The following is a 57671-nucleotide window of genomic DNA, read 5'->3' on the forward strand; positions in this document are numbered from 1 at the left end:
CTTGAGTTGCATTATGCTTCCTGGGCGCTTTCTGACCAGAAAACGCCAAGAGCATTTGTTCATGACACCACGTACCCAAGGCCTCGTCTTCGCGCTGATGGCGGTTTCGATCTTCGCCGTTCAGGACGGAATCTCGAAACATCTCGGACAGGCCTATCCGCCGGTTTTCGTCGCGATGATCCGCTACTGGTTCTTCGCCGCATTCGTGCTGGCGCTGGCCACCCGAAATCCGGGCGGTATCAAGCAGACGGCAAAGAGCAACAGACTGGTGCTGCAGATCATCCGAGGCACGCTGCTCGTCTTCCAGATTGTCGTATCGATCTATTCCTTCGCCAATGTGGGCCTTGCCCAGACACACACGATTTTCGCCGCCGCACCGCTGGTGGTGGCGTGCCTGTCCGTACCGCTGCTCGGCGAAACTGTCGGCTGGCGCCGCTGGGCGGCCATTGGCGTCGGCTTCCTCGGCATTCTGCTGATCATCGATCCGACGCATGCGACCTTTAACAGCAACATTCTCGTGCCGGTCGCCTGCACCCTGATGTTCGCGCTCTATTCGGTGCTGACGCGGATGGTGAGCCGAACCGACACGTCGCATACAAGCTTCTTTTATACCGGCATCGCTGGAGCCGTGGCGATCACGCTGATCGGCCCGTTCTACTGGACGTCGATCACGCCCGATTACTGGTTCTGGATGCTCGCGCTCTGCGTCACCGGCATGAGCGGCCACTATCTTCTCATCCGCGCCTTTGACGTGCTCGACGCGGTCGTCGTGCAGCCGATCTTCTATCTGCAGACGGTGCTGGTCTGCATTATCGGGACGTTCATCTTCGGCGAGGTGATGAGCTGGAACATGATCGGCGGCTGTGTCATCGTCATCGGCGCCGGACTGTTCACCATCCTGCGCGAAGCACAGCTCGGCAAACGCCGTCCACCGGTGCAGCCACCGGGCTCGCTGTAAGCAAATTCTATTTAGTTAACTGCGGCTTCAGTTGAACAGGCTGAGGATGTTCTGCGGCTGGGAATTGGCGATCTGCAGGCTTTGCAGCGCAAGCTGTTTCTGCGTCTGAAATGCCTGCAGGCGAGTCGACGCTTCCTCCATGTCGGCATCGACAAGACGGCTCACACCACTTTCGACCTCGTCCATCATCCTGTGCGAAAAATCAGTCTGCAGCTCGATGCGCTGCTGGACCGCTCCCAGCATAGCGCCGCTATCGATCGACTGCTGCAGCATGAATTCCACGCCCTCGATGTAATCGTCGATGGTGAACTCGTCGCTGGTTACGTCGATCTCGGACAAGTCGAAACGCAGCGTGAAGGGCGGATCGGGGCGGAACTGGCTGATGTAGAAGGGAACGGCGTAAGTGCCATAACCGGGAAACATGTCCTGCTCGGCCTTGAAAGTGATCATGTTGCCTTGTGTCCTTACATCAAGGCCCTCGCCGACTGTCACGACGTAATCGACAACCGCCTTGAAATCTGCGGCGCTGTTGATCCTCCCGTCGGTGGTTCCGAGCGCCGCATCGACGGAAGAGCGATCGATAACAAAGGTTTCAAGATCGCTGTTGTCGATACTGAGGTCGAAGGAGATCGTCGCATCCACCATCACCTTGAACGGCGCGACGAAAGCCATCTGTCCATAGGGGACCAAGTTGTCGTGGTTCAGCAGCGAGGAGCTGGTAAGACCGAGCTTATAGTTGTTGTAGTTAATCTCGTCCTCATCATCGAGGTCCGGATCGAAGGTGGTGACGACATTGCCAACGGAAATGCTGGAGGCCAGGTTGCCGGAGGTCTCCAGCGTGCGGATCTCATAACGGTAGCGGTCGTTGGCGCCGATCGCCTGGGTGCCGTAGACATCGGCATAAGGACTGGCTCCGGCATTGTCGAAAGCTTTCTGCACCACTTTGCGAAGCTGAGCGACGTTTTCGATCCTGCCGTCGGTCGTGCCCAGCGCATCGTCAACGACGGACTTGTCGATCGTCAGGTTGAAGGACAGGCCGACTGCGTCTTCGCTGTTGTCGATAAGAATATTGGTTCGCACCGAATCCGTGTCGCTGAAGGTGATCGGACCGGAGAAATAATGATCCTCGTGACCCTCATGATAGAAATTGCTCGAGTACATACCGCCCATCGGCATATAGTAGTCGAGATCGTCTTTCTGCAGTATCCCGCCCCCCTGAACGTTCAACATGCTGGTATTGCGCATGTCGATCTTCGTCGTGTTGACGCTCGTCATCCCATTGCTGTTGCGGGTGAAGGAGTCGACCACAAGATCGTCGAAGGCATCGACATTGTTGATGTGATCGCCACCGTCCGTCTGCAAATAGTTGACACCGCTGAAGCTGGAGGATCCGACGATGCTCTCGGCCTGTTTGCTGAGCTGCGAGATGTGATTCTGGATTTGGGCCTTGTCGACGCTGTCCTCCTTTGCGGTCACGAGCGTCGTCTTGACCTCGGTCAATATATCGATGATCGCGCGGGTGCCCGCATAGGCCGTATCCACCTTCGCAGCACCGACGCCGAGGGCATCGCTTGCCGCGGAAATCGCCTTGTTGTCGGATCGCATGGTGGTGGAAATAGACCAGTAGGCGACATTGTCGGATGCGGTTTTCACTCGAAGACCGGAGGAGACCTGATCCTGCGTAACATTCAACCCGGAAGAGACTGAACGCAGCGTCTGAAGCGCCGACATGGCGGAAATATTAGCTAGAATACTGGTCATGAAATGCCATCAAAATCGATTAAGAAATGCTTCGTCATGAGCCGAATCGCGCAAACCGCGTGGTTTTAATTTTGTCACTTATGGCTAACAAACTCTTACCAAATGGCAAGAACCGGGCTTACGTACGAAATCGTACGAGACGGATCCAAGCGCGCGCGACCAAGCTCATCATCAACGGGGATGATGGGTAACGTTAGCAAAAGTCGTTTCACCGGAGGCTTCGAAAGCGATATGGATTTTTCTCCAATTTGAAGAGGACACCCATGTCTCAAGCTGCGCCTTCTTCCGCCCGAGCGACGATGCCCTGGCTGATCATTTCCGCCGGCGCACTGGTTGCGCTTCTGACATTCGGGCCGCGCTCGGCGATGGGGTTCTTCCAGCTGCCGATGCTCGCTGATACCGGCTGGGATCGCTCGACCTTCGGGCTTGCAATGGCGATCCAGAACCTTGCCTGGGGGCTTGGCCAGCCGATCTTCGGCGCGATCGCAGACAAATGGGGCACCGGACGGGTACTGACCTTCTCAGGTCTGCTTTACGCCGCCGGTCTGGCGCTGATGTCGACGGCGCATTCGGAGAGCATTCTGTATCTCTCCGGCGGCGTGATGGTGGGACTGGCCGTCGGCGCTGGGTCCTTCGGCACGATCCTTTCGGCTTTCGCGCGTAACGTGACGCCGGAACAGCGCTCGTTTGCCTTCGGTATCGGCACGGCGGCTGGCTCTGCCGGCATGTTCCTGTTTGCGCCGCTCAGCCAGGCCCTGATCAGCAATTACGGCTGGTCGGACAGTCTCGTCGTCATGGCGGTGATGATGCTGGCCATTCCGGTTCTCGCCATCCCCCTGCGCGGCAATTCGAGCTCGGGAACGCAGGCTCAGGCCACGTTCAAGCAGACCGCCGGTGAAGCGCTGCGGGAAGCTTTTGCGCATAAGGGGTATCTGCTCTTGACCAGCGGGTTCTTTGTCTGCGGCTTTCAGGTCGCTTTCATCACCGCGCATTTCCCGGCCTATCTGCGCGACATCGGCATCGACGCACGTTACGCTGTCATCGCCATGGCGCTGATCGGCTTCTTCAACGTCATCGGCTCGCTGTCGGCCGGCGTGATCGGTCAACGTTACTCAAAGCCCTATTTCCTCGCCTATATCTATATCGGCCGCTCGATCGCGGTGACGGCCTTCCTGCTCCTGCCGCAGACGCCGCTTTCCGTCATCATCTTCGCCATCGTCATGGGGCTTTTGTGGCTTTCCACCGTGCCGCCGACGAACGGGCTGGTGGCGATCATGTTCGGGACACGGCATCTCGGCCTGCTGGGCGGCATCGTGTTTCTGTCGCACCAGGTGGGCTCGTTCCTCGGCGTGTGGATGGGCGGTTATCTTTACGACCAGCTCGGGTCCTACAACGCGGTCTGGTGGTTCGGCGTGGCGCTCGGCATCTTTGCCGCGATCGTTCACTGGCCGATACAGGAAAAGCCGGTCGACCGATCGCTGGTGACGCAGCCTGCGGAATAAGTGGTCAACTGGCTTGGCGGTCCACGGGAGGCGCAGACAGCGCCTTCAAGGCGGCCTGGACAAAGCCTTCGCGGGCATCGTTGGCTGTAATGCCCCGCGGTTCATAAACATGCCGATGCAGGAAGAACTGGGTAAGCCGGAAGGCGGCCAGCATACTGTCACGGTCGGCTGCGGGCTTCGGCCCCTCGCCGAGAAACGGCGGCAGCGCCAGCATACGGTCGGCATAAGGCGCGCCGGCCTCGCCGCAGACGGCACGGCCGCTTTTCGGCGAGACATAGAGCAGGTTCTGCCGCACGCCGGTTGCGGCGCATTCGGTAAGGTCGAGGCCGTAACCGAGGTCGTTCAGCACGGCGAGTTCGAAACGGACAAAGAGCTCGCCTGCGTCGGCGGGATCATCCATCGTGTCGAGAATGATATCAAGCGCATCGAACAGATGCGGATGCGGGTCGCGTTCCGGCAGAAGGCGTAAGAGAGCGCCCATGGCCTGTACGCCGTAGACCGCAGTGGCCGTCTCCATTAGCTTCGCGGCCCTCAGCCGCACCGGCTCGAGCTTCAGTTCGCCCAGATGTTCGTCGAGCCTGGCGCGCCAGACGGCTTCCACGCGGTTTCCCGGCTGCAGTACAGGCTGCATGGAGCGCGAGCGGCCGGAACGGACAAGGCCCAGATGGCGACCGCGCTCACGTGTCATCAACTCGGCAATGACGCTGGTTTCGCCATGCCGCTTGACGCCGATGATGATCGCTTCGTCCTGCCACTGCATCGATGCTTGAAGACCTTTTCGAACCGATTCAGTTCTACCTCATAAGTGGTTCAAATTGAATCGGTTTCACCATTTTGCAACAGCGCGCCTGAAACTGCGATCAGCTGTCAGCTCCCTGGAACAAATTGCCCTGTCACGGAATTCTCCCGCCAACAGATAACACAGTCAGGGAGTTCCCATGAGACACGTCGTTTTCGCGGTTGTCGCGGCATCTGCCGCTTTTGTCGGGTTTATTCAGGCGCCGCCAGCGGCAGCGCAGTCACCGCAGCTTGAGCAGGCCTGTGTCGCCGTGGCAAAAAGTTTTCTGCTGGTGCCCGCGATCAAGACCGGCATCGTGCAGTCCTTCCCCGAGCTCGACCCGCCCGGTGCTCGGCTGACCTATTCCACCCGCGACGATGCCAAGCCGACCGACTACAACAACGAGATCGACTGCGAATTCGACAAGGCGGCGCCACCCTTCGGTCTCGTGCGTTTCTGCATCTCCAAGACCTGCTACGGTCCGGGCGAGCAGGAGCCGGAAAACCGCCGCCGCTTCCAGGAAGTGAAGGCATTGATGGACCGGCAGAAATAACGACCGAAGGCCGGCGGGATAGCAATGCCTTCCCGCCGGATTCTATTGTCAGAGGATCAATTGTCGGCCCGGCGGCCAAGCGCTCCCAATGCTGATGTCAGATACCGTTCGGCCAAGGCATGTCTGCGGCGCTTGGCAAGCTTCAGCGCCTCCATGCAGTGGGAAGCCAACGGATCCGCTTCCGATGGCTTGACACCCTTCTCCTCGGCGGTAACCAGACCTGTATAGATTGACGGCATGCCATCACCGTTGCGCAGGCAACGGCCCTGGCCGGTCACAACGATGCTGCGCCCGCTCGGATGCGTTATCTGGTACGTTTGATAACACGGTTTGCCGGAGACGATCGTTTCGTGCAAAGACTTGGCCACCCGGGGCATGTCGTCCTCCGCGACATGCTTGATGACTTGTTCGATCGGAGCCCCGATCTCTAGCTCATGCGGCGGGATACCATAGATGTAAGCAAAAACGCTGTCTGCGAAGACCTTGTTTTCATTGAGATCCCAGCTGAAGAACCCGACGGCGTCCTTCAGATCTACGCCCTTCTCTCGTCCCATATATTTGCTGGTGGCCATGCGGCTTGCAATCCTTGTGGCGCTTTTTTTCATCCCTATCGCCAACAGCATGAATCAGCTTATCGGCAGATCAGATCAAAGTTCCACAGTTGCGTCGTGTCAAGTTCACTGCGCCTGGTTGTACATATTAATACAACATATCGCGTTCTACTGCGGACTATTTCCATGCAGATTGGGCGCCGGCTACGGAATTCAAGGGCAAAACGACGGGTGTACGCAAGCATACACCCGGATAACAATCAGCCTCTGGGAAATTCCAGACCCATTTCGCGGAAGCGTTCCGGGTCGTCACCCCAGTTCTCGCGAACCTTGACGAACAGGAAAAGATGCACAGGCTGCTCGAGGATTTCCGACAATTCCTTGCGGGATGCGGTCGAGATCGCCTTGATCGCATCGCCACCCTTGCCGAGTGCGATCTTCTTCTGGCTTTCGCGTTCGACATAGATGACCTGTTCGATCCGAACCGATCCGTCCTTGCGTTCTTCCCACTTCTCCGTCTCGACGTGGCTGGCGTAGGGAAGTTCCTGATGCAGGCGCAGGAAAAGCTTTTCGCGGGTGATCTCGGCGGCGAGCTGGCGCATCGGCAGGTCGGAAATCTGGTCCTCCGGATAATACCAGGGGCCTTCCGGCAGCGTCGTTGCGAAATAGTCCATCAGGTCGTCGCAACCGGAGCCCGTTGTCGCGGAGATCATGAAGGTGCGTTCGAAGGCGATCTTTTCGTTAGCGGCGGCCGCCAGCGCCAGAAGATCCTCGCGCTTGACCTGGTCAATCTTGTTCAACAGCAGAAGCTTCGGCTGATGGACATCCTTGAGACCTTCGAGGATCGCCTCAGCGTCGCCACGAATCCCGCGCTCGCTGTCGATCAGGAGCGCGATCATGTCCGCATCCTTGGCGCCGCCCCAGGCGGAAGTGACCATGGCGCGGTCGAGCCTGCGGCGCGGCTTGAAGATCCCGGGCGTATCCATGAAGACGATCTGGGCATTGTTGTGGATGGCGATGCCGCGCACGATGGCGCGCGTCGTCTGCACCTTGTGGCTGACGATCGAGACCTTGGCACCGACAAGCCGGTTGACTAGCGTCGACTTGCCGGCATTGGTGGCACCGATCAGGGCCACGAAGCCGGAATGGGTCGGGCCGGGATGCGCGGTGTCTGCACCGGTGTCATTTGCTTCGTCGGCGATATTGTCGTCTTCGATCATAATGGTCCAATCAATCCTGGCTCTTCGGCCAGATGCCCTCGCGTTCGAGGAGCTTCGTTGCAGCAACCTGTTCGGCTGCCCGTTTTGACCGGTCCGTACCGGTTTCGGGCGCGACGCCCGGAATTTCGACCGTTACCGTAAAACGCGGATCATGATCCGGTCCGGAGCGATCGTCCACCCTGTAGGACGGGGTGGTGCCGAATTTCGCATGTGCCCATTCCTGCAGCTCGGTCTTTGCATCACGCCGCGCTGCATCGGGCTTCTCCGCCCGGCCCTGCCAGTAGCGCAGGATGAAGGCGCGGGCAACTTCAAGCCCTCCATCGAGATATAGCGCAGCGATCAGGCTTTCCACCACGTCGGCGCGAACATTGAGCATGCGCTTGCCGGTGAGCTTCTTGACGTCGGCGCCGGTGCGGATGAAACGGTGCAGTTCCAGCTCGTCAGCAACGATGGCGCAACTTTCGGCGCTGACCAGCTGGTTGAGGCGCACCGAAAGCTCCCCCTCTTCCGCCGCGCGAAAGGTGGTGAACAGAAGTTCGGCGACGCACAGGCCGAGCACGCGGTCGCCGAGAAACTCCAGGCGTTCGTAATTGGCATTCTTGGCAGTGCCGGTGCTGGCATGGGTCAGCGCCCGGTCAAGCCATTGCTTGTCGGCGAAGACATGACCGATCGCCGTTTCCAGCTGGCCGCGCTCTTCCGCCGACAAAGGTTTCATCTTCATCAGTTGACGCCCTTGAACAGACGATCCCAGCGCATGTTGGACGGCCACTTCCAGATTTCGCGGAACGAGGTGTCATTGCCGAGCGAGAAGAAGATGACGCTGGCGCGACCGACGAGGTTTTCAGCCGGTACGAAACCAACGTCGAAACGGCTGTCGAGCGAGTTGTCGCGGTTATCGCCCATGAAGAAATAATGGCCTTCCGGCACATTGAATTCAGGCGTGTTGTCGCCGCGCGAATTCGGGATCTGGTCGAGCGTGTCGAAGGTCTTGCCGTTGTCGAGGGTTTCGCGGAAGACGGGAACATTGGAGCCAGGGTCAAGACGGTAGTCCGAGGTAAAGCTGCCATCGGCCTGTTTCGGAACGGCCTGGCCGTTGACATAGAGAATGCCTTCGCGAACCTGGACCTTGTCGCCCGGCAGGCCGATCAGACGCTTGATGTAGTCGATATCCGGCTGCTGCGGCAGGCGGAAGACGATCACGTCGCCACGCTTCGGCTCGCTAAATTGCAGAACGCGGCCATCGAACAGGTCCGGCGAGAAGGGCAGCGAATATTTCGAATAACCGTAAGCGAACTTGTTGACGAAGATATAGTCGCCGACGAGCAAGGTCGGCATCATCGAGCCGGACGGGATGGTGAAGGGCTGGAACAGAACCGTACGGATGACCATGGCAAGCAGCAGGGCCTGGATAATGACCTTGATGTTCTCCCAAAGGGCATTCGGCTGCTTCGTCTCGGCTTTATCGGACACGTCAAAAATCTTTCTATCTTCGGGCGAGTGGCTGAACTGTCTAAACGCTTAGCCAAGCCGCGGCAATGGTGGTGAGATTACGAATCCTTCATGGATCGCCGGAAGCGTCCTTTTCGGCATGGCCATCAGCCGGATACCGGCCTCGCCTCAATGATCACGAAGGCCTGGGCGTAAGGGTATTCGTCGGTGATGGTGATGTGGATGACGGGTTCGTGGCCGAACGGGATCAGTTCCGCCAGCCGTTCGCCAGCGCCGCCGGTCAGAACCATGGTCGGTTTGCCGCCCGGCAAATTGACGACACCCATATCCTTCCAGAACACGCCGTTGGCGAGACCCGTGCCAAGCGCCTTGGAACAGGCTTCCTTGGCAGCGAACCGCTTTGCATAGGATTCAGCCCGGTTCTTGCGGCGCTCGGACTTGGCGCGTTCGATTTCGGTGAAACAGCGGTGGGTAAAGCGGTCGCCGAAACGTTCGATGGACTTTTCCACGCGCCTTATGTCGATGAGGTCGCTGCCCATGCCGATAATCATCAAGCCAATCCTATGCCTAAATTGCCGATCCAATTTCGGCTGACTTGAGGTGTCTTGCCCTCTCCGTCAAGCGGCTGATGCGACGATTGCGGAAACCGCGCACGGCAAGATATGTCAACGCGTAGAAGAAAAGCGCGCAGAGAAGGCCGAGCGGCAGCGAGCCGATCAGCATCGGCTCAAGCACCGGGCGCCAGAGCTGCGAGACATCCAGATGGGCGAACAAGGCCGCGAGATCGATGTGGCGCGAGGTCGGCTCGCCGCCGAGCATGAACTGCCCCAACTCCCAGGTGAGTGGCCAGATGATCGGACAGGTCAGGGGATTGGCGAATGTGGTGCCGATGGCGGCCGCGATCATGCTGCCGCCCAAAAGCCAGGCGATCGGGATGGCGAAAAGGACGTGCAGACCGAGAAACGGAGTCCAGGCGCTCAGCACACCAACGGCAACACCGGCTGCAACCGCATGGGGCGAACCGCCGATACGCATGATCTTGAAACGATGATAACCGAGCGCGCGGCGAAAACCCCTTTTCGGAACGAACATCCCGAAAAGCCTCTGACGCAATGAAAGAGGAGTACGACGGCGAAACGGCATCTGGTTAACCTGTCCAATCGATCCGGACAGGGCCGGCCGCTTTGGCTACATTATCAAACGATGCGATAGCGGAAGCTGGAAATCGTGGCGAATTTGCGGATGCCCGTCCGAGCCGGCTGCTGCCGAGGCAAAATCAAATGCCCCATCCGCTGGCGATGAGGAATGCCTCCCCGCCCATCCCGAGTGCCATTGGCCGATCGCCCATGGCACTTCGACATTCAAGACCTAGAACTGCGACTTGCGGAACAGACCGCGATCGACCTGGCGCATACGGTATTCGAGGTCGATACGGTCGCGGGATTCGTTGAGATATGCCATCTCACGATCCTGGGCCGAGGGAACGCGCAGAGCGCGTGCAAACTTGCGTACAGTGTCAAACATGATCTTATCTTTCGTTCTATTGCTCTGTTATTGCTAAAATACTATTTCCCGGCCGCTTTTACCAACGCCAGCGTAGCGATGCTGGCTTGCTCCCAATGCATGGCAACCACATTGATTGCCGTCAAATTGGCCAAATAGCGGGTAGAAACGTCCGCAACGCCACGATGATGCTCAAAAAACAACCGCGAAAGCCGGCAAGCTCACGCGGTTGGACATATCGTCGCAGATGAAGGGCGATTGCCCCTCACCTCATGTCAAGCCGGGCGTTCAGAACTCTTCCCAGCTGTCGCTCTTCAGCGCCGCATTGCCAGAAAAGGCACCGGCCAGCTTTCGGCCCAGAGCGCGTGCCGGCGAAACGGCAGGCGCTTCGTCTGCCTGTACTGGGCGCACGTGTTTCAACGGCTGGCTTGCTGAACGCCCTTTAGGCGAGCCGGCAAGCCTGAACTGAGCGAGCAGTGCGTTGAGCGATGCGACGTCGCGGGCAAGGCCATGGCTTGCGGCCGTCTGTTCCTCGACCATGGCCGCATTCTTCTGCGTGTCCTGATCCATCGTGTTGACCGCGGTGTTGATCTGCTGCAATCCCGAAGACTGTTCCTGTGCGCTCTCGACGATCGCGGTGACATGCCGGTTGATCTCCTGCACTTCGCTGACGATCATTTCCAGCGCCTTGCCGGTTTCGCCCACGAGATGCACGCCGTTCTGGACCTGATGGTTGGAGGCGGTGATCAGCGTCTTGATCTCCTTGGCGGCATTGGCCGAACGCTGCGCCAGTTCGCGGACTTCCTGGGCGACGACAGCAAACCCCTTGCCGGCATCACCTGCGCGGGCTGCTTCGACACCGGCATTCAGCGCCAGAAGATTGGTCTGGAAAGCGATGTCGTCGATGACGCCGATGATGTTGCCGATCTCGCCTGATGATTTTTCGATCTCTTCCATCGCCTTGACGGCGTTCTGGACGACATGGCCCGATCTTTCCGCGCCCTGCCGGGTACGGCCGACAAGTTCACCGGCTTCCTGGGCACGCCTTGCAGCATCCTTCACGGTGGTGGTGATTTCCTCGAGAGCGGCTGCCGTTTCCTCGACGGCAGCGGCCTGCTGTTCGGTGCGCTTGGCGAGATCGTCGGCCGCAGACTTGATCTCCGCCGAGCCTGCCTCGATGCTGCGGGCATCTCCGGCAACCTGCTCGAGAGCCCCTTGAAGTTTCGAAGCAGACGCGTTGAAGTCGTTTCGGACGCCGTCGAGTGCTGCTGTAAAACGCTGTTCGATGCGGTAGGAGACGTTACCCTCAGACAACTGGCTCAGCGCCTGCGCCAGATTTTCTACGGCAAACTTGACGTCGGCGGCTTCGCGGGCCTTGACGGCCTCGCGCTCGATACGCTCGTTCTCCGACAGACTGCGGTTATCGTCGGCTTCCTGTTCGAGACGCTGACGTTCCAGAGCATTGTCGCGGAAGACGGCGACGGCTTCCGCCATCTGGCCGATCTCATCCTTGCGATCAAGACCAACGATTTCCGACTGCGTCTCGCCCGAAGCCAACGAGGCCATGCGTTCGCGAAGCTGGGCCATTAGTACCGTGACGCCCTTCTGGGCGATGATCATGGCGACCGCCATGGCCAAGGCGATTCCGGCGATCATGCCGCAAATCGCATAAAGGATCGTGGCCGAGACGGAGGCCGACATCTCGGTCGCGCCATTGTTGAGAATTTCCGTCATGGCGACGTTGTTGGCGGCGAATTTCAGCGGTAATGCAACGATTACAGCATCAAGCTTGGCGGAGAAATCGTGCACTCCCGGTTCATCGCCCGCTGCATGCGCCTTCAGTAGGCCATCACCAACCGCTCTCAGATTATCGACGCCGACCAGCAATTCATCGATTGCCTCCTTGCGGCTTGGTACGATCGCAGGGATCTTGGTGAGACGATCGCGAGCTGCAGCGAATTCCTGACCGAAGCGCTCGGACAGTTCCTTGAACTTGGCGGAATTCGGATCCTGCACGAGTGCGCGGCTCAGCCAGGTCGTCGATGTCCACATGCCGGCAGCGGCGCGCGGGCTCAGAGTGGCGGCATTGCTTTCGTTTTGCAGGAAGCTGGCATAAGCGCCGTTGGCAGTGCTGAATTTGCTAGTGACGTGCAAAAGACCGGTGAGTGAAATGATCCCAAGAATGGCGATAGCCATTAGAAACTTGGTCTTGATCCTTAGATTTTTGAGCATCGGGAAACCTCGGTACATGCTGGGAGGGTCCATACGGGATGGACGGACGAACGCAGGAACCGGCGGACGACGACGGCGCGCATCATACGCGTAAAGAGCGGGGCATTCTCAAGTTTCCCAGAACAATCACTAGAGTTTCTAGATATAACAAACCGTTACGGTTCGCTGATAAGAATTATGTTCTGATAAATTGCCGCACGATGCGTTTATCGTGAGGCTGACTTCAACCAAGGGATGAGTCAATCAGACTGTGAGGACGTGTTAGCCGATCAAACAAAAACGGCCGAGGACACCATGTCCCCGGCCGCCATAATCGTGTTCTGTCGGCGGAGGTTCGTGCGAACCATTACCGATCAGATATTCAGAACTCTTCCCAGCTGTCGTTCTTCAGCGCCGCATTGCCGGAGAAGGCACCTGCCAGCTTTCGGCCGAGGGCGCGTGCCGGCGAAGCACCAGGCGCTTCGTCTGCCTGCACTGAGCGTGTGGGCCTCTGCGGCTGGCTTGCCGAACGTTCCGCCGAAGGGGTCGCAAGCTTGAACTGGCTGAGCAGCGCGTTGAGCGATGCGACATCGCGGGCAAGACCATGGCTTGCAGCCGTCTGCTCCTCGACCATGGCCGCATTCTTCTGCGTGTCCTGGTCCATCGTGTTGACCGCGGTGTTGATCTGCTGCAGGCCGGAAGACTGTTCCTGGGCGCTCTCGACGATGGCGGTGACGTGCCGGTTGATCTCCTGCACTTCCGCGACGATCATTTCCAATGCCTTGCCGGTCTCGCCGACCAGATGCACGCCGTTCTGGACCTGATGGTTGGAGGCGGTGATCAGCGTCTTGATCTCCTTGGCGGCATTGGCCGAACGCTGCGCCAGTTCGCGGACTTCCTGGGCGACGACGGCAAACCCCTTGCCGGCATCACCGGCACGAGCGGCCTCCACACCGGCGTTGAGCGCCAGAAGGTTGGTCTGGAAGGCGATGTCGTCGATCACACCGATGATGTTGCCGATCTCGCCGGAAGACTTTTCGATCGCTTCCATGGCCTTGACGGCATTGTGGACGACCTCGCCGGACTTTTCGGCTCCCTGACGGGTGCGAGTCACCAGCGTGCCAGCTTCGGTGGCACGGCGGGCGGCGTCCTTTACCGTGGTGGTGATCTCTTCGAGTGCTGCGGCAGTTTCTTCGACAGAAGCTGCCTGCTGTTCGGTGCGCTTGGCGAGATCGTCGGCGGCCGAGCGGATTTCTGCCGAGCCGGCCTCAATGCTGCGTGCGTCTCCGGCAACCTGTTCGAGAGCTTGCTGGAGCTTGGAGGCCGATGCGTTGAAGTCATTGCGAACGCCGTCGAGTGTTGCGGTGAAGGGCTGCTCGATGCGGTAGGAGACATCGCCGTCGGAGAGCTGGCTCAGTGCCTGAGCGAGATTATCGACCGCATATTTGACGTCGGCCGCCTCGCGCGCCCGGGCGGCCTCGCGCTCTACGCGCTCCTTCTCCGACAGACTGCGATTATCGTCGGCTTCCTGTTCGAGGCGCTGACGCTCCAGAGCGTTGTCGCGGAAGACCGCGACGGCCTCGGCCATCTGGCCGATTTCGTCCTTGCGGTCGAGACCGTCGATTTCCGACTGCGTCTCGCCAGCTGCCAGCGATGCCATGCGTTCGCGGAGGCGTGCCATCGGTGTCGTGATGCCCTTCTGGGCAATCACCATCGCTATGATGATCGCGACGACATTGCCAACCAGCATCGTGGCGATTGCCCAGAGGATATTCGAGGCGACCTGATTGGACAGCCTGTCGGCGCCATTCTTGATAATGTCGGCCATCGCGGCGTTGTTGGCACCGGTCTTCGCCGAAAACTGGATCGTGATCTCTTCAAGCCGGTTGGACATGCTGTCGAACAACTGCTTGTCGTCCGTTGCATGCGCCTTGATAAGTTCTCCGCCGACAGTCTTCAACGCATCGACATCTGCCAGCAGTTCGGTGATGGCAGCGGTCCGCTCGGGAACGATGGCCGGTATTTGAGCCAGACGTGCCCGTGCCCCGGTTATTTCGTTGCTGAAACGGGCTGCGAACTCCGTGAACTTATCCGACTGCGGATCCTGGCTGACGGTTCTGTTCAGCCAATTAACGGCCGTCCACATGCCCGCCGCACCGCGTGGACCGAATGTCGCGGCATTGCTCTCGTTCTGGAGGAAGTTGAAATAGGTGTTGTTGGCGACGTTGAAACGTTCGACGACGAAGGCCAGCCCCGCCAGCGAAATAAGACTGAGGACAGCAATCGCCATCAGGAACTTGGTCTTGATCTTTAAATTCTTGAGCACCGGATACCTCCACAACGCGATGAACCCAGCACATCGAGCCGAAGGCCGGTTCGGCTTTCGGACGCAGGATGTGCAAGTCTATTTGCTGCGGCGCCAATAGCCACGGAATCGGATGCTGGCGCAGCAGTGCAGGCTCTCGACGAAGAGCCGACCAAACAGGATCCGTCCAACCACTGACCTGGGGAGGCGGTGCACATCATGCGCGCTTGAGAGCAAGGGGGTATCTCGAATGTCCCGGCTCCGATTGTAGACCGCTGCTTTATAATAAAATCTTACGTTGTATCGCCATTCGCAAACTTCACGACAATATGTCGCATTCTCCATTCAAATGGTGGTCACACTGCCGATGGGGAGACGCGACCGGAGTTTTATCGCATGAAGGGCGAGCGCAAAAGAAAAGGCCGCAGACTTGATGCCTGCGGCCTTTTTTCATTGTGCAAATGGATACTTATCAGAAGGAGCGAGGCTTAAAACTCTTCCCAGCTGTCGTTCTTGACAGCTGCGTTGCCGGAGAAGGCACCGGCCAGTTTGCGGCCAAGAGCGCGCGCCGGCGATGCGGCAGGCTTTTCGTTCGCCTGAACCGCGCGGGCCGTCGACCGGTAGGTCTGAACCGACAGCTTGAACTGGGCGAGAAGTGCGTTCAGCGATGCGGCGTCGCGGGCAAGACCGTGGCTTGCAGCTGTCTGTTCTTCGACCATGGCCGCATTCTTCTGCGTGTCCTGATCCATCGTGTTGACCGCGGTGTTGATCTGCTGCAGGCCGGAAGACTGTTCCTGGGCGCTCTCGACGATCGCATTGACGTTGCGGTTGATCTCCTGGACTTCGCCGACGATCGTCTGCAGCGCCTTGCCGGTTTCGCCAACGAGATGCACGCCGTTCTGGACCTGCTCGTTCGACGCGTTGATCAGCGTCTTGATCTCCTTGGCAGCGTTTGCAGAACGCTGGGCAAGCTCACGAACTTCCTGGGCGACAACTGCAAAGCCCTTGCCGGCTTCACCAGCGCGCGCGGCTTCGACACCGGCGTTGAGTGCCAGAAGGTTGGTCTGGAAGGCGATGTCATCGATGACACCGATGATGTTGCCGATCTCGCCGGACGACTTTTCGATGGCTTCCATCGCCTGGACGGCCTTCTGCACGACTTCGCCGGATTTTTCGGCGCCCTGACGGGTGCGGGCAACCAGATTGCCGGCTTCGGTGGCGCGGCGGGCAGCGTCCTTGACCGTGGTGGTGATCTCTTCCAGAGCAGCGGCCGTTTCTTCGACGGAAGCAGCCTGCTGTTCGGTGCGCTTGGCAAGGTCGTCGGCAGCCGACTTGATCTCGGCCGAACCGGCTTCGATGCTGCGGGCGTTTTCGGCGACCTGTTCAAGAGCGGCCTGAAGTTTTGAGGCCGAGGCGTTGAAGTCGTTGCGGACGCCATCGAGCGCTACCGTGAACGGCTGTTCGATGCGGTACGAGACGTTGCCATCGGACAGCTGGCTCAGAGCCTGGGCGATATGATCGACGGCAAACTTGACGTCGCCGGCTTCGCGGGCCTTGGTGGCCTCGCGTTCGATATGCTCTTTTTCCGACAGGCTGCGGTTGGCGTCGGCTTCCTGCTCAAGGCGGGTGCGCTCGAGAGCGTTATGGCGGAAGACTTCGACGGCTTCGGCCATCTGGCCAATTTCGTCCTTGCGATCGAGGCCGTCGATTTCGGCGCGGGTTTCGCCCGAGGCAAGCGAGGCCATGCGTTCACGCAGGCGGGCCATCGGGGCGGTGATGCCCTTCTGAGCAATCGTCAATGCCAGCACGATGGCAACGGCAATTCCAATGAGCATGCCGATGATGGCAAACTTGATGGTCGAGGAGACTTCGGCCGACAGGCGATCGGCACCGTTCTTGATCAGTTCAGCCATGGCACCGTTGTTAGCGCCGAATTTCGGCGACAGTTCAACAATCGCCTTGTCGAGATCGGACGACAGCGTGCTTACCTTGGCTGCATCACCGGCGATATGAGCCTTGAGCAGATCGTCGCCGATCGCCTTCAGCTTGTCGGCACCGACAACCAGCTCGTCGATCGCGGCCTTGCGGCTCGGGACGATACCCGGGATCTGGGTCAGACGATCACGTGCACCGGTGATCTCCTTGGAGAAGCGGCCGGAGAGATCCTTGAAGGTCTCGGACTGCGGATCCTGCGCCATTGCGCGGCTCAGCCAGGTCGTTGCCGTCCACATGCCGGCAGCACCGCGAGGGCCGAAGGTCGCTGCATTGCTCTCGTTCTGCAAGAAATTCGAGTAGGACTCGTTGGCGGCGCTGAAGCGCTGGGTCACGAACAACAGGCCAGCGAGTGAAATAACGCCAAGGATGGCGATCGCCATCAGAAACTTGGTCTTGATCTTTAAATTCTTGAGCATGGGGGGACCTTCTCAGAAAAACTGAAAGCAATGCGATTTGCGGGAGGAGATACAGGAACCGTCCTTGACGGTGCACATCATGCGCGCGGGAAGATCGGCCGAGCGATCACGTTGTCCTGTGAAAACATTAAAGCGGGTTTCATAAAAAAATTCTTACATTTGCTGCAGCGCATTAAAGTTTTTAGCAAATGTGAGGAACGTCCAGAGATTCCGACCTTTGGGCCTTTAATCCCTCCTTAATCATGGGGTTAGAACGTCTGAATTTTATGTTGCAGCGCACAACATGACGACGCTAACAGGGCGCACAGGCCATGATTGCCGCCTCCCGCAGACCGGGCAGATTGATATGAAATCAACGACTATTATCGAAGGAATTTTCCAGTGGATCTTAGCCGCCGCAACCTCATGACATTCGGTGCCGTCGCAGCAGCAACTGCCGTCACCACCAAGATCGCCTCCGCGCAGGCAATCGGCTTCACCCCCTCCCCGATCTATCCCGATCCGGCTATCCAGGTTCTCGACCCGAGCTTCGCGAAATACCGCGTTGCCAGCGCCTCGCTGGAACAGGTCGCAACCGGCGCACGCTGGCTGGAAGGCCCGGTCTATTTCGGCGACGGAAAATATCTGCTGGTCAGCGATATCCCGAACAACCGGGTGATGAAGTTCGACGAGACAAACGAGACCTGGAGCGTGTTCGATGCCAATTCGAACTACGCCAACGGTCATGCACGCGATCTGCAGGGTCGCCTGCTCGCCTGCGAACACCTGACCCGCCGCGTCACCCGTACCGAGCATGACGGCTCGACCACGGTTCTGGCCGACAATTACAAGGGCAAGAAGCTCAACTCGCCGAACGACATCGTCTGCAAGTCGGACGGCTCGATCTGGTTCACCGACCCGCCATTCGGCATTGCCGGCGAATGGGAAGGCGAAAAGGCCGAGGCCGAGCTGCCGCATTCCGTCTACCGCATCTCGCCGGAAGGCGCGCTGGAACTCGTTACCGACGAATTGAAGGGACCGAACGGTCTTGCTTTCTCGGAAGACGAGAAGAAGCTCTATGTCGTCGAAGGCCGTGCAGCGCCTTATCGCATCGTCTGGTCCTATGATGTGGCCAAGGACGGCAAGACGCTGTCCAACAAAAAAGCGCTGATCACCGCCGACGACAATGGCGGTCTCGACGGGTTCAAGGTCGATGTCGATGGAAACCTGTGGTGCGGCTGGGGTTCTTCTGGTGCGGCCGGCGCCAAGCCTGAAGAGCTGAACGGAGTGAAAATCTTCAACAAGGACGGCAAGGCGATCGGCTTCATCAAGCTGCCGGAGCGTTGCCCGAACCTCGTTTTCGGCGGCAAGAAGAAGAACCGCCTCTACATGGCATCCAGTCACTCGGTCTACGCGCTTTATGTCGAGACCCGCGGCGCCGTCTGATAGCGTCCTACTTTACTGCAAAAACCAAACGGGCCGGAGAAATCCGGCCCGTTTGCATTCCGTCTGAACGCAAACGGCGTGGGGCGATCAGCGCATTCATGAGCCGGTTATATTCAGGCAGGAGAAAGGTTACCGTAGAATTGTCACATTGAGCGGTTCCAAGCTTTGCAGCTTGACGATCGCAAGCTGCCGGACCTATGCAAACATGATTTCCAGCCTGCCCCGGAAATCTCGTCTCAATCCTTGAAGCCTATCCCCAATCTTCGGAGCTGCCATGAGCGTGAGTTGGACTGATGCCGCCATCCTTGGACTTGTCCAGGGACTGACCGAATTCCTGCCGGTTTCCTCCAGCGCGCATTTGCGCGTTCTTGGCGAGTTCCTGCCGTCGGGTACCGACCCCGGCGCGGCATTCACGGCCATCACTCAGCTCGGCACCGAGACTGCCGTACTCGTCTACTTCTGGAAGGACATCATCAACATCGCCACCGCCTGGCTGCGTCAGGTGTTCAGGCTCGGCGCTTACGACAAGGATGCGGCCCGCATGGGCTGGCTGATCATCATCGGCTCGTTGCCGATCATCATCCTTGGGCTTGGCTTCAAGGATCAGATCGAACACGGCCTGCGCAACATGTATATCACCGCCGTGATGCTGATCGTCTTCGGCCTGATCCTCGGCTGGGCCGACCGGATCGGCAAGAAGAAATATGCGTTGAAGCAGTTGATCTGGCGCGACGGCATCATCTTCGGTTTCGCGCAAGCGATGGCGCTGATCCCCGGCGTCTCGCGGTCTGGCGGCACGATCACCGCCGGATTGCTGATGGGCTACACGCGTGAAGCAGCCGCCCGCTATTCCTTCCTGCTCGCCGTGCCGGCTGTGTTCGGCTCCGGGTTCTATCAGCTCATCAAGACGATGGGCGAAGATACGGCGGTCGCTGCCGGCCCGACCGCACTTGCAACGCTGATCGCCTTCGTCGTCGGTTACGCTGTCATCGTCTGGTTCCTGAAACTGGTCTCGACCAGAAGCTACATGCCATTTGTCTGGTACCGCGTCGTTATCGGCGTGGTGCTGCTTGGACTGCTCGGGTTCGGATATGTCAACCCGATCTAGAAGGATACCCGCATTGTGAGAGGGGGCCCACATCAATGCCCCGGCTCATTCGCCTTCGGTCGTCACCGGCGGCGAATAGTCTGATGAGAGCTCGTTCCGACAAAGCTGTTGTCTTTTTTGCTTATGCTGAAAGACGCGCCTCCAGAACCATGTTGAACGGGCCTGTGATCGTCCTCCTGACATGAGTGAAGCCACCCGAATGGATGACTTCCGCGAGTTTCGCCTCGCCCGCCTGCGCACCCAGGCCTTCGCCGACTTCCTGATCGAGCGAGGTCGGGACACAGATCATCGTCGACGCATTGTAATAGAGGCGACCGACGGGGTTCATGTTGTTTTCGGGGAGATCGCCTGCGACAGGCTCCACGATCATCCATGTCCCGTCTTTCTTGAGGATTAGGCGCATATGGTCGGCGCAGCCCCGCGGATCGCCCATGTCATGCAGACAGTCAAAACTGGTCACTAGGTCATAGCCGGTTTCCTCGATATCCTTGGCTGCTGCCGCGACAAACTTGACCCGATCATCCACTCCGTGGGACTGCGCATGGCTATTGGCCTCCACGATCGACGGCTCGTGGAAGTCATAACCGACGAAGCTTGAATTCGGGTATGCCTTGGCCATCAAGATTGTCGAGAAGCCGACACCGCATCCAACATCAGCCACCCTTGCGCCTACCCTGAGCTTGTCCTCGACGCCCCTTAGAGCAGGCAGCCACGTCTGAACGATATTGTTGACGTAGCCCGGGCGGAAAAACGCTCCAGTTGCGCAGAACAGGCATCCCGCAGAATCTCCCCACCGGACGCCGGCACCGGTCCGGAATGATCGTTCAACCTTTCGTTCTCCTTCGATCATCGCAGCCACGAGATCAAAGGCTCCTTCGAGGTATACGGGGCTATCCTGGTTGACGAACACCATCGCCTGCTCGGGCGAAAGACTGAACATGCGGGTGCCACTGTCATAGTCTATATATCCATTGGCAGCCTGTGCGAGTGCCCACTCTCTGACGTATCGCTCGGACAGTCCACCTGCCTCGGTCGCCAGATCCGCGGCGGTCGCAGGGCCAGCGCGATACAATGCCGTGAACAGACCTAGTCGCAGGCCAATCCTGACGGTCGGGACGCTGAACGCTCCGCCGAGGTCGCCGAGCATTTTGCCGACGAAAGAATTAAGTTTGTTTTCATCAAGCTGTACCATGGCATTACCTCCCAAAAACCCATCATCCGAAAGGCAAGAAACTGGGGGAGCGCAAATGGCGCTCCAACGAACGCTCGTACAGTGTAAAATATAGCTTAAAAGCCATATTTTGTCACGTCAGGGACGATTTATGCCATTTTTCTGCAGGGGAATGAGCGCGTGGCGCGTGAGTTCGCGAAATACAACGGTGGGAGGGCATGCCAAAGATGAGAGACGTCAACTCAATCATGACCGCACAAAGGCCCTGCCTCAATCGTAAATCCGCTTAAGGTTCGCAACGCAGTCTAGTTCCTTCAGTTGCGAAAGAAGCTGATTGAGCTGACGCAAGTCCCAAACCTCGATTTCCATGGCGATCTCGGAAAAATCGTCGGCGCGATTGCTGCCCATGGCAAGGGTGCGGATGTTGATGTCGAGAGCGCCGATCGTCTTGGCGACGGTTGCCAGCGTGCCCGGTTCGTTAATCGTGTTGACTGCAAGCTTTGCCGGGAAGCGCGACTTGTTGGCTTCGTCGAGATCCCAGCGGACATCGATCCAGCGTTCCGGTTCGTCATCGAATTTCTGCAGCGCCGACGCCTGGATCGGGTAGATGGTGATACCCTTGCTCTTGCCCTCGTCCATGATGCCGACGATGCGGTCGCCGGGGACAGCGCCGCTCGGGGCGAAACGCACCTGGGTGTTGCTCGACAGGCCGCGGATCGGCAGAAGCGTCGAGACGAGCCCGGCAGCCTGGGCATTTTCCAGATCCGTCTGCGATCTCGCCGGCAGCTTGAACATCATGCCGGAGCCGCTCGGGACGTTGAACCAGCCCTCGTCTGTGGACGGCTTCACGGTGACGCGTTCGTCCTTGTAGTCCGGGAAGACGGCACGCAGCACGTCGAGCGAAGACAGTTCGCCGCGGCCGACGGAGGCGATCGTATCCTCGACATCCTTTTGCGCCAGCCGGTGCAAAGCGGGCTTCAGCGCCTCGCGCGAAAAGGTCTTGCCGGCGCGCTCGAACGTGCGCTCGAGAATACGGTGGCCGAGGCCGGCATATTGCTTGCGGATCGCCATGCGGGTGGCGCGGCGGATGGCGGAGCGGGCCTTGCCGGTAACGACGATCTCTTCCCAGGCGGCAGGCGGCACCTGCACGCCGGAACGGATGATCTCCACTTCGTCGCCATTGTTCAAACGGGTGACAAGCGGCATGATACGGCCGTTGATCTTGGCACCGACGGTGGTGTCGCCGATATTGGTGTGGACCGCGTAGGCGAAATCGATCGGGGTTGCGCCGCGCGGCAGCGCGATCAGCTTGCCCTTCGGGGTAAAGCAGAAGACCTGATCCTGAAAAAGTTCGAGCTTGGTGTGTTCGAGGAACTCTTCCGGGTTGTCGCCTTCGGCAAGCGATTCGATCGTGTGGCGCAGCCAGGAATAGGCATTCGATTCCTTCGGCAGCAGCTCGTCGCTCTTGGCCGGTCCCCTGCCCGCGACGGACTGGCCGTCCTTGTAGAGCGTATGCGCGGCAATGCCGTATTCGGCGATTTCCTGCATCAGCTGGGTGCGGATCTGCAGCTCGATACGCTGGCGCGACGGGCCGACGATCGTGGTGTGGATCGAGCGGTAGTCGTTCTGCTTCGGGTTGGAGATATAATCCTTGAACCGGCCGGGAACGACGCGCCAGCGGGTGTGGACGATACCGAGCGCCTTGTAGCAGCAAGCAATGTCGTCGACGATGATGCGGAAGCCGTAGACATCCGACAGCTGCTCGAAAGAGAGCGACTTCGACTGCATCTTGCGGAAGACCGAATAGGGCTTCTTCTGCCGTCCCTTGACGAAGGTGCCGTTCAGGCCGTTGGCGACCAGCAGTTCGCGCAGCTCGTCCTCGATCTTCTTGATCAGGCCTTCGTTGCGGGCAGACAGATCCGCCAGGCGCTGCGTGACGGTCTCATAGGCTTCCGGGTTGATATACTGGAAGGACAGATCCTCCAGCTCATCGCGCATGTCCTGCATACCCATGCGGCCGGCAAGCGGCGCATAGATTTCCATCGTCTCTTCGGAAATGCGTGCCTTCTGTTCGGCCTTCATATGATCGAGCGTACGCATGTTGTGCAGGCGATCGGCGAGCTTGACGAGTAGAACGCGGACGTCGTCGGAAATGGCGAGCAGCAGCTTGCGCAGGTTTTCGGCCTGCTTGGCCTTTTTCGACACGAGGTCGAGACGCTTCAGCTTGGTCAGGCCTTCGACGAGGCGGCCGATATCCTCGCCGAACAGTTCGTCGATCTCGGCGCGGGTGGCCGTCGTATCCTCGATCGTATCGTGGAGGAGAGCGACCGCGATGGTCGACTCGTCGAGATGCATGTCGGTGAGGATGGCCGCCACTTCGAGCGGATGGGAGATGTAGGGATCGCCGGAAGCACGTTTCTGCTGGCCATGCTTCTGCATGGCGTAAACGTAGGCTTTGTTGAGAAGAGCTTCATTGGCGTCGGGCTTGTATTTCTGCACCCGCTCAACGAGCTCGTACTGCCTCATCATCCCTGGATATGCCTTTCCACCCTCGTGCGCGACAAAAGAAAATGGCGCGCCAACCGTGGGTTAGCGCAGCCATCATAATTGAGACAACCAGATTAGGGCGATAGGATGAACGATACCTTGCCGCAGCGCACTATCATTCCGATCGGAGCAATTATTCCGGCCGGTTCATCCGGGCTCAGGCGAATATCGGTTGAAACTCGCCTGACCACCTATGCCAATCAGTAATCGTCGCTCTTTTCCGGCGGAACCAGGCCTTCGATACCGGCCAGCAGTTCTTCTTCCGACATCTGGTCGAAATTGACGGTTTCCGAAGCATCTTCGTCGTCGGCATCGGATGCGACCGATACGCCGCCAGCGGCGATGAGAGCTGCCGGATCGGGCTCGGGCTCGTCGATTTCAACATGCTTCTGCAGCGAATGGATCAGGTCTTCCTTCAGGTCGTCGGGAGACAGGGTCTCGTCGGCGATCTCGCGAAGGGCGACAACCGGGTTCTTGTCATTGTCGCGGTCGATGGTGATCGAGGCGCCCTGAGAAATCTGGCGAGCGCGGTGGCTTGCAAGCAGAACCAGTTCGAAACGGTTGTCGACTTTGTCAATGCAATCTTCTACTGTGACGCGGGCCATTGCCTGTCCTTTGCGGTCCTGGATTTCCGGAATTGATACGCCCGATACAGCTATCGGACGGGAAATTCAAGTTTTTCCTAACCCAGGACCATCTAAGTCGTGAGTTACGGGGCGTTTACTGAGGAGAAAACGCTTCATTCGAAGGCGCAAACCGGTGATGGGATGATCTCTATCAAGGCTTGCAGGCGAAGAAACGGGTGAGGTTCACCTGTTTATCCGGATATTATTCCGGCCAGTGCCGCGCCCGAGAACTCACAGTTGAATGGTCCGCGCTTTGGACATGCGACTAAAGTGCCTGGGCAGGAGGACTATATTCAATCAGTAGGTGCTTGGAATATTGCTAATCGTACCATAAATGACAGATATATGAATAGTTCGTAATGTAAGAGAATTATTCCAATATCGTCGGTGCAACTTTTCGTTTTGCCGATACTCCCGCAAAGCGGGTATAAAAAAGGGATGGAGACATATGTTTGACCCGAGAGAGAAAATTGCTCTCTTCATCGATGGCGCAAATTTGTACGCCGCATCGAAAAGCCTCGGCTTCGATATAGATTATCGAAAACTTCTGAAGGCTTTCCAGAAACGCGGCTATCTGCTTCGCGCCTATTATTACACGGCGCTCATCGAGGATCAGGAATACTCCTCCATCCGCCCGCTGATCGACTGGCTGGACTATAACGGCTACAAGGTCGTGACAAAGCCGGCCAAGGAATTCACCGATTCACTCGGCCGCCGCAAGATCAAAGGCAATATGGACATAGAGCTTGCGATCGACGCGATGGAGCAATCGGAAACCGTCGACCATTTGGTAATCTTCTCAGGCGACGGCGACTTTACCACTCTGGTGGAGGCGCTGCAGCGTCGCGGCCGCAAGGTGTCCGTCGTCTCGACGATGCAAAGCCAGCCGCCGATGATCGCTGACGACCTGCGCCGCCAGGCCGATCACTTTATCGACCTGATGACGCTAAAGGCGGAAGTCGGTCGTGATCCAAGCGAAAGAGCCGTGCGCCCGATCGAGCCCACAGAGACGACGGACGCCTAATTTCCGAATCCGGCTCATATCTTGAGAGGCGCCGAAAACGGCGCCTCTTTTTTTGTGGGCCTACGAGTGCCCGCTTACGCGGGCTCAGCTGCAACGCGAGCGTTGCGGCCCGTCCCGGCACCTCCGCGCGCCTTGTTTGCCCTGAACACCGCCTCGACGATGAGCGACAACGGCAGGCCGATGAAAAGCGGGATGAAGAAATAGATTACCCGGAAGGCGACCAGCGAGCCGATCGTGGCCTGATCGCCCATGACGTGACGGACCGTCGCTTCCAGAACTCCGAGCCCACCAGGCGCATGGGTGATGAGGATCGCGACATTGGCGAGCACGAAGGCCGTTGCGGCCTTGAGGTAACTGACGTCGCCGCCCACGGCCATCACCTCCCGAAGGCAGGCTGACACGAAAGCGAAATTGATCGTGCCGATGACAATCTGCGCAAGCGCAATCTTCCATGTCGGCATCTGAAAGGTCCAGCTGCGGATCTTGAGCGGCGCACGCAGGAAGGCGGCCAGCGCCACATATAGGACAGTGGCTGCGAGACAGCCTGCGCCAATGGCGATGACCACCTCCTCCTTCAACCGCAGCACGGCGGCGGCATCCTTCGGATTGATCACCATGACGATGCCGGCGAGCACCGCCATGCCGAGACCGACCGTGACACCCGAGAGCAGGACTATCTTCGCCACATCCTCGGTCGTCATGCCCCAATGGGCGTAATAGCGATACCGCAGCGCGCCGCTGCTCAAGCCGGACATGCCGACGCTCTGGCCGATAGACAGGGCAATGAAAGAGGCGAGCCCGATTTTTGGATAGGGAAGATCGTTCTTGACGTAACGCACACCGCACCAGTCGAAGCCGGTGAGGCAAAGGTAGGATGCAAAAGCGAAGAGGAGCGCCAGGGCGAGATTGCCAGCGGGAATGTCACGGACCGACTGGATGATCTCGGAGAAGGAATGCTCCCGAAACACCTGATAGAGAAGCCAGGCGGCAAGGCCGAAACCCACGACCAGCATGAGGTAGGTGAAAATCTGCTTCTTCGTCATTATCCGCCGCCCATGTGAAGGTGCGGATCAACGACGGGCGACAGGTTTTGGTTCCGGGGCGAGTGGCGGCTGTTGCTTTCCCATTACCCCTCATCCGCCCGAGGGCACACTCTCCCTGCAAACGGCGAGAAGAACAGAAGCCTAGGCTTTGCATCCCGCCAATGCCGAGCGGAGAGAGTATTGGGGTGAAAGGCAGCGAAATGCTCAGCCGCTCTTCAGCAGCCGCGACTTCTGGCGGTTCCAGTCGCGTTCCTTCTCGGTCTCGCGCTTGTCGTGCAGCTTCTTGCCCTTGGCGAGTGCCAGTTCGAGCTTCGCCCTGCCCTTTTCGTTGAAATAGATCTTCAGCGGCACGAGCGTCATGCCTTCGCGGTTGATGCCGGTGCGCAGGCGATTGATCTCGCGTTTCGACAGCAGCAGCTTGCGGCGGCGGCGCGGCTCGTGGTTGAAGCGGTTCGCCTGCAGATATTCCGGAAGGTGGCTGTTGATCAGCCAGATCTCGTTGCCCTCGTCCGATGCATAGGATTCGGCGATATTGGCCTTGCCTTCGCGCAGAGACTTGACCTCGGTGCCGGTCAGCATGATGCCGGCCTCGTAGGTATCAAGGATTTCATAGTTGAAGCGGGCCTTGCGGTTTTCCGCAACGACCTTGTTCACCACGCGCTGGCTGCCTTTGGGTGCCATCAGACGAATTCCATTCCGCTTAGAGTATTTCCGCCGTTATTCGAAACGCGAAAACGCCCTACATCTCTATTCTGTTTCAACGCAATTGCGAACGCAAAACCGGTTCCCGCTTTTGCTGGAATTGCTCTGGCAAAAGAAGACCCCGCCCATAAGCGATGAGCGGGGTTCCGACATTCATATAGTGCGACTGTTGCCGAATGTGAAGCTCATGCGTCACGAGGCCGAGGAACCGGATAAAACCTCAGTTCAACAGGCCCGCATGGCGCAGTGCCGCATCGATCGCAGCTTCGGTCGAGGGCTCGAGTTCGGAGACAAGCGGCGAGCGCACCTTGCGATTGATGCCGCGCAGCTTGTTCAGCCCGTATTTGGCGCCACAGAGGCCTGGCTCCAGGAAGATCGCCTTGTGCAGCGGCATCAGCCGATCCTGATATTCCAGAGCCTTCTTGTAGTCGCCTGCGAGCGTTGCCGACTGGAATTCGGCACAGAGGCGTGGCGCGACATTGGCGGTGACGGAAATGCAGCCGACGCCGCCATGGGCGTTGAAACCGAGAGCGGTCGCATCCTCGCCGGACAGTTGGATGAAATCCGGGCCGCAGGTGATACGCTGTTCGGAGACACGTTCGATCTTGCCGGTGGCATCTTTCACGCCGGCGATGTTCTTATGTGCCTTGGCGAGCTTGCCCATCGTTTCCGGCGTCATGTCGATGACCGAACGGCCGGGGATGTTGTAGATAATGATCGGCAGGGAAACCGCTTCGGCAATGGCGGAAAAATGCGCGTAAAGGCCCTTCTGGGTCGGCTTGTTATAATAGGGCGTGACGACCAGGATGGCATCTGCGCCGGCCTGTTCGGCATGCTGTGCAAGCTCGATCGCCTCGGTCGTGTTGTTGGAGCCTGCGCCTGCAATGACGGGTACGCGCTTGGCTGCCACCTCGACACAGAGTTCGACCACACGCTTGTGTTCGTCATGCGAGAGTGTCGGCGATTCGCCTGTCGTGCCGACGGGAACGAGACCGGAGCTTCCCTCTTCGATTACCCATTCGACATGGGCGGCAAACGCTTTTTCATCGACATCCCCGCCAGTGGTGAACGGCGTTACGAGCGCGGGGATCGATCCCTTGAACATGCAAAAACTCCCATGGCCGCAGTCCACGCTTCGGCCGTAATCAATGACTAAGGTGGCGCACCATAAAGCGGAGGCAGATCGCCGACAAGCGCAAAGCTCACGGGATTCTGATCACAGGTCAACGTTCCGGGATGCGCATTTTAGGGATCATGGTAAGGTTTCGTTAATGCCGCCGGAGCCTAATGGGAGAGCCCGATAGGTGTATATGTCTTTTTCGCGAGATGCCGGATGAAGAAGCCCGCTCTGATCCTCTCCTTGGGATTGGGTGCAGCCAGTATTACGAGCCTTGCACTCGCGCAGAGTGGCGGCATAGTGCCGCTGCCTTTCGCACGTCCGGACGCACCGGTGAGCGTGCCGATACCCACCCGACCGGGAGCGCAGGCGCCCGGGCAGGCATTGCCCACGGCCATGCCCGTTCCCGAATTTACCGGCTCCATTCCGAGGCTTGACCGGCCGCTCGCATCCTCAGCCCTCAAGACGGGGCTTGATGCGCTTTCCGATAACGACACGGCACAGGCGCTTGCGGCCCGCGACAGCCTGCCGGCGGGCTCGCTCGACCGACGGATATTGACCTGGGCGATTGCCAGTTCCGGACTGAAGGACGTGCCCTATCGCGACATCGCCGCCGCTTCGCGCGAGCTGACCGGCTGGCCGGGGCTCGGCGGCTTACGGGAAAGAGAAGAACGGGCGCTTTACCGCGAAAACCCGCCGGCTGCTGCCGTGCTTTCCGCCATGGGCAATGCGCGGCCGCAGACGCCAGAGGGCGCGATGATCCTTGCGCGTGCGCAATTGGCAACCGGGCGAAGCGCCGAGGCTGCCCGCACCCTGCGCGCTCTCTGGGCTTCCGAGACGCTCGACACGGCGACCGAAGACAAGATCCTCAGTGAGTTCGGCGGGCTGATTACTGCTGCCGATCACAAGACGCGCATGGATTTTCTCATGTATCGCGGTCGCACGGCACAGGCGAAGCGGTTTTCCGGCCTCGGCAATGCCCAGCCCCTCTACAATGCATGGGCCGCTGTTGCGAACAATGCCAAGAATGCCGGCGCATTGATCAATGCGGCTGGCGGCTCGTGGGGCAGCGATCCCGCCTATCTTTTCGCAAAGATCGAATACGCAAGGCGACAGAACGATTATGCCGAAGCGGCCAAGCTGCTTGAACGCGTGCCGCGCGATCCCGCCAGGCTTGTCTACCCGAGCGAGTGGTGGAATGAGCAGCGGATCGTGTCACGCGGGCTTGCCGATCAGGGGCAGTTCAGCGCGGCTTACCGGCTAGTTTCCAACCATGTGGCGCAGTCACCGGTCGATCGGGCCGATGCGGAATTCCATGCGGGCTGGTATGCGCTGAGGGCGCTTCAGGATGCGAGTGCGGCGGAGACGCATTTCCGCAAGATCCTCGACGCTTCGAACCGGCCGCTTTCCGCCTCCCGTGCACTTTACTGGCTCGGCCGATCGGCGGAGGCCGGCGGACCGGGACAGAGCCGCTCCTTCTACGAACAGGCGGCCCGTTATTCCGGCACGTTCTACGGCCAGCTGGCCGCCGCAAAGCTCGGCAAGTCGGCGCTGGATGTCAGCTACCCCTCGCCCACTGCACAGGACCGCGAGCGATTCGCCTCCCGCGAAGTGGTTCGCGCCATTGCCCGGCTCGATGCCGTTGGTCATGACCGGCGGTCGGCCGCTCTTTATGCGGCACTCGGCGAGCAGATCGACAGCCCCGGCGAACTTTCGCTGCTGACGGCACGTGCAGAGGCGCAGGGCGACCATGCGCTGTCGCTTCGGATCGGCAAGTCGGCGTTTTCGCGCGGCGTCGATGTGGCGGCACTTGCCTACCCGATCGGCGTCATTCCGGCCGGTGCCAATATCGCCGGCTCCGGCAAGGCACTTGCCTATTCGATCGCACGGCAGGAAAGCGCATTCAATCCAGCGGCCGTTTCCGCGGCCAATGCCCGTGGTCTGCTGCAGCTTCTGCCGGGAACCGCGCAAGGCGTCGCCAAGCGGCACGGCATGAGTTTCAAGGCGGAGCGACTGACGAGCGACGCCGGCTACAACGCGACGCTTGGCGCACATTATCTCGGCGAGCAGATCGATGCCTTCGGCGGCTCCTATGTGCTGACTTTCATTGCCTACAATGCCGGGCCGAAGCGGGTGCCTGAATGGATCGCACGCTATGGCGATCCGCGCGGCAAGTCGCTCGACGAGGTGATCGACTGGGTCGAGCGCATCCCCTTCCCCGAAACGCGCAATTATGTACAGCGCGTGCTGGAGAATTATCAGGTCTACAAGACCCGGCTGGGGCAGAAGGCAGATATCGTCGCCGATTTGAGATACGGACGACAGTAAGGCCATTTGGCGGACTGCCGAAGATGGGAATCGGGGATACGTTCGCCGATCGACAGTCGCTTCGCGTACAGCCATCCTGCAAACATTATTTAGCGAAAGTAGCGGGCCTTGAGGCTCGTCGCTTGTTATAGCCCATTTACCGGCATTATCGGACCAGACGTAAGCGGGCATTGCCAGCATAAGCAAGCGATACATTGGCTGCAGAGAGCCATCAGCGGCAACGATAGCGCCGCTCGATTTCAAACCACCGAATATCGAAACAATCCGGCCAGATCGGAAGCTGTCACAACCTGAATGGCCGCCATAACGAACGGCAAAAACAAGAGCTGCTTAAACGAGAAAAGCCCGGCGCGAGGCCGGGCTTTTCAATGAGTTATCCGAGGATCGGATTAGAACGAACGCTGCAGACGCAGGAAGCCGTCCCAACGATCGGCAGAGTCTGTGCCGGTGTCAACGTCGGTGTAGTTGACAGTTGCCTTGGCGGACAGGCCGGTGGTGATCTTGTAGTCGGCCGTTACGCCAACGCGCCATGCATCGCCATCATCAAAGTCGCCATCAACGAGCGTGATGTTATCCCAGTACTGAACACCGGGAGCGATGGTGAACTTGTCGGAAACAGCGATCGCGTATTCAGCACCGATGGTCCATTCGGAAGCATCGAAGTAACGGTTTTCACCGAAGGAATAAGCTGCGAAGACGCCGAGCGAGCCCGGACCGATTGCAGCCGTCAGCGTGGAAGCGAGAGCAGCATTTTCGCGGTCGAAGTCGTAACCGGCGAAGAAGTCGAGGGTGACGCCACCGAACTTGCCGGTGATGACGCCGTTGATGCCGATTTCATCCTGGCCACGACCGGTACCCGGAACGTCGTCCTTCCAGCCATCCTGCGAGTCGAAGGCATCAACCTGACCGTAGACGGAGAAAGCGCCGGCGTCGTAGGTGTAACGAATGCCGTTGTTCAGGGTGTCGCCACCGAAGCCACCGTTACCGAATGGTGCAGCGTCCGAAAGGACGGTTTCGCCCGGAAGTCCGGTATCGAAGTAGTTGTAGAAGTAACCGACGCGGAGGCCGCCAAGTTCGATGAAGGTTTCATCGAGGAAGAAGTCGTTATTGGCGACCGAATTGCTGTCGAAAGTACCATCCGGAGTGGTGATCGAATAGCTATTCGAAGAATTCGTGTTGGCTTCGAGCGTAATTGTAGCAGCCAGGGTACCGTATTCGGTATCCGACTTGGCGTCGAGAGTGATGTGACCACGGGTGTTGGTACGGTAACCAGCATCACCACCGAAATCGTCGTCGCTACGAGCGTCAACCTGGACGCGGACGTAACCGCCGATCTTAAGGCAAGTTTCAGTACCCGGAATGTAAAAATAGCCAGTTCCGAACGCGTCGCAAACGCGAACATATTCCAAAGGCTCAGGTTCGGCAGCGACGATCGCGTCAGCAGCCTGTGCAACGGTCACGCTAGCAAGCGCGGCGGTCGATGCGATGAGAAGGCTCGTGATTTTCATTGTGGGGTTCCCCGGTCAACTCTAGGCTTTACAACCATCAAGCTACATGCGCGCGGCGGGTGCTTACAAGCATTTCTGCATCTGTGAACGGCAAACATCAGGCAGTTGCGACGTGGTCGTTACTTATTTGTCACAAATTTGACGGGTATCCCAGACTTAAAGCCGCCTGTCCGTGCATGTGCATCGACTAATTCTTGCGAGAATTCCGCGCCCACACCCGAATCGACAGAAACAAAAAGCCCGGCGCGAGGCCGGGCTTTCCGTTCATATCTGAAAAATCAGATTAGAAAGAACGCTGCAGACGGAGGAAACCGTCCCAACGGTCGTCAGAAGCTACGCCGTTGTCAACGTCGGTGTAGTTGATGGTTGCCTTGGCAGCGAGGTTCGTGGTGATCTTGTAATCAGCCGTTACACCAACGCGCCATGCATCACCACCATCGAGATCGTTGCCGTCAAATGCGACGTTATCCCAGTACTGAGCGCCAGGAGCGATCGAGAACTTGTCGTTGAGCTTGATGGCGTATTCAGCGCCGATCGTCCACTCAGCTGCGTCAAAGTAACGGTTTGCACCGGTTGCGTAGGCAGCGAAGACGCCGAGCGAACCCGGGCCGATTGCAGCCGTCAGCGTGGAAGCGAATGCAGCTTCTTCAGAGTCGAAGTCGTAACCAGCGAAGAAGTCGAGGGTTACGCCGCCGAACTTGCCGGTGACAACGCCGTTGACGCCGATCTGATCGTCAGTGCCTGCATCGTCGGTCTTGAAGCCGGCCTGCGAGTTGAATGCGTCAACCTGACCGTAGAGCGAGAACGAACCTGCATCGTAGGTGTAACGAACAGAGTTGTTCAGCGTGTCGCCGCCGAGGCCACCGTTAGACCAAGGACCACCGTCGGAGAGAACGGTTTCGCCCGGAAGGCCGTTATCGAAGTAGTTGTAGAAGTAACCAACGCGGAGACCGCCGAGCTGCAGGTAGGTTTCTTCCAGATAGAAGTCGTTGTTAGCCTGCGAACCGCTGTACGTGCCTGCACCCGGGGTGCCAGCAGGAATAGTGATCGAATAGCCATTCGACGTATTGGTGTTAGCGCGGAGCGTGATCTTGGAAGCGAGCGTGCCGTATTCCGTGTCCGACTTAGCTTCAACAGCGATCTGGCCGCGGGTGTTGGTGCGGTAACCGCCGCTCTGACCATTCAGATCAAAGTCCGAACGGCCGTCAACCTGAACGCGGACGTAACCACCGATCTTGAGGCAGGTTTCGGTGCCCGGGATGTAGAAGTAGCCGGTGCCGAAAGCGTCGCAAACGCGAACGTATTCCAGCGGCTCGGGCTCAGCAGCCACGATCGCGTCGGCAGCCTGTGCGCCAGAAACTGCTGCGAGGGCAGCAGCGGAGCCGAGAAGAAGGCTCTTGATGTTCATTTTTGACCTCCAGTCAAAGTTACGTATGGGTCTAGGTCTTGATTTACCGAAGGACAAAAATTCCTTGGGCCCATCCCCGTGTTTGAAAGCTGACGAACCACCGCCGCGCTTCGAAGTTGAAAATACAAATCGCCGTGATGTGCGCAATGGCGAACTGGGGATGAGCGAGACTTTCAAGGCAGCTTCATAAAACCATGTTGCTGAAAGGACACAAAACCGCAGTTAGGGATCGTTAAAAATTTAGTTTTCGTTAAGAAAACAGTTTCATGACAGCAACTTAGGGATCGGTCACATAAGAACATATCGCGCTGCGGGAACGTTGCCGATGGGCAACACGCATAAGCAGCAGGCACTTCGTGCGTGCAAGCGAATGATACAATGATTTCATGAAGGATAATGGCGGAGAGGATGGGATTCGAACCCACGATACGCTTTTGACGTATACTCCCTTAGCAGGGGAGCGCCTTCGACCACTCGGCCACCTCTCCGGTGCGGCCTGATTATTGCGGATAAATCCCGAATGCAAGGTCTTTTAGCAAAAAGAGGCGTCGCAGGCTGGGGATGAACCCCAGCCGCAGCATTATTCCGGCTGATCGCGGGAGAATCAGACGCTCGCGCCCATCAATAACCTGAGCCTGCAGCACCGCCGCCCGGTCCACGGCCATAACGGCTGGCAAGGTTCTTCAACGTTGCGGCAAGTTCCGTCACGTCGGCACCGACGGCGACAAAGCTCGCACCGAGATCGAGATAACGGCGATTGAGGGTTTCGCTGAAGGTCAGGATGCCCGCCGGTTTGCCGGCGGCGATGATTCGGCCGATCGCCGATTCGATCACCTGCTGTACTTCGGGCGCCTCGATTCGGCCGATATATCCCAGATCAGCAGAGAGATCGGCCGGGCCGATAAAGACGCCATCGACACCATCCACCGCTGCGATTGCCTCGATATTGTCGATCGCCACTCTGGTTTCGGCCTGAACCAGTAGGCAGATTTCGCCGTCAGCCGTCTGGGCGTAGTCGGAAATGGCATTGAAGCCCGAGGCGCGCGCGACGGCGGCACCCAGCCCACGCGTGCCGCGTGGAGGATAACGCACCGCCTGAACCAGCGCTTTCGCCTGCTCGGGCGAATCGACCATGGGAATGAGAAGCGTCCGTGCGCCGGCATCAAGCAATTGCTTGATGAACCAGGTCTCGCTTGAGGGAGGGCGCACGACGGGTTCGACGGCAAAGGGTGCAAGCGCCCGCAACTGGGCGATGATGCTGCGCAGATCGTTCGGCCCATGCTCCGAATCGATGACGAGCCAGTCGAAGCCGGCGCTCGCCGCGATCTCGGCCGGAAGCGCCTCGCCGGTATTCAGCCAGAGGCCGATCTGCTGGCGGCCTGCGCTGATTGCAGCCTTGAAGTCATTCTTCGGTACCGGCATGTCTCCTCCTATGCCTTTTAATGTGAATATTGGCCCAACCTTCGGGGACCTTATAGAATCAGGACAGCAACAGCTTCAGATCGGTGGACGGATCGGCGAGCAGCGCCTTGTCGGGATTGATGCCGGTCTCCAGCATCTTCTTGCCCGTCACATAGGCCTTGGCGTCATTGACCGCATCGACGGCAATCAGCCTTCCCCCACGAAAATACCAGACGGATACCGCGCCTTCGCGGGCGCCGGGGCGCACCAGCGTTTCATCGTAACCGAGATTAAAGCCGGCGATCTGCAGCTTCACATCATACTGGTCGGACCAGAACCAGGGTTTCGGCACATAAGGTTCGCTGCCGCCGGCAAGTGTTGCGGCAACCGATTCGGCCTGGTCGACGGCGTTCTGTACCGATTCGAGACGAATGCGCCCCTCTTCCCACGGCAGTAGCGCGCAATCGCCCATGGCGAAGATCGATGGGTCTGAGGTGCGGGCGAACCTGTCGACGACGATGCCATTGCCGACATCGAGGCCGCAATCCTGCGCCAGCCGGTCGTTCGGGGTAACGCCGATGCCGACGATGACGAAATCCACATCGATGACCGAACCATCAGAGAGTTCCGCGGCGCGCAGCTTGTCGTCCTCGCCGATCAGGCGGGTGAGGCCCGTCTTTTCGCGAATCGCGACGCCGCGCTCGCTGTGGATGGCGCGCATGATGTCAGCGGTCTCTTTCGAAGCCACACGGGCGAGAATGCGGTCGGCCATCTCGATCAGCGTCACGTCGAGCCCGAGATGGCGTGCGACGGCTGCAGCCTCCAGCCCGATGTAACCGCCGCCGATGATCAGCAGGCGGCGGCCGGCCTTCATCTCCTCCGCCAGCCGGTCCGCATCGCGCTTGTCACGCACCGTATAGACGCCCTGCAACTCTCCGCCGATGCTGGCGGGCAAGGTGCGCGGGCTGGAACCGGTCGCCAAGGCCAGGGTTTCATATTCGAGGGTCGAACCATCCTGCATGCGGACGGTCTTTTTCTCGCGATCGATTTCTTCAACAAAAGTCGAGAGCCGGACGTCCACGTCGTTTTCGGCAAACCAGTTGTCCGGACGGAAAGTCAGGCGGTCGAAACTCATCTCGCCGAGCAGGTATTTCTTCGAGAGCGGCGGACGCTGGTAGGGATAGACCTCTTCGGCGCCGATCATCGTGATGGGCCGCGTATCCTTCAATGTCCGCAGTTTTGCCGCGAGCGCAAAGCCCGCCTGCCCTGCACCGACGATCACCAGCCTGCCTGTCACTTGCCCGCTCCATTCCGTTTCAATCACCTGAGGGAATAACACCTTGGGCGACGGCAAAGGGGTATCGTCGCGACGTCTGGCCGTCAACAACGCGACATTGTGTCCAATGCGCAGGAATGGAGCGGATCCAGACACCATAGATCGAGAAAAATTTACCAATCAACTTTAGACTGCATCAAAATTAGAGGAATAAAATCATATCCGTGGAGAGAACAAGGAGGAAAGCATGGCCCCATTGATGGACGGGACCGAAACCCAGGAACCGGCACACCTGCGCCGTGTCTTTGAAAAGTTCAGTATCGATAGACCCGGCAAGATCGTGCTGGTCGAACATCATCTCAGCACCAAGTCGAGCATTCGTTGCCTGATACGGACCATGTCGCTGCAGGGTGCGGAGCTTGAAGTGACCCCTCACATACCGGTGCCGACGCATTTCTTCCTCGCCATCCTCGGCATCCGCGACGAGATCGGCTGCACGGTCATGGCGCGAGAAGAGGAAAAGGTGACGGTCGGCTTCAACATGCTGATCAATCCGGAATTCCTGCACCACGTCATCCGGCTGAGCTTCGAGACCAGTCACTGAGGCGCATTCGACCGAGAAAAGCTGCCGCGTGTTTCTACTGCCGCGATTTTCGCCATCCGGCCGCGCGGGCGTCGGTTTCGGAGCAGAACCACCGTTCTCCGAATTCCGGGCGGATTTTCGTGTCGTCGTAAAAGATCTGGCCGGGCAGATGATAAATCCGTTCGCCGCTATCGATCGAAATATTGCCTTTGATACGACAGGACGGACTGACGTTTGCCTCTACGGCACGGCTGATGCCGGGCAAAAGCGAATGGCCGCCCGTGGCGAGAAAACTCGCGGATGCGGCTGCGATGACGATCACGGCGAATTTGCTCATACATCGATCATGCGCCGGAAAGATTGATTCTGCGCTTCAGAAATCTCTAAAATTGCACCGTTATCGCTTTGTAACTTAAAGTCGCATTCCGCAACAGCCCGATATGCGCTTGTCGGCGAATCATACCAGTGAAGGTCTGCGCGGGTGAGTTCCGGCCCTTGCGCGTCGGCGAAAGCTTTCTATTGTGACGCGGCTTTCAACCGGACTTTTCTGACATGACCGCATTTTCCCGCTTCACCCCGCTTGTCTCCTCCCTTCCGTCAACCGTGCCCTTTGTCGGGCCGGAGGCGCTGGAGCGAAAGAGCGGTTCTGCCGTCAAGGCGCGTATCGGCGCCAACGAAAACGGGTTTGGCCCGGCCCCTTCCGTGCTTGCCGCCATGACGGAAGCCGCAGCGGGGATCTGGAAATATGCGGATCCGGAAAATTTCGACCTCAAGGCAGCGCTTGCCGCACATCTGAAATGTCGTCCGGAAAACCTGGCGATCGGCGAAGGCGTCGACAGCCTGCTCGGCCAGATCGTGAGACTCGTCATCGATCCGGCGTCCAGCACGCCCATGCCGGTGGTGAATTCGTTCGGCGGGTATCCGACCTTCAATTTCCATGTCGCGGGATTTGGCGGCCGGCTGGTCACCGTTCCTTACGTCAACGACCGCGAAGACCTGAACGGATTGCTCGATGCGGTTCGCCGGGAAAATGCGCCGCTCGTCTATTTTGCTAATCCGGACAATCCGATGGGCAGCTGGTGGGAAGCCGATGAGGTCGTGGCCTTCGCAAGGGCGCTTCCGGAGACGACGCTGCTGGTGCTTGACGAGGCCTATTGCGAGACCGGCCCGGCCAGCGCTTTTCCCTCGATCGACGCGCTCATCGACATGCCGAACGTGGTGCGTACCCGCACCTTCTCCAAGGCTTACGGGATGGCCGGCGCCCGCGTCGGTTATGCGATCACGACGGAAGGGACAGCCAAGGCCTTCGACAAGATCCGCAACCATTTCGGCATGAACAGGATCGCGGTCGCGGGTGCCATCGCGGCGCTGAAGGATCAAGCCTATCTCGACGAGGTTGTCGCCAATATCAAGGCATCCCGCGAGCGGATAGCGGCAATCGCTGCAGCCAACGGACTGAGCGCCCTGCCATCGGCCACCAATTTCGTCGCCATCGATTGCGGGCGAGATGCAGCCTATGCCCGCGCCATCGTCGACGGACTGCTGCAACATGGCGTTTTCATCCGCATGCCGGGGGTCGAGCCGCTCAGCCGCTGCATTCGGATAAGCGCTGGCCCGGAGCCGGACATGGCTCTATTGGCGACAGCGCTGCCTTTGGTGCTAAAATCGCTTTAAAGGCCAAAGGCCGGGCACGAAAGCGCCCGGCCTTTTCATTTCTCGACGGCTTGCTGGCCGATATCAGACAACGCCGCCGTTGGTGTAGAGGGTCTGGCCGTTAACCCACCAGCCATCCGGGCTGCAGAGGAAGGCAACCATCGCGGCGATGTCCGACGGTTCGCCGATCCGGCCATGCGGCGTACGCTGGGCAAAACCCGCAACCTGTTCGTCCGTCTTGCCGTCGAGGAAGAGCGAAGTCGCGACCAGTCCGGGCGCAATCGCATTGACGGAGATTTTTCTCCCCGCCAGTTCCTTGGCAAGGATGTTGGCGTAGATTTCCATCGATCCCTTGCTTGCCGCATAAGGCCCGTAGGTCGGCGAGCGAAGCTGCACGATGCTCGACGAGGTGGCAATGATCCGGCCACCGTCACGCAACCGCCTGGCCGCTTCGCGCAGCGTATTGAAGCTGCCCTTCACATTGGTATCCACCATCGTATCGAAATCCTCGTCCGACATGTCGCGGAACGGGGCGAGATGCATCACACCGGCATTGGCGACCGCTACGTCCACGCCGCCGAATTCGCGCTCGGCAACGTCAAACAGACGACGCACCGCTGTTGGTTCACGGATATCCGCCTGTTCCCAGACGGCCTGACCGCCAGCGTTTTCGATATCCCGCACGACGGCGGTGGCAAGATCATGGTTGACCCGGCAATTGACGACGACCTTGAAACCGTCGGCGGCCAGGCGTTTTGCCGTTGCCGCACCAATTCCACGCGACGAGCCGGTGACGATCGCGACCTTGTTCGCCGTCTGGAACTGCTGAGCCTGCGCCGTGCCTGCTGCTGCTGCGGCCGCAGCCGCAGCGACGACGGCCGGTGCGATCGCTGCGGCAGACAGAATAGTCCGCCGCGAGAGAGCCGACTTCTGAGCTTTATCATCCATAAGAACCATCCTTCTGTGTTTAGCGCAGCCGGGTTCGTCACGGCGGAAAGGCTCCCGTCGGGTCATCGCGGCTGCATTCTTGATTTCACCACGCCCAAGAGCGAGCCGGCATTGCGCACCGCCATCTGCCTGTCGCGCCCAGCAGTGCCCGCTCACTTTTCTTGACTAACTCTCTTTTGGAAAGTAGGCACTTTCCGGTACCGTACATACCGGTGAGGAAGAAATGGGAAAACCGAACGAATCCGTGTTCACGGCCGAGGAACTTTTTCGTGCGCATTCCTACAAGGCGCGCGACTACCCAAAAAATGTCGAGCCCGGCGTCGAGGATGTCGTCAGACAAATGATCTCGGGCTTTGCCGACAAATGGACGGTGGTCATTCTCGACACGCTATGGGACCAGGGTACGCTGCGGTTTTCGGAACTCGCACGGCATGTGGAAGGCATCAGCCAGAAGATGCTGACTCAGACGCTGCGCCGGATGGAGCGCGACGGGCTGGTGATCCGCACGCTTTACCCATCGGTGCCGCCGAAGGTGGAGTACCGGCTTTCACCGCTCGGCCTGACGCTGGGCGCCGCCTTCTGCAATGTGTGGATATGGGCGGTGGAGAACCACGACGCGGTGCGCGAGGCACGTAATGTCTTCGACCAGAAGGACTGAAGACCACTCACCGGCACGCAGAAAACCGCGCCGGCCTTGTTTCTGCCGGTCGCGGTCGAAATTCTTGCGACATCCGAAGCGGAAGCGCCTTCCCTGTTCTCTTTTATCTCTCCGCCCTCTCGCGGGGCGGTGAAAATCTGTCGTGTTCGATGCTCAGAACATTTCCGAAGCAAAACCGGTTTCCATTCTCGCCGGAATTGCTCAGTGCACCGTCATCCATTCGCGAGCGGCGCGCAGCGCTTCGGCGAGCTGCATCTTGGTCAATTGCGGAGCCAGATCGGCGCGCAGTTCGGCGGCGCGGTCGGAGCCCTTGATTGCTGCGATGTTCAGCCACTTGTGGGCGGACACGAGGTCGACTTCGACCCCGCGGCCCGTTGCATACATCAGACCCATATCGCAGAAGACTTCTGCGCGGGCATCGCCACCCATGGTGGCCATTTCAGTCGTTGAAATTTCAAAGCGTGCCATCGGTATTGATCCCTGTTTAAAGACCTGGTTTTCTTCTGCCCTGTTCATCATCACCCTCCGGACCACCGTCTCATGCGGCTTTGTTGATCCATCGGGTCGGCGGTTTTTCCCGCTCGTTTTGATGAGCCCAATATGATCCCAAGGTTCGAAAATCCGACTAAAAAGAATGCTTAACTTGCGGAAAACAAAGTTCAAATGCTTCGTAAATTTGAGTTTTTGTTAAGCACCACAATGCCTGCGCGTTAAGGGTTTTCGACTTGTATTTACGAAGCGTTAGGATTTCGATCGAAACCCTTTGTTCAGCATGTTTCACGCTTGGTTTTCAGAAAGTGCGGCAGAGCAGAGGCAAACCGCAGGCACTCGCACGGGCAAAAGCAGGCATTTCGAACCTCTCTCCAACTTTACCTTTACGTGCAGGTAAGCTAATTTGAGCACCGGGCGGCGATTGCAGGAGGGCGATCGCATGCCGACAAGAACGATGATCTGAGGAGGGATCTCATGCTGAAGACTTTTGCCATGGCTGCGGCCTTGCTGATGAGCGCCACCGTGAGCCAAGCGGCCGAGCCGATCGAGGGTAACTGGAAGACCCAGAGCGGCTCGACCGCGGAGATCGGCAAATGCGGATCGGCCTATTGCGTGACGCTGAGGACCGGCAAACATGCCGGTAAGCAGATCGGCCTGATGTCCGGCACCGGCGCCGAATATTCCGGTGAGATCACTGACCCCGATACGGACAAGACCTATGCCGGTTCCGGGTCGGTTACCGGCAATACATTGAAGACGAAGGGCTGCGTGCTCAAGGTCTTGTGCAAGTCACAGACTTGGACCCGGCTCTAGACCAGCTTTTTGCCAATCGAAGCCGGCCGCGGGGCCGGCTTTTTCCTTAGTGGCGGCGCCCCAACCGGTTAATCACTCTGAACGGCAGATGAAACCGTCTCTCAGACTGCATACAGGAGAGTGCCTTTATTCTGCCCCCATTCAGCCAGGAACCACTTGAACCCTGGTCACAATCGGGAGCAGGATCATGACGACCATCGCACGCCGCCTGACCATCGTCACTTTGATGATGACGATCTTTGCATTTTCCTTCGCCGCTCTCGCCACCCACCCGTCAAAGCGCCCGCTGGGCTTCAACATCAGCACCGGGAGCATCTGCGTCTATTCCGACAGCGGCGATTGCGTCACGACGCTTTGAGCTTGGAGAGATCGCATCGAGGCGAAAAGAGTGGCTTTGATCGCCGTTTGATTGTCATGGAGTTCTCTCTATAATGGCTCATGAACACACGAATCTCTTCCCTTTCTCCGCTTTCCTTCATCAGCCCGAGCGCGGTGGAACCGCAGGTGTTCGACAATGCCGAAGAGGCCGTCGATGCCCTGACCGCGCTTTATGAGCGCAATACCAAATTTCTGATCGACGGGTTCAGTTCGCTGGCCAAGGGCGACGGCATCACCGGCCGTTACCGCGCCTGCTATCCGCAGGTGTCGATAGAAACGACTTCCTTTGGGCATGCAGACTCGCGGCTTTCCTACGGCCATGTCGCGGCACCGGGTGTCTATACGACGACCATCACCCATCCGAAGCTGTTCCGCCATTACCTGATCGAGCAGCTCGATCTGCTGATGCGCAACCACAGCATCCCAGTCACCGTGTCAGAATCGACGACACCGATCCCGCTGCATTTCGCTTTCGGCGAAGGCGCGCATGTGGAGGCTTCGGCCGGCAATGCAATGGCCGACATCCCGATGCGTGACCTGTTCGATACGCCGGACCTCAACAATACCGACGACCTGATCGCCAACGGCGAATACGAAGCGCCGGCCGGCGAGCCGGCACCGCTTGCGCCGTTTACCGCCCAGCGCATCGACTATTCGCTGGCCCGTCTCAGCCACTATACGGCGACCGGTGCCGAGCATTTCCAGAATTTCGTGCTGTTCACCAACTACCAGTTCTATATCGACGAATTCGCCGCCTGGGCACGCAAGCTGATGGCGGAAGGCGGCGATGGCTATACGGAATTCGTCGAGCCCGGCAATGTGGTGACACGTGCGGGCAACGACGCGCCGGAAACGGCCTTGATCACACGCATGCCGCAAATGCCGGCCTATCACCTGAAAAAGGGCGACCATTCCGGCATCACGCTGGTCAATATCGGTGTCGGACCTTCAAACGCCAAGACGATCACCGACCATATCGCCGTCCTCAGACCGCATGCCTGGCTGATGGTCGGTCATTGCGCCGGGTTGAGAAACAGCCAGCGGCTGGGCGACTACGTTCTTGCGCACGCCTATATGCGTGAAGATCACGTTCTGGACGACGACCTGCCGGTCTGGGTGCCGATCCCGGCGCTGGCCGAAGTGCAGCAGGCGCTCGAAAGTGCCGTCGAGGAAGTGACCGGTTACGAGGGTTTTGAGCTGAAACGGATCATGCGCACCGGCACCGTTGCGACGATCGACAACCGCAACTGGGAACTGCGCGATCAGGCAGGACCCGTGAAACGTCTCTCGCAGTCTCGCGCCATTGCACTCGACATGGAATCGGCAACGATCGCGGCCAACGGTTTCCGCTTCCGCGTGCCCTACGGAACGCTGCTTTGCGTCTCCGACCGACCGCTGCATGGCGAGTTGAAGCTGCCGGGCATGGCGACCGCGTTCTACCGCACGCAGGTCAGCCAGCATCTGCAGATCGGCATCCGCGCCGTACAGAAGCTCGCCGCCATGCCGACCGAGACCCTGCATTCACGCAAGCTCCGCAGCTTCTACGAGACCGCGTTCCAATGACGTTGTAGGTAGGCCTATCTTGGTGTATGATTTTCCACATTCATACACCAAGAGGCCGACATGCGCACCAATATCGAGTTGGATGACGATCTGATCGCCGAGGCCATGGAACTTGGCGGATTGAAGACGAAGAAGGCTGCCGTCGATCAGGCGCTTAAGGATTTCGTGCGGATCAAGAGGCAGCTGCGTGCAATCAACAATCTTGAAGGCATCGGCTGGGACGATGATCTCGAGACATCAAGAAGCAACTCCACTCGCTACGGAAACTGGGGTTTCCAGGAGGGTGAATGATCGTTGCGGACAGTTCCGTGTGGATTTCGCTTTTTCGGAAAGACAATAGCGAGGTCGCCTTAACGCTTAAATCGCTGATACCGCGCGGCGTCATTCTCCTCGGGGATATCATTTTGATGGAGGTGCTTCAGGGCGCGCGGGATATTCAACAGGCGCGCTGGATAGAGGAAAATCTTCAGAATTTCCCGGTGGTTTCGATGCTGTCTCCTGATTTGGCGATAAGGGCCGCATCGAACTATAGAACGCTGCGTGCACGCGGCTTCACAACCAGCAAAGCACCCGATCTCATCATCGGTACCTTTTGTATCGAGCACGGCCACAGCCTGTTGCAGCGAGACAAGGATTATCTTCCGATGGCCGAGCATCTCGGTCTCAGGCTGATCTGAGACCTTCGTGGCAGTTTACCGCTTCCCTCTCGCTGCAAACAGAGACAACGCGGTACCGATGAGCGAGGAGACGATGACCAGGAGGTGGGTGTTGACCGCCGCCTGGCCGAGTTCCTCCAGAGAAGCTCCCGTGGCGACCGCGCCGAAGGCGATAGCGCCGGCTGTGATGCCCGCCGGATAAGTTCCCACGCCGGCAGGTGCATGGACCGGCAGGACGGACGACAATTCACCACCCAGCGCCCCGCCGAAGCCCGCCGGGATCGGCAATGCTCCGAGCAGGCAGAGAACCCAGGCAAGCACGGCGATCTTGGTGAACCAATTGACCAGCGTTGCGCCCCATGCGCGGGCGAAGGCCTTCGTATCGACCGGCAAGCCGGCTTCGATCTCGGCCAGCAATTTTGCCGCCTTTGCCGGCAATATCCGTGCGGCAAACCGCAGCGCCACACCGCGTAGCGCAAAGCCGATTGCCGGCAGGATCAGGAAGCCGAGCCAGATTATCCACGCCCAGTGCATACCGATCGTACCGCTAGTCTCCAGCACCAGACCGATGCCGGCTGCCGCCAGAAGCGCATGCAGGTCGAAAAGCCGCATGACGAAGAGCGCTGCGGTTCCCCTTGCAAGCGAAAGGTCGAACTCGCGTTTCATCAGCAACGGAAAGCTCGCCTCACCCGAACGGAATGGAAGCATGATGTTCAGGAGATTGTGGACCTGGGTGAGACGCAACAATGTGCCGAAATGCCCGCCGGTTTCCTTCGGGAAGTAGTCATAGATACGCCAGGTCCGGAGCACATAGGTGCCCAGCAACGCGACAAGGGCGAGAAAGGCCGAGCCGAGACCGGCGCTTTCCCAGAGCGCCAGCACGCTGCTCCACCCCCAGACCCACTGTATGAATATCGCATAAAGGATGACGATACCGAGCGTCAGCAACGTCATCGCGTTTCGAATTATCCACGCTCTTTGGCTGGCAACGGAATAATTCTTCATATATCAGGAGCCCCAATGCGATAATTCCGGGTCTTTGCGGCGATGGCGGCACCAAAACGGCCGATTGCTTGAGCCCGCACTTCTAGGAGAATCACTTGGAGCGTACAACAGCAGAGTCGGTGAGCCTCCTTGTCGAGACGCCCAATCCGATCGAACTATCGCTGGTCGTACCGCTTTTCAACGAAGAGGAAAGCGTCGAGCCATTGATCGAACGGATCGTTGCCTCGATGGCCGGTTATTCCGCCAAGTGGGAGCTCATCCTCGTTGATGACGGCAGCACGGATGCCACGATCGCCAATGCCAGAACCGCGCTCAATCGTCCCGGCCTCGATCTGAAAATCGTCGCTCTGCAGCGCAATTTCGGCCAGACTGCCGCCATGCAGGCAGGCATCAACCAGGCCGAGGGCAGGCTTATCGCCACGCTCGACGGCGATCTGCAGAACGATCCGAAAGACATTCCGAACATGGTGGCGGAACTCGAGCGCCGCGAACTCGATCTGCTCGTCGGCTGGCGCAAGAACCGTCAGGATGGGTTGCTGCTACGCAAGGTGCCGTCCTTTATCGCCAACCGCCTGATCGGCCGCATCACCGGAGTGCGCCTGCACGACTACGGCTGTTCGCTGAAGATCTATCGCTCGACCGTCATCAAGCAGGTGAAGCTGATGGGCGAAATGCACCGCTTCATTCCCGCCTGGGTCGCCGGCGTCGTGCCTAGCTCGCGGATCGGCGAAATGCCGGTGACGCATCATGCGCGCCAGCATGGCGTTTCCAAATACGGGATCTCCCGCACGTTCCGGGTGATCCTCGATCTCCTGTCGGTGATGTTCTTCATGCGCTTCAAGGCGCGGCCGGGACATTTCTTCGGCTCGCTGGGGCTTGGGCTCGGCGCGATCTCGGCGCTGATCCTCTTCTACCTGTTCATCGACAAGTTCATCATGGGCAATGACATCGGCACACGGCCGCTGTTCCTGATCGGCGTGATGCTGTTCCTGTCCGCCGTGCAGATGATCACCACCGGCATTCTAGCCGAAATGATTGCCCGAACCTATTACCGCGAGGATACGGCTCTCAGCTATATCGTCAGGGAAGTCTATCAGACCGATGCGCCGGCTGCGTGACGCCTTTATCGCAAAGCCGGAGCGTGTTCTCTGGCTGATCGCGGCCTACTGCGTGGCCGCGATCGTGCTGCGGCTATTGCGCACCGAAGGTTTGCAGGCCGACGAGTCCGAGCAGATCGTGATGTCGCAGTTCCTGCTCTTGGGCTACGGACGGCAGCCGCCCTTCTACAACTGGCTTCAATATGGCGTCATCCATCTGATCGGTCCTTCGATCTTCGCGCTGACGCTGCTGAAGAACAGCCTGCTTTTCCTCTGTTGCCTGTTTGTCGGCCTTGCTGTCAGACAGGTCAGTGAACGGAAAGAGGTTGCCGCCGCCGCCATGCTCGGCGTCTTGTCGCTGCCGGCCGTATCCGTGCTGGCGCAGCGTGACCTCAGCCACGCGGTTGCCCTGCTTTTCTGCGTCTCGCTGTTCTTTTACGGCTTCCTTGGTGCGCTCAAGCGCCCTGCACTGTGGCGATATGCGCTGACCGGATTTGCAATCGGCATCGGCTTGATCTCAAAATACAATTTCATCGTCGTGCCGATCGCCGCCATCCTCGCCATTCTGCCCGAAAAGGAACTGCGCCTCCGCCTGCTCGATCGCCGGTTGATCACGACGATAGTGATCGCCGGTCTGATCTGCCTGCCGCATGCCCTCTGGTTCTTCGGTAATATCGACGCCGCGACCGAGGGCACGATCGACGAGATGCGCGACGATCCCACCGGCCATTTTCTGGTTGATCGTCTGGATGGCATCGCGACGTTGATCGGTGCTGCCATAAAGGGTGCCCTTCCGCTGGTCATCTTCATGGCGATCGCCTTCGGCCGCGAACTATGGGCCAGCCGGCAGACGGAAACGATCTGGACCCGCGTGACGGGGCGCATGTTTCTCCTGTGCCTGCTGATCGTCGGCCTGATTTCGTTCGGCTTGGGCGCGACGACGATCAGCCAGAAATGGCTGTCACCCTTCCTGCTGATCCTGCCGGTTTATCTCTGTCTCAAAATCGAGGCGGCGGGAGGTTTTGTCCGACGTCCAAACGGTGTCGCAGTATTAGCTCTACCGGCTTCGCTGCTTGCTTTCGGGTTCCTGCTCTACCTGATGGCCGGCAATGTGCTCGCACCACTTCACGGCCGATACCAGAAGGACAGTTTCCCTTCCATGCCCTTCGTTCGCCAAGTGCTTGCGGAGGCTGAGAAAGACAACCGTCCTGACGTCATCGTTGCTGACGGCATGACTCTGGCTGCCGGTGCACGTATCACCGCCCCCGATATCCCGACCGCACTGCCCGGCTTCAGGCGCTCTTCCGTCTTTATCGCTCCGCAAGGCCGGATGCTGGTGATCTGGAATGGGGCAGGCGGCCCCGAATTGCCACACAAGCTTGGGGAATTTCTTCGCTCGAATGGCATCGACACGGCAGCGCTTGTCGCCAAGACGACCGAAGTCGCTTACCCGTTCACGGGCGGACGTGATACGGAGCGATTCAATTACGCCTGGACCGTACGTCCGTAGGACCGCGACCCAAGGACCACAAGCACCTATTGCCGGAGATAATCTTGCCGAAAAATTCCTCTCCATTGCGTGCGCATGGAACGCCAGTTATCGCCGACCGGCTTGGCGCCGGACAGACACTCGTGCTGGTGCTTGCCGCCTATTTTATCATTCATGTCATCGTGCGTTTCGTGCTGCCGCATGGACTGGAACTCGACGAGGCAGAGCAGGTCAACCTGTCGCAATGGCTGCTGGCGGGGTATGGCGCACAGCCGCCTTTCTATAACTGGCTGCAGCACGGCGCGATCCAGATCTTCGGCATGTCGCTCGTCACGCTGTCGGGACTGAAAGGGCTGCTGCTCTTCTTGTCCTATATGCTCTATTATCTTGCCGCGCGGCAGGTGCTGGAAGACAAGCGGCTTGCGGTCGTCGCCGCACTCGGGCTTCTGACCATCCCGCAGATCTCGTTCGAGGCGCAACGCGATCTCTCACACACGGTCGCCGCCATTTTCGGCTCGTCGTTCTTCCTCTACGCCCTGCTCAGGGTCGTCTCCAGGCCATCGTTCGTGGCGTTCCTGCTGTTCGGTATCGCAACCGGCATTGGCGGCATCACCAAATACAATTTCGCCATCCTGCCGATTGCCGCCGGGCTTGCGGTACTAATGGACCGGGACATGCGCCGGACCGTGCTTTCCTGGAAGCTGCTGCCGGCAGCGATGCTTGCAGCGGCAATCGTTACGCCACATGCGCTTTGGCTTCTCGACAATTTCAAGGACGCGAGCCAGGGAACGCTGAAAAAGCTTGGCGGCGAAGACGCCGGCCTGCTCGGCGGCATCGCGCAGGGGTTGGGCTCGCTGACCGTCGGCTTCTTCAGCTTTTTCGGCATCACCATCATCATCTTCGCGCTGGTTTATCGCGAGCATCTGAAAGCTGTGATAAAAGCCAACAGCCGCTGGACGCTGTTCGTCGGACGCATTCTCATCCTGTCGCTCGTATTGATCGTGCTGATGATCCTGTTTGCCGGCTTCGAAAACGTGAGGGACCGCTGGCTGACACCTGTGCTTCTGGCGGGACCGCTTTACATCGCGCTGAAGGTGGATGCCGCGAAAATTCCGCTCGCCGTCGGTCTCAAACGTATCTGGACCGTGGCGGCGATTATCATGGTCATCATTCCGGCGGCGCTTGCCACCCGTTCGAATCTGGGGCGGTTTACCGGCAACTACGCGTATACGAACATCCCGTTCCCGATGCTTGCGAAGACGGTTGCCGAAAAGGCTGCTGGCGCCAATACCCTCATCGTTGCCAGTGACGGACAACTGGGCGGCAACATGCATTTCAACCTGCCCAACCTGCCGGTGACGGTAACCCCGCCACCGTTGACGATTGAGAGCCGTCCGCTCGACGGGTTCAACCGGATCGTCTTCGTCTGGCGGCGGAAGGACGGAAGTCCCCCGCCCGGATTCGGCGAGGTGTTTGCCGACTATCTGCGCGAAAATGGCATCGATACGTTGCCTCAGGACACGGCGATCGTCGGTTATCCCTATGCGTGGGGCCGACCTGCGGACCAGTACCGATTCGCCTATGCGGTGATGGATCTCAAGAGGTAGGCGAAATCTATTCCTTCACCGTGTCGCGCAGGTGATCGAGCGCGGCACGGAGTTTTTCGGCCACTTCGTCGACCTCCGAACGGCTGATCGTCAGGGCTGGCGAGGCCAGCATGCGGTCGCCGGTGGCGCGCATGATCAGGCCGTTTTCGACGCAGTGATTGCGCACCAGAGAGCCGATATCGTCGGGTTTTGCATAACGGCGGCGAGTGGATTTGTCGGAGCTAAGTTGCAGGCCTCCGATCAGGCCGACGTTTTCCGCTTGGCCGACGACCTCGTGATCCTCCAGGCTTTTCCACGCGGCGGCGAAATAAGGACCGATGTCGTCGCGGACGCGCTCCACCAGCCCCTCCTCCTCGATGATCCGCAGGTTTTCGAGCGCTGCGGCGGCGGCCACCGGATGGCCGGAATAGGTGTAGCCGTGGGCGAAATCACCGAATTCGTTGATCATTACCTCGGCGACGCGATCACTCACGAGCACGCCGCCGATCGGCAGGTAACCGGAGGACAGACCTTTGGCTATGGGCGCCAGATCCGGCTCGACGCCAAAATGCTGGTAACCGAACCAGGAACCAAGGCGGCCGAAACCGCAGATGACTTCGTCGGAAATCAGCAAAATGTTGCGGGCTTTGCAGATGCGGGCAATTTCCGGCCAGTAGGTATCCGGCGGGATGATCACGCCACCGGCACCCTGGATCGGCTCTGCGACAAAGGCGGCAACGCGGTCCTCGCCGAGTTCGTCGATCTTGGCGTCGAGTTCGCGGGCCATTTTCAGGCCGAATTCGGCAGGCGTCAGATCGCCGCCATCGGCATACCAGTAGGGCTGGCCGACATGGTGGACGCCTTCGATCGGCAGATTGCCCTGCTCGTGCATATGCTTCATGCCGCCGAGCGAGGCTCCGGCGACGGTCGAGCCGTGATAGGCGTTCTTGCGGGCGATGATTTGGATCTTTTCCGGCTTGCCCAGTGCTTTCCAGTAGACTCGGGCGATGCGGAACCAGGTGTCGGTGGCTTCCGAGCCGGAATTGGTGAAGAAGACGTGGTTCATCTTGCCGCCGGTCTTCGAAGCGATCTTCTGGGCGAGCAACGTCGCCGGCGGCGTCGTGGTGCCGAAGAAGGTGTTGTAATAGGGCAGCTCCTGCATCTGCCTGTAGGCCGCTTCGGCAATCGACTTGCGGCCATAACCGACATTGACGCACCAGAGGCCGGCAAAGGCATCGAGATATTTCTTGCCCGTCGAATCGAAGATGTGGACGCCTTCGGCACGCTCGATGATGCGCGTGCCCTTGGCGTTCAACTCCTTCATGTCGGAGAAGGGATGAAGATGATGGGCGGCGTCGATGGCTGCAAGATTGGAAATGGCCGGCTTGTCGTTCATCGCGTCCCTGCTCCTCAGATTGTGCCTGCAATTCTTATCGGTTACGAACGAGGTTCCGCAACCTTAGAGATGACGCTTCATGACCAATCGCATTGAGCCCCATATCGAAATCCTGCTCGTCGGCATGAACGGGGACCTGCGCGGCAAACGCATTCCGATCTCGAAGGAAAAGAAGGTATGGGACGGGGTCGTACGGCTGCCCTCCTCCACGCAGTCGCTGGATATCTGGGGCGACGACAATGACGACATTACGGGCCTGTCGCTGTCGGTCGGCGATCCCGACGGGCAGTGCATTCCAGACAAGCGCGCAGCCACGCCGATGCCCTGGGGGCCGGAAGGTTCGAGCCAGGTTTTGGCGACGATGCACGAGATGGACGGCACGCCCAGCTTCATGGACCCGCGCGCTATCCTCGCCAATCTGCTCAAGCGTTTCGACGATCTCGGCTTTACACCGGTGGTGGCGACCGAACTGGAATTTTACGTGATGCAGGACGATTGGCGCGAGACCGGCCGCCCTCGCCCGCCGGCAAAGCTTATGTATAGGGACCAGCCGAACGGGTTCCAGCTTTACGACATGGGCGCCGTCGATGCGCTGGACGATTATCTGCAGACGGTGCGCTCATGGGCGAAGCTGCAGGATATCCCTGCCGATGCAACGACCGCCGAATTCGGCCCCGGCCAGTTCGAGATCAATCTTCTGCATCGGGCCGATGCGCTGGCGGCCGCCGACGACTGCATCTATCTGAAGCGGATCGCCGAACAGGCCGCGCGAAAGCATGGGCTGAAATCCACCTGTATGGCAAAACCCTATGCTGACCATGCGGGTTCGGGGCTGCATGTGCATGCCAGTATCATCGACCGCGACGGCAACAATATTCTGGACGCCAAGGGCGGTGATCCGGTGAAACTGAAATCGGTCACGGCCGGGATGCTGAAGACGATGCGCGATGCGCAGTTGATTTTTGCGCCATTCGCCAATTCCTACCGCCGTTTCCAGCCGGGTTCGTTTGCGCCGGTCGATATTGACTGGGGCCTTGGCCATCGCGGGACTGCAGTGCGCATTCCCGATGCGCAGGGACCTGCGGCACGCGTCGAACACCGCGTCGCGGGTGCGGATGCCAATCCTTACCTGCTGCTGACCGCGATTCTCGGCGGCATGCTGATGGGGCTTGAAGATACGCTCGATCCGGGCCTGCCAACAGAGCCGGGACAGGAGCCGCCTGAAGGCACGAAGCGTCTGACACATGATTTTCTGACCGCAGTGGACGACTTCTCGGCCTCGCCGTTCATCAAAGACGTGTTCGGGCGGCGCTACCAGAAGCTCTATGGCGATACGAAGCGCAAGGAAGCGATAACCTATCTGCGGACCGTGAGCGATTTCGACTACCAGACCTATCTGCCGAGAATTTGAAGGAGCGATCCTTTTACGATGGCAAATCAGCAAATTTAGGCACGACAGATGAGTATATTGTTGGATTTTAATTCAGTCCGGTCTCAGCAGCACTGTCAATATTTAGTCTTTTCATTCAGCCCGCGTTAAAATTCGACCCTCTAAGCATGTCTTTATATTTAATGCATTTCGAGGCGGGCTATGCGCATTATTCTGGCGAAATCCGTGCTGATTGGAATATTGGCCACGCTTGCGTCGCTTGCGCTGTCCTTTGCGATCGTTCCGCATCTCGGTGGGCAAGTTGCAGGCGCGGGCCTGATCATGACGATCGTCTGCCCCTTCGTGATCTCCATTCCCGCATCGATACTGCATCTGTGGCAGGCCGATCGCATCAGGCGTGCCCGCACCGAGACATCCGAGGCTCTGGCAAAACTCGCCATAGCTTACGAGGATCTGAAGCAGCTTTCGCGTCACGATGGCCTGACCGGCATCCTCAATCGTACTGCATTTCTGGATGAACTGGCAGCCCTCAACCAAAAGGGCGTGAGCGGTGGCCTGATGTTCCTTGATCTCGACCACTTCAAGTCGATCAACGATCGTCATGGACATGCCACCGGCGATGAAGCGCTGCGGCTGATGGGCAAGTTGCTGGCTGACTGCCAGATGGGACAATACGATATTTCCGGGCGTCTGGGCGGGGAAGAGTTCGCACTTTTCCAGGCGGACCTGACAACGAAGGCCCTGGCGCGTCGATGCGAGGATGTTCGGCAGGCCATAGAGGCAATCGATCTGCGGTCTGCATCGGGCTCCCGCATCCCGCTTTCGGCCAGCATCGGTGCATTGGTGTGTGAAGCTGGGTTCGATCCTGAAGACTGCCTCAAGGGCGCCGACGAATATCTTTATCAGGCCAAATCGCGCGGCCGAAATCAGGCCGTTGCATCGATATAGACTTCGATAAAGTTCCCATTCGCCTGACGTCCTGTTGCTGCTATAAATCGCAGGTACGGCCTGTCGCACCGGTCTGTACGGAAGGCGGCAGCGTCGTTGGGGACGTTTGGCCATGGGCATGAATTTCGCATTTCTGCGCACCGCATTTGTCGCTGTCGTCATCACGGTCGCCCTTGGCAGTTTTGTCAGGGCCGACGACACGCCGCTCAAGATCATCGTCCACCCCGGCCAAAGCACTGCCGACGTCGAGCAGATCCTCGATTTCGCGACACGAAGTGGCCGGTCTGTTGCGATCGAAGTCGGGCAGGCAACGGCTGCCACGTCCGGAGGCACGATCGCCGCGCAGCCTGCGGCCGCCGTTTCTACCACTGCGGTGCCGGTCTCCCAGCCTCCGACGACGCTGACACCTGCTGGCGCAGCCGCCGCGCCGCCGCCGGCTACGGCTCCGCCGCCAGCTCCAATGACCCCGACGCCTGAAATGATGGCGACCGATATGGGCATGGCGAAGTGGAGCCAGTTTTCGGCAGCCTTCATGCGCGGCGCGACAACTGCCCTCGCCGGCGTCGGCAGTCTGCCGACGGCGATGGTGATGGCCGACGACAAGCTGATCGAGGAAGGCAGCAGCCATGCGCGGGTTTTGCTCATCGCACTTGCGACGATTGCCGCCGCCGCAGCCGCGACTCTTATCCTGCGACGGCTGATTGCCACCGTCATCAATCGCGAGGCGCCGCAAGGCTCACGGGTCACCGGCATTATCGGGCAAAGCCTGAAACGGATGGTCGGGGATCTCGCTTCGGTCGCGTTTTTCCTCGTGGCCGCGCGCTTTGCCCTCGACATGCTCGGGACACCGGGGGAGGCAACGGCGCAGATGGTGAGGGGCATCGTCACCGCCACTATCGTTGCGTCGCTTTATGTCTCGCTCGCGCGGCTGTTGTTCAAGAAAAACCGCGGCGGGCGCAGCCTCGTGCCAATTCGCCGGCCGCAATGGCATTTTCGCATGCTGGTGACCTACGGGCTGATCAGCGCGGCACTGGCCGAATTGGCCCGCCTCGCCGACAGTATCGGGATCGACAGGCTGGTTATCGACGGCTGGTTCCTGACCGGCAATACGCTGCTGACGCTGTTGAAACTCTTCTGGTTCATCGGCGGGCGCAATGACATCCGCGATGCCTTCATCAGCCATAATCCCGGCATCGTGCGCCGGGCGGCGGGAAACCTCTTGCCGGAATTCTACGTCGTCACGGCGCTGGCGCTGTGGCTGATCTGCGTGCTGTTTGCCGGAACGCCGAACAGCGCCCGCTGGATCTTTGCCGCCGGCACGACACAGATGGCCTTGCTGGCGCTGCCCATCCTGGCGCTCGGGGCGCATGCGCTCGTCGACGATATCACCCGCCACCATGAGCGGGTTCATGGCGCAGGTCTCGCATCCTCGCTTCTGGCAAGCCTGAGAGTGCTGTGCGCGGGGGCCGTCTGGATCGGCGGGCTGCATCTGATCACTGCCATTTGGTCGCCCTTCATGGGTGGACAGGCGGCGGAGGCGACGGGCTGGATCCTCTGGCTCGAACGATTGAGCCTTGCGATCGTGGCAAGCTGGGCGGTGGCGAGCTTCATCTGGCGTTATTCGGAAGCGCTGGCCCCCTCGCCTTCCATCACGCTGCCGGGGCATGAGGACCAGAACGAAAAACGCCAGACCAGCCGGTTGTCGACAGCGATGCCGGTGGTGCGCAATCTGGCGCTCGGGGCGGTGCTCGCCGTCGGGGCGCTGTTGGTACTGAGTGCGCTGGGCGTCAACGTGGCGCCGCTGCTTGCCGGTTTCGGCGTGCTGGGTCTGGCTTTGTCCTTCGGGTCGCAGGCGCTGGTGAAGGATATCGTCTCCGGTATCTTCTTCATCGCCGAAGATGCTTTCCGCATCGGCGAATATATCAGCACCGGCAGCCAGCAGGGAACGGTGGAGCAGATCGCCATCCGCTCGGTCAGGCTGCGCCATCACAATGGCCCGGTCCACACGGTTCCCTTCGGCCAGATCAGCTCGGTCAGCAATTACAGCCGCGATTGGGGCACGATCAAGTTCCAGCTGAAATTCGAGCGGGACAGCGACCCCGAACTGATTCGCAAGACAGCCAAGAAGGTCGGCATCGCCATGCTGGAAGACCCGGAATTCGGCGCTGACTTCCTTGTGCCGCTGAAGATGCAGGGCATTCAGGATATTACCGAGACCTCGATCGTGGTGCGCTTCAAGTTCACCTCGCTGCCGGGCAATCCGAGCATCATCAAGCGCGAGGCGATCAAGAGGCTGATCTCGTCCTGCAAGGCGGCAGGCCTTGAGTTCGCTTCAAATGCCGTGACGGTGAGATCGCGAGGAGATTCGATGCACGATGATGCGGCTGCCGCCACGATGCTCCAACCGCTGGCGCCGGTTGCATCGGCCTGATGCTGTTTCAGATCCCGCTGCCTTGCTGTTCCGCGATCTCTTTCTGCGGAATCTGATCGACGAGAACTTTCAGCTCGCCGGCATGGATCTTCAAAACGATGTCGCGCTCCATCGGCAGAAGTTCGCCGTCGATGACGCAGCGGACATCCTTGCGATGACGGGGGAAGTGCAGTTCCAGTTCGGTTACGGTCATCGCCGTGACCGCTTCGTTGTCCTTCAGTCTTCCGCGCAGAATATCGAGCGTGAGTTTTGCCACACCGGCAGGCGTCAGCGGATCGGCAATGTAGAAGCCGAGATGCCCCTTGGTGACGTCGTCGGCATACATCAGTGCATCGGTGCCGAATTCGTTGTTGGACACCGAGATTGCCGAGACCCGACGTACGCCGCTCTTGCCTTCGGCATTGAACTCCACTTCGAATTCCGGCGGGTTCAGCATGACGCCGATCGCCGCGCGGGTGCTGGCGCGGATTTTTCCCAGCCGCGAGGCGTAATGCATGGAATTGCGGTAGCGCACCATGCGGGCATGCAGGCCTGCGGAAAACTGGTGAACGAAGCTGCGGCCGTTGGCACTGGCAATATCGACATCGCGCACGCTGGAGCGGGAGAGGACGTCGATGGCTTCCCAGATATCCAGCGGGATTTTCAGCGAACGAGCAAACAGGTTCATCGTGCCGGCGGGTACGATGCCGAGCGCGATGCCGCTCTTCCAGGCGATCGACGAGGCGGCGGAAATGGTGCCGTCACCGCCGCCGGCGATCAGACCATCGACGCCGGAAAGCGAGGCGGCCTTTTCCATCGTCTCCACAACCTTGTCGCCGGACACGACATGGCACTCGATCTCATGCCCCGCCCCTTCGAACGCGCGCAGCGCATGGGCGCAATAGGCATCCATGTCGGTGGTTCGAAAAGTCCCGCCATCGCGGTTGAAGACTGCGTAAAGGTTCATGAAATATCCGGTTCAGGAATGAAGGCGGCGAAACAACGGGTGGATCAGGAAATGGTTGCCGAAGGTGGGCTTATCAAGAGCCCAACATATATTGGATGAGCAGAAGGCTTGCCGAGCACGTGTGAAAATTTGACGAAATCCAATGTTCGTCTACCGCACCGCACAATGACATGATAAACTTGTGCCTGCGGTCGACCTTGTGACCACATCAGGCTAACCGGGCGGGAAAATATCCTGCCTGCTCCATTTCTTCAAAACGATCCGATATCATGACCGACAGCGTACAATCCATGGATGCCGCACGCCCTGCATCCGAGCATCAGACCCTTTCCCCCCTCGCCGTCCTGTTGATCACCTTCGCACTTGCGGTGGGCGGTTTCGGTATCGGCACGGGCGAATTCGTCATCATGGGCCTGTTGCCGGATGTGGCAAAAACCTTCGATGTCAGCATCCCGATGGCCGGTTACGTCATCAGCGCCTATGCGCTCGGTGTTGTCGTCGGTGCGCCGATCATCGCGGTTCTGTCGGCGCGGGTGCCACGCCGCACCCTGCTTCTGTCGCTGATGGGTGTGTTCGCGGTCGGCAATATCCTGTCGGCCATGGCCCCGGATTTCTGGAGCTTCACCTTCCTGCGTTTTCTGACCGGTCTGCCGCATGGCGCCTATTTCGGCGTTGCCTCGCTGGTGGCCGCCTCGATGGTGCCACCGAACAAACGGGCGCGCGCCGTCGGCCGCATCATGCTTGGCCTGACGATCGCGACATTGCTCGGCACACCGCTTGCGACCTTCATGGGGCAGATGCTTTCCTGGCGCGCCGCCTTCTATCTGGTCGGCGGCATCGGGGCACTGACGGTCGCGCTCGTCTGGTATTTCAAACCGAAGGACAAGGTGCAGGAAGGCGCAAGTATCCTGCGCGAACTGAGTGCCTTCACCAAACCGCAGGTCTGGCTGACGCTTGCCATCGCTGCCGTCGGCTTCGGCGGCATGTTCTCCGTCTTCAGCTATATCGCCTCGACGACGACCGAGACGGCCGGCTTGCCGGTCAGCACGGTTGCGGTAGTGCTGGCCCTGTTCGGCATCGGCATGAATGTCGGCAACGTCGTCGGATCGCGGCTTGCTGACATTTCGTTGAAATATACGATTGGTGGATCCATGGTGTTCTACATCATCGTGATGCTGATCTTCGCGAATTTCGCGCAATATCCGGTCGTGCTCTACATCACCGTCTTTCTCGTCGGCTGCGGCTTTGCGCCGGGGCCTGCGCTGCAGACGCGGCTGATGGACGTCGCGGCTGACGCGCAGACGCTCGCCGCTGCCTCCAACCACTCGGCCTTCAACATCGCCAATGCACTGGGTGCCGCACTCGGCGGCCTCGTCATCGCCTGGGGCTGGGGTTATGCCGCGACAGGTTATGTCGGCGCCGTTCTTTCCTTCTTCGGCCTCGGCGTGTTCTTCGTGTCCGTCTGGCTGGAACGCAAGACCGGTCACGCTTGAGCTTTGATGGGGCCGTACCGAGTGCGGCCCATCGCTCCTTGCGCCTTAGCCATGTTCGCGCCATCTCTATTCCTGCAGACAACAAGGGAGATGATCGATGCGCGCCGTGGGCTTCAACCAGAACCAGCCGATTTCGTCCGAAACAGCACTCGTCGATATCGACCTGCCGGTGCCGGACGCCAAGGGCCGCGACCTTCTCGTTGAAATCAAAGCGATCTCAGTCAATCCCGTCGACACGAAAACCCGTAAGAACGCTGTTC

At 59.1% G+C, this 57671-nt stretch carries 51 protein-coding genes and 1 tRNA gene (1 of these 52 only partly in view); 23 read left to right on the plus strand and 29 right to left on the minus strand.

Annotation, left to right across the window (positions count from 1 at the left end; all coding sequences use genetic code 11):
* Positions 1-61: 61 nt before the first annotated feature.
* The gene (locus FHP24_RS04720; protein WP_139673533.1) at positions 62-958 is read left to right on the plus strand and encodes a DMT family transporter; all 897 of its coding nucleotides are present in this window, start codon (positions 62-64) and stop codon (positions 956-958) included.
* A gap of 27 nt (positions 959-985) precedes the next feature.
* Here FHP24_RS04720 and FHP24_RS28995 read toward each other — a convergent pair whose 3' ends face one another.
* Positions 986-2719 (minus strand): flagellin N-terminal helical domain-containing protein, encoded by a 1734-nt coding sequence (locus tag FHP24_RS28995; protein WP_246091602.1) that lies wholly within the window; start codon positions 2717-2719, stop codon positions 986-988.
* 263 nt (positions 2720-2982) lie between these two features.
* On the opposite strand from FHP24_RS28995, the gene FHP24_RS04735 reads away from it, so the two are divergent.
* On the plus strand, positions 2983-4221 hold the full coding sequence (locus FHP24_RS04735) for an MFS transporter (protein ID WP_139673536.1): 1239 nt from the start codon (positions 2983-2985) through the stop codon (positions 4219-4221).
* 4 nt (positions 4222-4225) lie between these two features.
* Here the strand turns inward: FHP24_RS04735 and recO are convergent, their stop codons facing one another.
* Positions 4226-4981 (minus strand): DNA repair protein RecO, encoded by a 756-nt coding sequence (recO, locus tag FHP24_RS04740; RefSeq protein ID WP_139673540.1) that lies wholly within the window; start codon positions 4979-4981, stop codon positions 4226-4228.
* 178 nt (positions 4982-5159) lie between these two features.
* Here recO and FHP24_RS04745 point away from each other — a divergent pair, with 178 nt between their 5' ends.
* Positions 5160-5552, plus strand: a complete 393-nt coding sequence (locus FHP24_RS04745; protein ID WP_139673543.1) for a hypothetical protein — start codon at positions 5160-5162, stop codon at positions 5550-5552.
* A 56-nt stretch (positions 5553-5608) separates the two neighbouring features.
* On the opposite strand, the gene FHP24_RS04750 is transcribed toward FHP24_RS04745, so the two are convergent.
* The 10 genes from FHP24_RS04750 to FHP24_RS04795 all read right to left on the minus strand — a co-directional run bounded on the left by FHP24_RS04750 (position 5609) and on the right by FHP24_RS04795 (position 17202).
* Positions 5609-6124: a PAS domain-containing protein gene (locus FHP24_RS04750; RefSeq protein WP_180355889.1), complete on the minus strand. Its 516-nt coding sequence runs from the start codon at positions 6122-6124 to the stop codon at positions 5609-5611.
* 239 nt (positions 6125-6363) lie between these two features.
* Complete coding sequence (era, locus tag FHP24_RS04755; protein ID WP_180355890.1) at positions 6364-7323, minus strand: GTPase Era; 960 nt, start codon at positions 7321-7323, stop codon at positions 6364-6366.
* Between the two features lie 10 nt (positions 7324-7333).
* The gene (rnc, locus tag FHP24_RS04760; protein WP_180355891.1) at positions 7334-8044 is read right to left on the minus strand and encodes a ribonuclease III; all 711 of its coding nucleotides are present in this window, start codon (positions 8042-8044) and stop codon (positions 7334-7336) included.
* The gene (gene lepB / locus FHP24_RS04765; protein ID WP_139673550.1) at positions 8044-8793 is read right to left on the minus strand and encodes a signal peptidase I; all 750 of its coding nucleotides are present in this window, start codon (positions 8791-8793) and stop codon (positions 8044-8046) included. Before lepB ends, rnc begins: the two co-directional genes overlap by 1 nt.
* Positions 8794-8918: 125 nt before the next feature.
* Positions 8919-9323: a holo-ACP synthase gene (acpS, locus tag FHP24_RS04770; RefSeq protein ID WP_139673552.1), complete on the minus strand. Its 405-nt coding sequence runs from the start codon at positions 9321-9323 to the stop codon at positions 8919-8921.
* Between the two features lie 16 nt (positions 9324-9339).
* Positions 9340-9864 (minus strand): DUF2062 domain-containing protein, encoded by a 525-nt coding sequence (locus FHP24_RS04775; protein ID WP_246091603.1) that lies wholly within the window; start codon positions 9862-9864, stop codon positions 9340-9342.
* A 276-nt stretch (positions 9865-10140) separates the two neighbouring features.
* The gene (locus FHP24_RS04780; RefSeq protein ID WP_139673558.1) at positions 10141-10296 is read right to left on the minus strand and encodes a DUF3563 family protein; all 156 of its coding nucleotides are present in this window, start codon (positions 10294-10296) and stop codon (positions 10141-10143) included.
* A 267-nt stretch (positions 10297-10563) separates the two neighbouring features.
* Positions 10564-12507, minus strand: coding sequence for a methyl-accepting chemotaxis protein (locus FHP24_RS04785; RefSeq protein WP_139673561.1), 1944 nt, complete (start codon positions 12505-12507; stop codon positions 10564-10566).
* A 361-nt stretch (positions 12508-12868) separates the two neighbouring features.
* Positions 12869-14812, minus strand: a complete 1944-nt coding sequence (locus tag FHP24_RS04790; protein ID WP_394344593.1) for a methyl-accepting chemotaxis protein — start codon at positions 14810-14812, stop codon at positions 12869-12871.
* A gap of 467 nt (positions 14813-15279) precedes the next feature.
* Complete coding sequence (locus FHP24_RS04795; RefSeq protein ID WP_139673564.1) at positions 15280-17202, minus strand: methyl-accepting chemotaxis protein; 1923 nt, start codon at positions 17200-17202, stop codon at positions 15280-15282.
* 381 nt (positions 17203-17583) lie between these two features.
* On the opposite strand from FHP24_RS04795, the gene FHP24_RS04800 reads away from it, so the two are divergent.
* Together FHP24_RS04800 and FHP24_RS04805 are read left to right on the plus strand one after the other, a co-directional pair.
* Positions 17584-18627 (plus strand): SMP-30/gluconolactonase/LRE family protein, encoded by a 1044-nt coding sequence (locus FHP24_RS04800; RefSeq protein ID WP_139673568.1) that lies wholly within the window; start codon positions 17584-17586, stop codon positions 18625-18627.
* Positions 18628-18901: 274 nt separating this feature from the next.
* A complete protein-coding gene (locus tag FHP24_RS04805) occupies positions 18902-19735 on the plus strand; it encodes an undecaprenyl-diphosphate phosphatase (protein ID WP_139673571.1) in 834 nt (277 codons plus the stop codon).
* 121 nt (positions 19736-19856) lie between these two features.
* On the opposite strand, the gene FHP24_RS04810 is transcribed toward FHP24_RS04805, so the two are convergent.
* The 3 genes from FHP24_RS04810 to rpoZ all read right to left on the minus strand — a co-directional run bounded on the left by FHP24_RS04810 (position 19857) and on the right by rpoZ (position 24058).
* The gene (locus tag FHP24_RS04810) at positions 19857-20927 is read right to left on the minus strand and encodes a class I SAM-dependent methyltransferase (protein ID WP_139673574.1); all 1071 of its coding nucleotides are present in this window, start codon (positions 20925-20927) and stop codon (positions 19857-19859) included.
* Positions 20928-21176: 249 nt separating this feature from the next.
* A complete protein-coding gene (locus tag FHP24_RS04815; RefSeq protein ID WP_139673577.1) occupies positions 21177-23435 on the minus strand; it encodes a RelA/SpoT family protein in 2259 nt (752 codons plus the stop codon).
* Between the two features lie 218 nt (positions 23436-23653).
* A complete protein-coding gene (rpoZ, locus tag FHP24_RS04820) occupies positions 23654-24058 on the minus strand; it encodes a DNA-directed RNA polymerase subunit omega (protein WP_139673580.1) in 405 nt (134 codons plus the stop codon).
* 469 nt (positions 24059-24527) lie between these two features.
* Between rpoZ and FHP24_RS04825 the strand changes: the two genes are divergently transcribed.
* Positions 24528-25103: a LabA-like NYN domain-containing protein gene (locus tag FHP24_RS04825; RefSeq protein WP_139673583.1), complete on the plus strand. Its 576-nt coding sequence runs from the start codon at positions 24528-24530 to the stop codon at positions 25101-25103.
* A gap of 74 nt (positions 25104-25177) precedes the next feature.
* Here FHP24_RS04825 and FHP24_RS04830 read toward each other — a convergent pair whose 3' ends face one another.
* The 3 genes from FHP24_RS04830 to dapA form a co-directional block, all read right to left on the minus strand.
* Positions 25178-26146 carry a lysylphosphatidylglycerol synthase transmembrane domain-containing protein gene (locus FHP24_RS04830; RefSeq protein ID WP_139673586.1) on the minus strand — a complete coding sequence of 323 codons (969 nt, stop codon included), beginning with the start codon at positions 26144-26146 and terminating at the stop codon, positions 25178-25180.
* Between the two features lie 204 nt (positions 26147-26350).
* Entirely contained in the window at positions 26351-26827 is a 477-nt protein-coding gene (gene smpB / locus FHP24_RS04835) for an SsrA-binding protein SmpB (protein WP_139673589.1), read from the minus strand.
* Positions 26828-27068: 241 nt separating this feature from the next.
* Complete coding sequence (gene dapA / locus FHP24_RS04840; protein WP_139673593.1) at positions 27069-27953, minus strand: 4-hydroxy-tetrahydrodipicolinate synthase; 885 nt, start codon at positions 27951-27953, stop codon at positions 27069-27071.
* A gap of 228 nt (positions 27954-28181) precedes the next feature.
* Here dapA and FHP24_RS04845 point away from each other — a divergent pair, with 228 nt between their 5' ends.
* Positions 28182-30293: a lytic transglycosylase domain-containing protein gene (locus FHP24_RS04845; RefSeq protein ID WP_139673596.1), complete on the plus strand. Its 2112-nt coding sequence runs from the start codon at positions 28182-28184 to the stop codon at positions 30291-30293.
* Between the two features lie 389 nt (positions 30294-30682).
* Here FHP24_RS04845 and FHP24_RS04850 read toward each other — a convergent pair whose 3' ends face one another.
* The 5 genes from FHP24_RS04850 to FHP24_RS04870 all read right to left on the minus strand — a co-directional run bounded on the left by FHP24_RS04850 (position 30683) and on the right by FHP24_RS04870 (position 35907).
* Positions 30683-31801: a porin gene (locus FHP24_RS04850; RefSeq protein WP_139673599.1), complete on the minus strand. Its 1119-nt coding sequence runs from the start codon at positions 31799-31801 to the stop codon at positions 30683-30685.
* 283 nt (positions 31802-32084) lie between these two features.
* Entirely contained in the window at positions 32085-33209 is a 1125-nt protein-coding gene (locus FHP24_RS04855; RefSeq protein WP_139673602.1) for a porin, read from the minus strand.
* A gap of 397 nt (positions 33210-33606) precedes the next feature.
* A tRNA-Ser gene (locus FHP24_RS04860) sits at positions 33607-33697 on the minus strand.
* 133 nt (positions 33698-33830) lie between these two features.
* Positions 33831-34631: an aldolase/citrate lyase family protein gene (locus tag FHP24_RS04865; protein ID WP_139673605.1), complete on the minus strand. Its 801-nt coding sequence runs from the start codon at positions 34629-34631 to the stop codon at positions 33831-33833.
* A 58-nt stretch (positions 34632-34689) separates the two neighbouring features.
* Positions 34690-35907: an NAD(P)/FAD-dependent oxidoreductase gene (locus tag FHP24_RS04870; protein WP_139673608.1), complete on the minus strand. Its 1218-nt coding sequence runs from the start codon at positions 35905-35907 to the stop codon at positions 34690-34692.
* 226 nt (positions 35908-36133) lie between these two features.
* Here FHP24_RS04870 and FHP24_RS04875 point away from each other — a divergent pair, with 226 nt between their 5' ends.
* A complete protein-coding gene (locus tag FHP24_RS04875) occupies positions 36134-36490 on the plus strand; it encodes a hypothetical protein (RefSeq protein WP_246091604.1) in 357 nt (118 codons plus the stop codon).
* Between the two features lie 34 nt (positions 36491-36524).
* Here FHP24_RS04875 and FHP24_RS04880 read toward each other — a convergent pair whose 3' ends face one another.
* On the minus strand, positions 36525-36806 hold the full coding sequence (locus FHP24_RS04880; RefSeq protein ID WP_139673611.1) for a sunset domain-containing protein: 282 nt from the start codon (positions 36804-36806) through the stop codon (positions 36525-36527).
* Positions 36807-37021: 215 nt separating this feature from the next.
* Between FHP24_RS04880 and FHP24_RS04885 the strand changes: the two genes are divergently transcribed.
* The gene (locus FHP24_RS04885) at positions 37022-38143 is read left to right on the plus strand and encodes a pyridoxal phosphate-dependent aminotransferase (protein WP_139673613.1); all 1122 of its coding nucleotides are present in this window, start codon (positions 37022-37024) and stop codon (positions 38141-38143) included.
* A 63-nt stretch (positions 38144-38206) separates the two neighbouring features.
* On the opposite strand, the gene FHP24_RS04890 is transcribed toward FHP24_RS04885, so the two are convergent.
* On the minus strand, positions 38207-39070 hold the full coding sequence (locus tag FHP24_RS04890) for an SDR family oxidoreductase (RefSeq protein ID WP_394344594.1): 864 nt from the start codon (positions 39068-39070) through the stop codon (positions 38207-38209).
* 223 nt (positions 39071-39293) lie between these two features.
* Here FHP24_RS04890 and FHP24_RS04895 point away from each other — a divergent pair, with 223 nt between their 5' ends.
* Positions 39294-39728 (plus strand): winged helix-turn-helix transcriptional regulator, encoded by a 435-nt coding sequence (locus tag FHP24_RS04895; RefSeq protein WP_139673619.1) that lies wholly within the window; start codon positions 39294-39296, stop codon positions 39726-39728.
* A gap of 201 nt (positions 39729-39929) precedes the next feature.
* On the opposite strand, the gene FHP24_RS04900 is transcribed toward FHP24_RS04895, so the two are convergent.
* Complete coding sequence (locus FHP24_RS04900; protein WP_139676136.1) at positions 39930-40196, minus strand: sel1 repeat family protein; 267 nt, start codon at positions 40194-40196, stop codon at positions 39930-39932.
* Between the two features lie 498 nt (positions 40197-40694).
* Here FHP24_RS04900 and FHP24_RS04905 point away from each other — a divergent pair, with 498 nt between their 5' ends.
* From FHP24_RS04905 to vapC, 5 genes are all read left to right on the plus strand, one after another.
* Positions 40695-41033, plus strand: coding sequence for a DUF2147 domain-containing protein (locus FHP24_RS04905; protein ID WP_139673623.1), 339 nt, complete (start codon positions 40695-40697; stop codon positions 41031-41033).
* Positions 41034-41220: 187 nt separating this feature from the next.
* The gene (locus tag FHP24_RS28640; RefSeq protein ID WP_180355892.1) at positions 41221-41391 is read left to right on the plus strand and encodes a hypothetical protein; all 171 of its coding nucleotides are present in this window, start codon (positions 41221-41223) and stop codon (positions 41389-41391) included.
* 80 nt (positions 41392-41471) lie between these two features.
* Positions 41472-42974 carry an AMP nucleosidase gene (gene amn / locus FHP24_RS04910; RefSeq protein ID WP_139673626.1) on the plus strand — a complete coding sequence of 501 codons (1503 nt, stop codon included), beginning with the start codon at positions 41472-41474 and terminating at the stop codon, positions 42972-42974.
* Between the two features lie 60 nt (positions 42975-43034).
* A complete protein-coding gene (locus FHP24_RS04915; protein WP_139673630.1) occupies positions 43035-43265 on the plus strand; it encodes a type II toxin-antitoxin system VapB family antitoxin in 231 nt (76 codons plus the stop codon).
* Positions 43262-43651 (plus strand): type II toxin-antitoxin system VapC family toxin, encoded by a 390-nt coding sequence (gene vapC, locus FHP24_RS04920; protein ID WP_139673634.1) that lies wholly within the window; start codon positions 43262-43264, stop codon positions 43649-43651. Before FHP24_RS04915 ends, vapC begins: the two co-directional genes overlap by 4 nt.
* A gap of 15 nt (positions 43652-43666) precedes the next feature.
* On the opposite strand, the gene FHP24_RS04925 is transcribed toward vapC, so the two are convergent.
* Positions 43667-44635 carry a lysylphosphatidylglycerol synthase transmembrane domain-containing protein gene (locus tag FHP24_RS04925; RefSeq protein WP_139673637.1) on the minus strand — a complete coding sequence of 323 codons (969 nt, stop codon included), beginning with the start codon at positions 44633-44635 and terminating at the stop codon, positions 43667-43669.
* Between the two features lie 95 nt (positions 44636-44730).
* On the opposite strand from FHP24_RS04925, the gene FHP24_RS04930 reads away from it, so the two are divergent.
* Genes FHP24_RS04930 through FHP24_RS04940 form a run of 3 tightly spaced genes read left to right on the plus strand, consistent with a single transcriptional unit; the run spans position 44731 to position 48828 of the window.
* The gene (locus tag FHP24_RS04930; protein WP_139673641.1) at positions 44731-45753 is read left to right on the plus strand and encodes a glycosyltransferase family 2 protein; all 1023 of its coding nucleotides are present in this window, start codon (positions 44731-44733) and stop codon (positions 45751-45753) included.
* Positions 45737-47242: an ArnT family glycosyltransferase gene (locus FHP24_RS04935; RefSeq protein WP_139673645.1), complete on the plus strand. Its 1506-nt coding sequence runs from the start codon at positions 45737-45739 to the stop codon at positions 47240-47242. Before FHP24_RS04930 ends, FHP24_RS04935 begins: the two co-directional genes overlap by 17 nt.
* 44 nt (positions 47243-47286) lie before the next feature.
* Positions 47287-48828 (plus strand): glycosyltransferase family 39 protein, encoded by a 1542-nt coding sequence (locus FHP24_RS04940; protein WP_180355893.1) that lies wholly within the window; start codon positions 47287-47289, stop codon positions 48826-48828.
* A gap of 7 nt (positions 48829-48835) precedes the next feature.
* Here the strand turns inward: FHP24_RS04940 and FHP24_RS04945 are convergent, their stop codons facing one another.
* Positions 48836-50203: an aspartate aminotransferase family protein gene (locus FHP24_RS04945; RefSeq protein ID WP_139673652.1), complete on the minus strand. Its 1368-nt coding sequence runs from the start codon at positions 50201-50203 to the stop codon at positions 48836-48838.
* Positions 50204-50282: 79 nt separating this feature from the next.
* Between FHP24_RS04945 and FHP24_RS04950 the strand changes: the two genes are divergently transcribed.
* The 3 genes from FHP24_RS04950 (at position 50283) to FHP24_RS04960 (ending at position 54972) form a co-directional block, all read left to right on the plus strand.
* Positions 50283-51614 carry a glutamine synthetase family protein gene (locus tag FHP24_RS04950; RefSeq protein WP_139673654.1) on the plus strand — a complete coding sequence of 444 codons (1332 nt, stop codon included), beginning with the start codon at positions 50283-50285 and terminating at the stop codon, positions 51612-51614.
* A 180-nt stretch (positions 51615-51794) separates the two neighbouring features.
* Positions 51795-52541 carry a GGDEF domain-containing protein gene (locus FHP24_RS04955; protein ID WP_139673657.1) on the plus strand — a complete coding sequence of 249 codons (747 nt, stop codon included), beginning with the start codon at positions 51795-51797 and terminating at the stop codon, positions 52539-52541.
* Between the two features lie 112 nt (positions 52542-52653).
* Positions 52654-54972, plus strand: coding sequence for a mechanosensitive ion channel family protein (locus FHP24_RS04960; protein WP_139673660.1), 2319 nt, complete (start codon positions 52654-52656; stop codon positions 54970-54972).
* A gap of 7 nt (positions 54973-54979) precedes the next feature.
* Here the strand turns inward: FHP24_RS04960 and FHP24_RS04965 are convergent, their stop codons facing one another.
* Complete coding sequence (locus FHP24_RS04965) at positions 54980-55918, minus strand: diacylglycerol/lipid kinase family protein (RefSeq protein WP_139673662.1); 939 nt, start codon at positions 55916-55918, stop codon at positions 54980-54982.
* Between the two features lie 269 nt (positions 55919-56187).
* Here FHP24_RS04965 and FHP24_RS04970 point away from each other — a divergent pair, with 269 nt between their 5' ends.
* The gene (locus FHP24_RS04970) at positions 56188-57411 is read left to right on the plus strand and encodes an MFS transporter (protein ID WP_139673665.1); all 1224 of its coding nucleotides are present in this window, start codon (positions 56188-56190) and stop codon (positions 57409-57411) included.
* 97 nt (positions 57412-57508) lie between these two features.
* Positions 57509-57671: the beginning of a zinc-binding alcohol dehydrogenase family protein gene (locus FHP24_RS04975; protein WP_139673668.1), read on the plus strand. Its footprint extends 854 nt past the window's final position; 163 of the gene's 1017 nt are visible here — the first part of the coding sequence; it begins with the start codon at positions 57509-57511; the stop codon falls past the right edge of the window.

The organism is Aliirhizobium smilacinae (genome assembly GCF_006335145.1).
Classification (GTDB): Bacteria; Pseudomonadota; Alphaproteobacteria; order Rhizobiales; family Rhizobiaceae; genus Neorhizobium; species Neorhizobium smilacinae.

Coding starts and splice junctions, on each gene's coding strand:
- FHP24_RS04720 (WP_139673533.1), top strand. CDS start 62: ATGACACCACGTACCCAAGGCCTCGTCTTCGCGCTGATGGCGGTTTCG.
- FHP24_RS28995 (WP_246091602.1), bottom strand. CDS start 2,719: ATGACCAGTATTCTAGCTAATATTTCCGCCATGTCGGCGCTTCAGACG.
- FHP24_RS04735 (WP_139673536.1), top strand. CDS start 2,983: ATGTCTCAAGCTGCGCCTTCTTCCGCCCGAGCGACGATGCCCTGGCTG.
- recO (WP_139673540.1), bottom strand. CDS start 4,981: ATGCAGTGGCAGGACGAAGCGATCATCATCGGCGTCAAGCGGCATGGC.
- FHP24_RS04745 (WP_139673543.1), top strand. CDS start 5,160: ATGAGACACGTCGTTTTCGCGGTTGTCGCGGCATCTGCCGCTTTTGTC.
- FHP24_RS04750 (WP_180355889.1), bottom strand. CDS start 6,124: ATGGCCACCAGCAAATATATGGGACGAGAGAAGGGCGTAGATCTGAAG.
- era (WP_180355890.1), bottom strand. CDS start 7,323: ATGATCGAAGACGACAATATCGCCGACGAAGCAAATGACACCGGTGCA.
- rnc (WP_180355891.1), bottom strand. CDS start 8,044: ATGAAGATGAAACCTTTGTCGGCGGAAGAGCGCGGCCAGCTGGAAACG.
- acpS (WP_139673552.1), bottom strand. CDS start 9,323: ATGATTATCGGCATGGGCAGCGACCTCATCGACATAAGGCGCGTGGAA.
- FHP24_RS04775 (WP_246091603.1), bottom strand. CDS start 9,864: ATGTTCGTTCCGAAAAGGGGTTTTCGCCGCGCGCTCGGTTATCATCGT.
- FHP24_RS04780 (WP_139673558.1), bottom strand. CDS start 10,296: ATGTTTGACACTGTACGCAAGTTTGCACGCGCTCTGCGCGTTCCCTCG.
- FHP24_RS04785 (WP_139673561.1), bottom strand. CDS start 12,507: ATGCTCAAAAATCTAAGGATCAAGACCAAGTTTCTAATGGCTATCGCC.
- FHP24_RS04795 (WP_139673564.1), bottom strand. CDS start 17,202: ATGCTCAAGAATTTAAAGATCAAGACCAAGTTTCTGATGGCGATCGCC.
- FHP24_RS04805 (WP_139673571.1), top strand. CDS start 18,902: ATGAGCGTGAGTTGGACTGATGCCGCCATCCTTGGACTTGTCCAGGGA.
- FHP24_RS04810 (WP_139673574.1), bottom strand. CDS start 20,927: ATGGTACAGCTTGATGAAAACAAACTTAATTCTTTCGTCGGCAAAATG.
- FHP24_RS04815 (WP_139673577.1), bottom strand. CDS start 23,435: ATGATGAGGCAGTACGAGCTCGTTGAGCGGGTGCAGAAATACAAGCCC.
- rpoZ (WP_139673580.1), bottom strand. CDS start 24,058: ATGGCCCGCGTCACAGTAGAAGATTGCATTGACAAAGTCGACAACCGT.
- FHP24_RS04825 (WP_139673583.1), top strand. CDS start 24,528: ATGTTTGACCCGAGAGAGAAAATTGCTCTCTTCATCGATGGCGCAAAT.
- FHP24_RS04830 (WP_139673586.1), bottom strand. CDS start 26,146: ATGACGAAGAAGCAGATTTTCACCTACCTCATGCTGGTCGTGGGTTTC.
- smpB (WP_139673589.1), bottom strand. CDS start 26,827: ATGGCACCCAAAGGCAGCCAGCGCGTGGTGAACAAGGTCGTTGCGGAA.
- dapA (WP_139673593.1), bottom strand. CDS start 27,953: ATGTTCAAGGGATCGATCCCCGCGCTCGTAACGCCGTTCACCACTGGC.
- FHP24_RS04845 (WP_139673596.1), top strand. CDS start 28,182: ATGAAGAAGCCCGCTCTGATCCTCTCCTTGGGATTGGGTGCAGCCAGT.
- FHP24_RS04850 (WP_139673599.1), bottom strand. CDS start 31,801: ATGAAAATCACGAGCCTTCTCATCGCATCGACCGCCGCGCTTGCTAGC.
- FHP24_RS04855 (WP_139673602.1), bottom strand. CDS start 33,209: ATGAACATCAAGAGCCTTCTTCTCGGCTCCGCTGCTGCCCTCGCAGCA.
- FHP24_RS04865 (WP_139673605.1), bottom strand. CDS start 34,631: ATGCCGGTACCGAAGAATGACTTCAAGGCTGCAATCAGCGCAGGCCGC.
- FHP24_RS04875 (WP_246091604.1), top strand. CDS start 36,134: ATGGCCCCATTGATGGACGGGACCGAAACCCAGGAACCGGCACACCTG.
- FHP24_RS04880 (WP_139673611.1), bottom strand. CDS start 36,806: ATGAGCAAATTCGCCGTGATCGTCATCGCAGCCGCATCCGCGAGTTTT.
- FHP24_RS04885 (WP_139673613.1), top strand. CDS start 37,022: ATGACCGCATTTTCCCGCTTCACCCCGCTTGTCTCCTCCCTTCCGTCA.
- FHP24_RS04890 (WP_394344594.1), bottom strand. CDS start 39,070: ATGGATGATAAAGCTCAGAAGTCGGCTCTCTCGCGGCGGACTATTCTG.
- FHP24_RS04895 (WP_139673619.1), top strand. CDS start 39,294: ATGGGAAAACCGAACGAATCCGTGTTCACGGCCGAGGAACTTTTTCGT.
- FHP24_RS04900 (WP_139676136.1), bottom strand. CDS start 40,196: ATGGCACGCTTTGAAATTTCAACGACTGAAATGGCCACCATGGGTGGC.
- FHP24_RS04905 (WP_139673623.1), top strand. CDS start 40,695: ATGCTGAAGACTTTTGCCATGGCTGCGGCCTTGCTGATGAGCGCCACC.
- FHP24_RS28640 (WP_180355892.1), top strand. CDS start 41,221: ATGACGACCATCGCACGCCGCCTGACCATCGTCACTTTGATGATGACG.
- amn (WP_139673626.1), top strand. CDS start 41,472: ATGAACACACGAATCTCTTCCCTTTCTCCGCTTTCCTTCATCAGCCCG.
- FHP24_RS04915 (WP_139673630.1), top strand. CDS start 43,035: ATGCGCACCAATATCGAGTTGGATGACGATCTGATCGCCGAGGCCATG.
- vapC (WP_139673634.1), top strand. CDS start 43,262: ATGATCGTTGCGGACAGTTCCGTGTGGATTTCGCTTTTTCGGAAAGAC.
- FHP24_RS04925 (WP_139673637.1), bottom strand. CDS start 44,635: ATGAAGAATTATTCCGTTGCCAGCCAAAGAGCGTGGATAATTCGAAAC.
- FHP24_RS04935 (WP_139673645.1), top strand. CDS start 45,737: ATGCGCCGGCTGCGTGACGCCTTTATCGCAAAGCCGGAGCGTGTTCTC.
- FHP24_RS04945 (WP_139673652.1), bottom strand. CDS start 50,203: ATGAACGACAAGCCGGCCATTTCCAATCTTGCAGCCATCGACGCCGCC.
- FHP24_RS04950 (WP_139673654.1), top strand. CDS start 50,283: ATGACCAATCGCATTGAGCCCCATATCGAAATCCTGCTCGTCGGCATG.
- FHP24_RS04955 (WP_139673657.1), top strand. CDS start 51,795: ATGCGCATTATTCTGGCGAAATCCGTGCTGATTGGAATATTGGCCACG.
- FHP24_RS04960 (WP_139673660.1), top strand. CDS start 52,654: ATGGGCATGAATTTCGCATTTCTGCGCACCGCATTTGTCGCTGTCGTC.
- FHP24_RS04965 (WP_139673662.1), bottom strand. CDS start 55,918: ATGAACCTTTACGCAGTCTTCAACCGCGATGGCGGGACTTTTCGAACC.
- FHP24_RS04970 (WP_139673665.1), top strand. CDS start 56,188: ATGACCGACAGCGTACAATCCATGGATGCCGCACGCCCTGCATCCGAG.